Annotated in this window: 52 protein-coding genes (2 of these 52 only partly in view); 22 read left to right on the forward strand and 30 right to left on the reverse strand. The window is 61.8% G+C overall.

The genetic code is table 11. The features are described 5' to 3' along the window. The 3 genes from C8264_RS04525 to C8264_RS04535 all read right to left on the reverse strand — a co-directional run. Positions 1–448: the 5' end (the start) of a Rieske 2Fe-2S domain-containing protein gene (locus tag C8264_RS04525; protein ID WP_108459764.1), read on the reverse strand. 1,259 nt of this gene lie to the left of the window's left edge; the window shows 448 of its 1,707 coding nt (coding positions 1–448); its start codon is at positions 446–448; its stop codon lies beyond the left edge, outside the window. A 202-nt stretch (positions 449–650) separates the two neighbouring features. Next, entirely contained in the window at positions 651–1,544 is an 894-nt protein-coding gene (locus C8264_RS04530) for an aromatic ring-hydroxylating oxygenase subunit alpha (RefSeq protein WP_108459765.1), read from the reverse strand. A 127-nt stretch (positions 1,545–1,671) separates the two neighbouring features. After that, positions 1,672–2,445, reverse strand: coding sequence for an SDR family NAD(P)-dependent oxidoreductase (locus C8264_RS04535; RefSeq protein ID WP_108459766.1), 774 nt, complete (start codon positions 2,443–2,445; stop codon positions 1,672–1,674). Positions 2,446–2,799: 354 nt separating this feature from the next. On the opposite strand from C8264_RS04535, the gene C8264_RS04540 reads away from it, so the two are divergent. Both C8264_RS04540 and C8264_RS04545 read left to right on the forward strand, forming a co-directional pair. Then, the gene (locus tag C8264_RS04540; protein WP_245892932.1) at positions 2,800–4,677 is read left to right on the forward strand and encodes an autotransporter assembly complex protein TamA; all 1,878 of its coding nucleotides are present in this window, start codon (positions 2,800–2,802) and stop codon (positions 4,675–4,677) included. Continuing rightward, the gene (locus C8264_RS04545; protein ID WP_108459768.1) at positions 4,677–9,014 is read left to right on the forward strand and encodes a translocation/assembly module TamB domain-containing protein; all 4,338 of its coding nucleotides are present in this window, start codon (positions 4,677–4,679) and stop codon (positions 9,012–9,014) included. The genes C8264_RS04540 and C8264_RS04545 overlap by 1 nt, the downstream gene beginning before the upstream one ends. A 174-nt stretch (positions 9,015–9,188) precedes the next feature. Here C8264_RS04545 and C8264_RS04550 read toward each other — a convergent pair whose 3' ends face one another. The 4 genes from C8264_RS04550 to C8264_RS04565 all read right to left on the reverse strand — a co-directional run bounded on the left by C8264_RS04550 (position 9,189) and on the right by C8264_RS04565 (position 15,265). Then, on the reverse strand, positions 9,189–11,039 hold the full coding sequence (locus C8264_RS04550) for an extracellular solute-binding protein (RefSeq protein WP_245892933.1): 1,851 nt from the start codon (positions 11,037–11,039) through the stop codon (positions 9,189–9,191). Positions 11,040–11,086: 47 nt separating this feature from the next. Continuing rightward, complete coding sequence (locus C8264_RS04555) at positions 11,087–12,709, reverse strand: ABC transporter ATP-binding protein (RefSeq protein ID WP_108459769.1); 1,623 nt, start codon at positions 12,707–12,709, stop codon at positions 11,087–11,089. Positions 12,710–13,028: 319 nt separating this feature from the next. Continuing rightward, positions 13,029–14,162 (reverse strand): ABC transporter permease, encoded by a 1,134-nt coding sequence (locus C8264_RS04560; RefSeq protein ID WP_425430660.1) that lies wholly within the window; start codon positions 14,160–14,162, stop codon positions 13,029–13,031. Positions 14,163–14,167: 5 nt separating this feature from the next. Further along, positions 14,168–15,265 (reverse strand): microcin C ABC transporter permease YejB, encoded by a 1,098-nt coding sequence (locus C8264_RS04565; protein ID WP_108459771.1) that lies wholly within the window; start codon positions 15,263–15,265, stop codon positions 14,168–14,170. A 199-nt stretch (positions 15,266–15,464) separates the two neighbouring features. Here C8264_RS04565 and C8264_RS04570 point away from each other — a divergent pair, with 199 nt between their 5' ends. The 11 genes from C8264_RS04570 (at position 15,465) to lpdA (ending at position 28,640) form a co-directional block, all read left to right on the forward strand. Next, positions 15,465–15,692, forward strand: coding sequence for a hypothetical protein (locus C8264_RS04570; RefSeq protein ID WP_108459772.1), 228 nt, complete (start codon positions 15,465–15,467; stop codon positions 15,690–15,692). Positions 15,693–15,819: 127 nt separating this feature from the next. After that, a complete protein-coding gene (locus C8264_RS04575; RefSeq protein ID WP_108459773.1) occupies positions 15,820–16,464 on the forward strand; it encodes an AprI/Inh family metalloprotease inhibitor in 645 nt (214 codons plus the stop codon). A gap of 139 nt (positions 16,465–16,603) precedes the next feature. Then, positions 16,604–17,776, forward strand: coding sequence for a cell division protein ZapE (gene zapE, locus C8264_RS04580; RefSeq protein ID WP_245892934.1), 1,173 nt, complete (start codon positions 16,604–16,606; stop codon positions 17,774–17,776). 143 nt (positions 17,777–17,919) lie between these two features. After that, positions 17,920–18,882, forward strand: a complete 963-nt coding sequence (mdh, locus tag C8264_RS04585; protein ID WP_108459774.1) for a malate dehydrogenase — start codon at positions 17,920–17,922, stop codon at positions 18,880–18,882. Positions 18,883–19,044: 162 nt separating this feature from the next. Further along, the gene (gene sucC / locus C8264_RS04590) at positions 19,045–20,244 is read left to right on the forward strand and encodes an ADP-forming succinate--CoA ligase subunit beta (protein ID WP_108459775.1); all 1,200 of its coding nucleotides are present in this window, start codon (positions 19,045–19,047) and stop codon (positions 20,242–20,244) included. A 24-nt stretch (positions 20,245–20,268) separates the two neighbouring features. Further along, complete coding sequence (gene sucD, locus C8264_RS04595; protein ID WP_108459776.1) at positions 20,269–21,174, forward strand: succinate--CoA ligase subunit alpha; 906 nt, start codon at positions 20,269–20,271, stop codon at positions 21,172–21,174. A 294-nt stretch (positions 21,175–21,468) separates the two neighbouring features. Then, positions 21,469–24,471 (forward strand): 2-oxoglutarate dehydrogenase E1 component, encoded by a 3,003-nt coding sequence (locus C8264_RS04600; protein ID WP_108459777.1) that lies wholly within the window; start codon positions 21,469–21,471, stop codon positions 24,469–24,471. 13 nt (positions 24,472–24,484) lie between these two features. After that, the gene (gene odhB / locus C8264_RS04605) at positions 24,485–25,783 is read left to right on the forward strand and encodes a 2-oxoglutarate dehydrogenase complex dihydrolipoyllysine-residue succinyltransferase (RefSeq protein WP_108459778.1); all 1,299 of its coding nucleotides are present in this window, start codon (positions 24,485–24,487) and stop codon (positions 25,781–25,783) included. A 233-nt stretch (positions 25,784–26,016) separates the two neighbouring features. After that, the gene (locus C8264_RS04610; RefSeq protein ID WP_162783456.1) at positions 26,017–26,457 is read left to right on the forward strand and encodes a hypothetical protein; all 441 of its coding nucleotides are present in this window, start codon (positions 26,017–26,019) and stop codon (positions 26,455–26,457) included. Between the two features lie 116 nt (positions 26,458–26,573). Beyond that, on the forward strand, positions 26,574–27,206 hold the full coding sequence (locus tag C8264_RS04615; protein WP_108459780.1) for a LysE family transporter: 633 nt from the start codon (positions 26,574–26,576) through the stop codon (positions 27,204–27,206). A 24-nt stretch (positions 27,207–27,230) separates the two neighbouring features. Then, positions 27,231–28,640, forward strand: coding sequence for a dihydrolipoyl dehydrogenase (gene lpdA, locus C8264_RS04620; RefSeq protein ID WP_108459781.1), 1,410 nt, complete (start codon positions 27,231–27,233; stop codon positions 28,638–28,640). Positions 28,641–28,895: 255 nt separating this feature from the next. On the opposite strand, the gene C8264_RS04625 is transcribed toward lpdA, so the two are convergent. Beyond that, positions 28,896–29,516 (reverse strand): peptidase M15, encoded by a 621-nt coding sequence (locus C8264_RS04625; RefSeq protein WP_108459991.1) that lies wholly within the window; start codon positions 29,514–29,516, stop codon positions 28,896–28,898. A 73-nt stretch (positions 29,517–29,589) separates the two neighbouring features. On the opposite strand from C8264_RS04625, the gene C8264_RS04630 reads away from it, so the two are divergent. Further along, a complete protein-coding gene (locus C8264_RS04630) occupies positions 29,590–30,201 on the forward strand; it encodes a trimeric intracellular cation channel family protein (RefSeq protein WP_108459782.1) in 612 nt (203 codons plus the stop codon). 61 nt (positions 30,202–30,262) lie between these two features. Next, positions 30,263–31,474, forward strand: coding sequence for a mannonate dehydratase (uxuA, locus tag C8264_RS04635; RefSeq protein ID WP_108459783.1), 1,212 nt, complete (start codon positions 30,263–30,265; stop codon positions 31,472–31,474). Between the two features lie 600 nt (positions 31,475–32,074). Here uxuA and C8264_RS04640 read toward each other — a convergent pair. The 8 genes from C8264_RS04640 to C8264_RS04675 all read right to left on the reverse strand — a co-directional run bounded on the left by C8264_RS04640 (position 32,075) and on the right by C8264_RS04675 (position 38,782). Then, positions 32,075–33,214 (reverse strand): succinylglutamate desuccinylase/aspartoacylase family protein, encoded by a 1,140-nt coding sequence (locus C8264_RS04640; RefSeq protein ID WP_108459784.1) that lies wholly within the window; start codon positions 33,212–33,214, stop codon positions 32,075–32,077. A 9-nt stretch (positions 33,215–33,223) separates the two neighbouring features. Next, a complete protein-coding gene (locus tag C8264_RS04645) occupies positions 33,224–33,958 on the reverse strand; it encodes an ABC transporter permease (protein WP_108459785.1) in 735 nt (244 codons plus the stop codon). Further along, a complete protein-coding gene (locus C8264_RS04650) occupies positions 33,958–34,770 on the reverse strand; it encodes an ABC transporter permease subunit (protein WP_108459786.1) in 813 nt (270 codons plus the stop codon). The genes C8264_RS04645 and C8264_RS04650 overlap by 1 nt, the downstream gene beginning before the upstream one ends. Positions 34,771–34,884: 114 nt before the next feature. After that, on the reverse strand, positions 34,885–35,637 hold the full coding sequence (locus C8264_RS04655; RefSeq protein WP_108459787.1) for a transporter substrate-binding domain-containing protein: 753 nt from the start codon (positions 35,635–35,637) through the stop codon (positions 34,885–34,887). A 47-nt stretch (positions 35,638–35,684) separates the two neighbouring features. Next, positions 35,685–36,479: an ABC transporter ATP-binding protein gene (locus C8264_RS04660; protein ID WP_108459788.1), complete on the reverse strand. Its 795-nt coding sequence runs from the start codon at positions 36,477–36,479 to the stop codon at positions 35,685–35,687. Positions 36,480–36,653: 174 nt separating this feature from the next. Continuing rightward, complete coding sequence (locus C8264_RS04665) at positions 36,654–37,625, reverse strand: sensor histidine kinase (protein ID WP_162783457.1); 972 nt, start codon at positions 37,623–37,625, stop codon at positions 36,654–36,656. A gap of 85 nt (positions 37,626–37,710) precedes the next feature. Beyond that, the gene (locus C8264_RS04670) at positions 37,711–37,875 is read right to left on the reverse strand and encodes a DUF1328 domain-containing protein (protein WP_108459790.1); all 165 of its coding nucleotides are present in this window, start codon (positions 37,873–37,875) and stop codon (positions 37,711–37,713) included. A 112-nt stretch (positions 37,876–37,987) separates the two neighbouring features. Beyond that, entirely contained in the window at positions 37,988–38,782 is a 795-nt protein-coding gene (locus C8264_RS04675) for a response regulator (RefSeq protein WP_108459791.1), read from the reverse strand. A 155-nt stretch (positions 38,783–38,937) separates the two neighbouring features. Between C8264_RS04675 and C8264_RS04680 the strand changes: the two genes are divergently transcribed. Both C8264_RS04680 and C8264_RS04685 read left to right on the forward strand, forming a co-directional pair. Further along, complete coding sequence (locus C8264_RS04680; protein ID WP_425430661.1) at positions 38,938–39,159, forward strand: NepR family anti-sigma factor; 222 nt, start codon at positions 38,938–38,940, stop codon at positions 39,157–39,159. A 4-nt stretch (positions 39,160–39,163) separates the two neighbouring features. Next, positions 39,164–39,718 carry an RNA polymerase sigma factor gene (locus C8264_RS04685; protein WP_108459792.1) on the forward strand — a complete coding sequence of 185 codons (555 nt, stop codon included), beginning with the start codon at positions 39,164–39,166 and terminating at the stop codon, positions 39,716–39,718. Here the strand turns inward: C8264_RS04685 and C8264_RS04690 are convergent. Continuing rightward, positions 39,715–40,086, reverse strand: a complete 372-nt coding sequence (locus C8264_RS04690) for a response regulator (protein ID WP_108459793.1) — start codon at positions 40,084–40,086, stop codon at positions 39,715–39,717. The two genes, C8264_RS04685 and C8264_RS04690, sit on opposite strands and share 4 nt — an antisense overlap. A gap of 134 nt (positions 40,087–40,220) precedes the next feature. On the opposite strand from C8264_RS04690, the gene C8264_RS04695 reads away from it, so the two are divergent. The 4 genes from C8264_RS04695 (at position 40,221) to C8264_RS04710 (ending at position 45,019) form a co-directional block, all read left to right on the forward strand. Next, positions 40,221–40,976 carry a Crp/Fnr family transcriptional regulator gene (locus C8264_RS04695; protein WP_245892935.1) on the forward strand — a complete coding sequence of 252 codons (756 nt, stop codon included), beginning with the start codon at positions 40,221–40,223 and terminating at the stop codon, positions 40,974–40,976. A gap of 87 nt (positions 40,977–41,063) precedes the next feature. Beyond that, positions 41,064–42,464, forward strand: coding sequence for a sensor histidine kinase (locus C8264_RS04700; protein ID WP_162783458.1), 1,401 nt, complete (start codon positions 41,064–41,066; stop codon positions 42,462–42,464). A gap of 23 nt (positions 42,465–42,487) precedes the next feature. Beyond that, positions 42,488–43,396, forward strand: coding sequence for a diacylglycerol/lipid kinase family protein (locus tag C8264_RS04705; protein ID WP_162783459.1), 909 nt, complete (start codon positions 42,488–42,490; stop codon positions 43,394–43,396). A gap of 111 nt (positions 43,397–43,507) precedes the next feature. After that, positions 43,508–45,019 (forward strand): HWE histidine kinase domain-containing protein, encoded by a 1,512-nt coding sequence (locus tag C8264_RS04710; protein WP_162783460.1) that lies wholly within the window; start codon positions 43,508–43,510, stop codon positions 45,017–45,019. Positions 45,020–45,052: 33 nt separating this feature from the next. Here the strand turns inward: C8264_RS04710 and C8264_RS04715 are convergent, their stop codons facing one another. The 13 genes from C8264_RS04715 to C8264_RS04770 all read right to left on the reverse strand — a co-directional run bounded on the left by C8264_RS04715 (position 45,053) and on the right by C8264_RS04770 (position 57,063). Continuing rightward, the gene (locus C8264_RS04715; protein WP_108459798.1) at positions 45,053–45,481 is read right to left on the reverse strand and encodes a hypothetical protein; all 429 of its coding nucleotides are present in this window, start codon (positions 45,479–45,481) and stop codon (positions 45,053–45,055) included. Between the two features lie 5 nt (positions 45,482–45,486). Next, positions 45,487–45,849 (reverse strand): ElaB/YgaM/YqjD family protein, encoded by a 363-nt coding sequence (locus C8264_RS04720; protein WP_108459799.1) that lies wholly within the window; start codon positions 45,847–45,849, stop codon positions 45,487–45,489. 195 nt (positions 45,850–46,044) lie between these two features. Beyond that, positions 46,045–46,203: a DUF3309 family protein gene (locus tag C8264_RS04725; RefSeq protein ID WP_108459800.1), complete on the reverse strand. Its 159-nt coding sequence runs from the start codon at positions 46,201–46,203 to the stop codon at positions 46,045–46,047. 40 nt (positions 46,204–46,243) lie between these two features. After that, positions 46,244–46,402, reverse strand: a complete 159-nt coding sequence (locus C8264_RS22050; protein WP_162783461.1) for a hypothetical protein — start codon at positions 46,400–46,402, stop codon at positions 46,244–46,246. 126 nt (positions 46,403–46,528) lie between these two features. Then, positions 46,529–48,175: an FGGY-family carbohydrate kinase gene (locus C8264_RS04730; RefSeq protein ID WP_108459801.1), complete on the reverse strand. Its 1,647-nt coding sequence runs from the start codon at positions 48,173–48,175 to the stop codon at positions 46,529–46,531. Between the two features lie 2 nt (positions 48,176–48,177). After that, complete coding sequence (locus tag C8264_RS04735) at positions 48,178–48,861, reverse strand: HAD family hydrolase (protein WP_108459802.1); 684 nt, start codon at positions 48,859–48,861, stop codon at positions 48,178–48,180. Positions 48,862–48,973: 112 nt separating this feature from the next. Beyond that, a complete protein-coding gene (locus tag C8264_RS04740; RefSeq protein ID WP_108459803.1) occupies positions 48,974–50,449 on the reverse strand; it encodes a mannitol dehydrogenase family protein in 1,476 nt (491 codons plus the stop codon). 209 nt (positions 50,450–50,658) lie between these two features. Next, positions 50,659–51,663 (reverse strand): ABC transporter ATP-binding protein, encoded by a 1,005-nt coding sequence (locus C8264_RS04745; protein ID WP_108459804.1) that lies wholly within the window; start codon positions 51,661–51,663, stop codon positions 50,659–50,661. 87 nt (positions 51,664–51,750) lie between these two features. Then, positions 51,751–52,581: a carbohydrate ABC transporter permease gene (locus C8264_RS04750; protein ID WP_108459805.1), complete on the reverse strand. Its 831-nt coding sequence runs from the start codon at positions 52,579–52,581 to the stop codon at positions 51,751–51,753. 132 nt (positions 52,582–52,713) lie between these two features. Next, positions 52,714–53,586 carry a carbohydrate ABC transporter permease gene (locus C8264_RS04755; protein ID WP_108459806.1) on the reverse strand — a complete coding sequence of 291 codons (873 nt, stop codon included), beginning with the start codon at positions 53,584–53,586 and terminating at the stop codon, positions 52,714–52,716. Positions 53,587–53,798: 212 nt separating this feature from the next. After that, the gene (locus C8264_RS04760; protein WP_108459807.1) at positions 53,799–55,109 is read right to left on the reverse strand and encodes an ABC transporter substrate-binding protein; all 1,311 of its coding nucleotides are present in this window, start codon (positions 55,107–55,109) and stop codon (positions 53,799–53,801) included. Positions 55,110–55,265: 156 nt separating this feature from the next. Beyond that, positions 55,266–56,225: a sugar-binding transcriptional regulator gene (locus C8264_RS04765; RefSeq protein WP_108459808.1), complete on the reverse strand. Its 960-nt coding sequence runs from the start codon at positions 56,223–56,225 to the stop codon at positions 55,266–55,268. 70 nt (positions 56,226–56,295) lie between these two features. Further along, on the reverse strand, positions 56,296–57,063 hold the full coding sequence (locus C8264_RS04770; protein ID WP_108459809.1) for a FadR/GntR family transcriptional regulator: 768 nt from the start codon (positions 57,061–57,063) through the stop codon (positions 56,296–56,298). 394 nt (positions 57,064–57,457) lie between these two features. On the opposite strand from C8264_RS04770, the gene chvE reads away from it, so the two are divergent. Further along, on the forward strand, positions 57,458–57,671 hold the 5' portion of the coding sequence (gene chvE, locus C8264_RS04775) for a multiple monosaccharide ABC transporter substrate-binding protein (RefSeq protein ID WP_108459810.1). The gene runs 863 nt beyond the window's last position; 214 of the gene's 1,077 nt are visible here — the first part of the coding sequence; it begins with the start codon at positions 57,458–57,460; the stop codon falls past the right edge of the window.

Below are 57,671 nucleotides of genomic sequence, written 5' to 3' on the forward strand. Positions count from 1 at the left end.
GCACGTCTTCGGGCGCGGCATTGACTGGGATGGGACGGAGCGGGAACCAGTCGCCGGTTTCGGCGCCGGGAAAAGGCTGGAAGGCCTGATCGTCATTGGCGGCTGACCAGACGAGGCCAAAGGCTTCGCGGACCGGATAGGTGCGGTTCTGGATGCGGCGGGCGGGGGCGTCGGCGGGGTGGGCGGGGATATAGGTGCAGCCGGCAGAGCGGTTGGCGTAGCGCCAGCCATGGTATTGGCATTTGAGCTCGCCGCCCTCGTTGATGCCGATGGAAAGGCGCACGCCGCGATGGAGGCAGCGGTTTTCCCAGACATTGACGTTGCCGTCATCGGCGCGCCAGACGGCGAGTTCGCGGCCGAGGAGCTGGCCCTGGTAGACGTGGCGGAACGGCAGGTCGTCGGAGCTGGCGATGGGGTACCAGGTGGAATCGGAGAGGGAGAGGGTCATGGTGCGGTACTGGTCGGGATCGCGCCACGATCGTTCTGTAAGTTTGTCGCAGTCCTGGCGTACGGGACTCGATTTGGTTCCTTGCCGAAGTAAGGAAGGGTGGGGCGTGGTTTAAAGGCCCGCGATATCGTGGCTCTCCTACCCCCACCCTTGATCCCTCCCCGCAAGGGGGAGGGGGTCGACTGTGAAATCCTGGCCATCTCTAACCCGCGGCGGGGATGACCCCGTAGGTAACGCCCTTTTGCGACAGCCACCGGCGATAAGCAATGGCGGATTTGTCGGCGCGGATGGGGGTTTCCGAGCGAGGATCGAGGGGCAGTCGCTTGGGGTACTGGTTTTCGAGGATCGGCTTGTCCTGGCCGAAGATCGTCTGCTGGAAGCGGCGCAGCTCGGTAATGGTGGAGGTAGAGTCGATCATCGACTGCAGCAGGTGGGCGCGGCAGCGGTCCTCGGAAACCGGCTGCAGGAAAATGGCGATGACGTCGCGCCGCTCGGGAGCCTCGGGCGAGGATTTATAGAGCACCGAGCAATAGGGGTGCGGCACGCGATAGACGTATTCGACTTCCATGCCGTCGGTGGCCGACAGGGCCGCGCGGGGCTGGAAGAAGCGGCAGCGGGTGGCGAGGACCTCGTCGCGTTCCTCGGAAACTTCGACGTCGTATTCCTTGACCTCGGTGTGGGGTTCGGCGCCCAGGATATCGGTGTGGACGTAAGGGAAGTGGCCCATGTCGAGGAAGTTTTCGACGGCGCGGGGCGCCGAGACGTGAATGCCGATGGAGCCGCAACTCATGTTGACCCGGTCGGGTTCGGCGTATTCGGTAATGGAGAACAATTCCTTGGGCGGGGTGCCGAGGGACGTCCAGACGAAGCCGTAGCCGGTGGTGACGGGAAGGCGATCGAGGATGGTTTCGGGATCGATCTCGTCGCCGGGCTCTTCATCGGTGCAGCGCCAGACAACCGGCACGCCATCACGGTCGCGGGTGAGTGCGAGGGGCGTGTCGAGCAGGGTCGTGCGCGTGATGCTGCCGACCGGGATCTCGTCCGTTGCGGCGATCACCTGCCAGGAATTGAGCGTCAGGGTGTCTGGTGTGGTCATGGTGGTGAGATTACTGCGTGAGAGGCGGAAGGGAAATGGGGAAGTTGGGTGGCACATCCAACCATCTCAGGATGGATCCCGGCTCAAGGCCGGGATGACATTGTGGGTGGGATGAGACCGGGCCCTGCTAGCCGCGATAGATGTCGAAGGGGCCGAAGGCCTGGGTCGTGGCCATGACCTGGAGGCGGTTGACGTTGACGTGCTCGGGCAGGAGCGTCGACCACATTATGGTTTCGGCGATGTCTTCGGCGTTCATCGCCTTGGTGCCTTGATAGGGCTTGGCGGCTTTGGATTCGTCGCCCTTGAAGCGGACCAGGGAGAATTCGGTTTCGGTCAGGCCGGGCTCGATATTGGTGACGCGGATGTTCTTGCCTTGCACATCGGAGCGCAGGTTGAGAGCGAACTGTTTTACGAAGGCCTTGGTGGCGCCATAGACCGAGCCGCCGGGATAGGGGTAGTCGCCGGCGACGGAGCCCAGCGTTACCACATGGCCGCCACCGCGCGCGATCATGCCGGGGAGCAGGGCGCGGACGGTGTAGGCGAGACCCGTGATGTTGGTCGCGATCATGGTCTCCCAATCGGTGATGTCGGTTTCGGCGGCGGGCTGCAGGCCCAGGGCGAGGCCGGCATTGGCGAGAACGACGTTGATGCCGGCGAATGCTGGGGGCAGCGCTGCAATGGCAGCGTCGATGGCGGCGCGGTCGCGCACGTCGAGTTCGATGATGTGGCAGTTCTCGCGGCCCAATTCGTTCTGCAGTTCGACCAGCCGATCATGGCGGCGGCCGGTTGCGATCACCTTGCCGCCGGCCGCAACATAGCGGCGGGCAGCGGCGGCGCCGAAGCCCGAGGTGGCGCCGGTGATGAAGACGACGAAGCGGCTGGGATCGAGCAACTGGTACATGCGGACTTCCGTGAGGTGAGGCAAAGACGCGCCAGTTGAACCAGTGGTGCCGGTACGGTCAACAGCCGTTGCGCAACGGCCACGCTGGACCGATCAAATTTGATGCAAGCGGACAAATGGTTGTTTGTTGGCCGCAAGCAGCCCTAAACTCGCCATGAAATGACCTCCTGTTGGGCGAAAGCCCAGCGTTACAGGGGTATGCGGCAGGGATTTAACGGAATCTTGTTGTCCCGGAGGGAAATTGAGCTTCTGCCTTGGGGATCGGTGCTCTCGCAGCGGCCCCAGTCTGGTTTGAAGTACAAAGGCGGGGTTGGTCCACTGCAAGTCGCGCGGTTAGTAACGAGTATTGGCGCATTGTGTGTTGCGGCAGCGGGCCTGAGCCTTGCGGCTCCGGCCAGTGCATTTGAAATTTTCGGGCTCAAGCTGTTCGAGGACCAGAGCGAAGCGGATGCGGAAGCCGTTATCGCCGATCCGCAGCCTTACTCCGTTTCGGTCGTGGTCAATGCCGCGGGTGAGCTGGAAAATGTCGTGCGCAACGCATCCGCGCTGGTGGCCGACGAGGAGGAGCCTGCCTCCGGCGCGGCCGGGCTTCTGGCCAAGGCGCGTGGCGATTACCGGCGCATCGTGGCGGCACTTTATGACGAAGGCCATTATGGCGGGGTCGTCAGCATCCGGGTGGGCGCCAGCGAGGTCACGAGCCTGCCGCCGGACGTGGAACTGCCCGATCCGGTGCTGGTGACCATCGTGGTCGATCCCGGGCCGCTGTTCAATTTCAACCGCGTCGATATCGTCAATCAGGCGCCGGCGACCAGTGATGTGTTCGACCAGGTCGACCTGCCATCCAACAAGGGGTTTGGCGTGGGTGAAGTCGCCCGGTCCAGCGTGATCCTGCGCGCCGAGAACCTGGCGCTCGAGGCGTGGCGGCAGCAGGGTTATGCCAAGGCGGTGATCGCCAGCAGGGACGTGGTGGCCGACCATGCGAGCAACCTTGTCGATGTGACGATCACGGTCAATCCGGGGCAAAAGGCGGCCTTTGGCGAGGTGACGGTGAGCGGCACGGAGCGCATGGACCCCGCGTTCGTGCGGCGCCAGACGGGACTGACGCCCGGCGAAGAGTTCGACCCCGATGAGGTGGATCGGGCGCAGAAGCGGCTCGACCGGCTCGAAGTGTTTCGCGCGGCTCGGCTCGAAGCCGCTGAGTCCATCGGGCTCGATGGGCTGCTGCCCTATGATCTGATCGTGCAGGAACTGCCCGGAGCCCGCTTCGGCGTCGGCGCGACGTATTCGACAATCGATGGGTTGGGCGTCGAAGCGTTCCATCTGTGGCGGAACCTGTTCGGACAGGCGGAGCGCCTGCGGCTCGATGCGCGTATCGCCGGCATAGGCTTTCCGGTGGAAACCGAGGAATTCGACTATTTCTTTGGCGGTACCTTCACCAAGCCGGGCGTCTTTACGCCTGATACCGATCTGGTGGCCGCGATTTCGGCGGAACGCACGGTTTATCCTACCTATACGGAAACCTCAGCGCTGGGCCGGGTTGGCTTGACGCACATTTTTTCGGACCAGATTACCTTTGAAGGCGGCACACAATTCGAACGCAGTGAGTTCGAGGATGTGTTCGGCACGCGCGATTTTGCTGTGGCCAGTCTTTACGGTGCGGCGACGCTCGATTTCCGCAACGACAAGGTGGATGCCACCAGCGGCTGGTACATGCGGGCCGATATCGAGCCGTTCTATGAATTCAACTACGGCAATGCGGCGGGCCGCGTGACGGTGGAAGGCCGCACCTATTTCGGCTTTGGCGAGGACGATCCGTTCGTGCTGGCTGGCCGGATCAAGGCCGGTGCGGTGATTGGAGCGGACCTCAACGAAATCCCACCCGACCGGCTATTCTTTGCCGGCGGCGGCGGATCGGTGCGCGGGTACGGACACCGCTCGATCGGGGTGGATGACGGCTTCGGCAATATCATCGGCGGACGCTATCTGCTGGAAGGTTCGCTCGAGGCCAGGGCCAAGGTGACCGAGAGCATTGGCGTGGTTGGCTTTCTCGATGGCGGCTATGTTGCCGGCGATGAATTCCCGGGGATCGATGATTTGCGGCTCGGAGCGGGCGTGGGCCTGCGGTATTACACGGGGCTTGGGCCGTTGCGGGCTGACCTTGCCATCCCGCTCAACAAGCAGGACGGCGACCCCGACTATGCGCTGTATGTTGGCATAGGGCAGGCATTCTGATGGCGCGGTTGTTCAACATGCCAAAGCGGCTCGCCTTTTTGATTCTGATGTTGTGCGGGCTGGGCCTTGGCGTGCCTGCTGCCATCGTGGCGCAGGATGTGCTCACGATGGACAATGAAGAGCAGAAGGATTTCCTGACCAATTTCGTGCAGGACCGGCTCTCGACGCCCGAGCGGCAGATCCGGATTTCCAACATCGAGGGAATCCTGGGCTCTGATGTTTCGGTGCGCGAGATCACCATCTCGGACCAGGAAGGTGTGTGGCTGCGCATCAACAATGCCCGGCTGACCTGGAACCAGGGCGCGCTATTGTTTGGTCGGCTGGAAGTGAGCGCGCTTACCGCCGATTCCATCGACTATATTCGCAATGCCGTTCCGGCCGAAGGCGTGGACCTGCCGCCGGCTGAAGCCGGGACGTTGCAGATTCCCGATTTCCCGGTCGCGATCATCCTGCAGCAGCTGAGCGTGCCGAGCGTGACATTTGGGGAAAATGTCTTCGGCCTGGGTTCGCAGATTTCGCTGGCTGGCGGGTTTACGCTCGACAATGGCAACCTGACGACGAACCTTGACGTGGTGCGGCTCGACGGGCCGGGTGGTACGCTCGATCTCGATCTGGCTTATACCGGCGGTGACAATTCGATCGATCTGGGCCTGTCGCTGGTCGAGCCCGAAGATGGCGTGATCGCCAATTTGCTCAACATCGAAAACCGTCCAGCGGTGACGCTGACGCTCAATGGCACGGGGCCGGTGGCGGATCTGCGAACCGAACTGGTGTTGCAGGCCAATGGCCAGACTGCGCTTTCGGGCGTGGCCACCATCCAGCAGCAGGCCGCAGGCTTTGCTGTCGATGCAGATCTGCGCGGGCCGTTGTCGACGCTCGTGGCAGAGCCTTATCGCCCGTTCTTCGGGCCGGAGACGTCGCTAACGGCCAATGCACTGGTGCGTTCAGAGGGCGGGTTTTCCATCTCCGGGCTCCGGCTCAGTGGCGGCCAGCTTTCGCTCGAGGCGGCGGTGGAAACGACGCCGGATAATTTCCTGCGCACGCTGGCGCTCAACGCCGTCATTGCCGATCCGAGTGGCGGCCAGGTGACGCTGCCGGTGCCCGGCAGTGCGACGCGGGTTGATTCAGCCCAACTCGCGATAGCGTTCGGCGGCGAAGGCAGCGAGGACTGGAATTCCACGCTCAGCGTTGCTGGCTATGAAACGGACGGCTTTGCAGCCGAGACGGTTGCGCTGACGGTGGGTGGTGTTGCGACGAATTTGAGCGATCCGGCAACGCGCCGCGTGACGTTCAATGGCGATGGCAGCCTTTCGGGGATCACGGCTTCGGAGGAAGTCGAAGCAGCGCTGGGCGACGGGATCGGCATCGGTATCGCAGGGCTCTGGAACGCGGGCGAGCCGGTGGAACTGGCAGAATTCCGCGTGGTGGGGAACGCGTTGACAGCCATGCTGACGGGCCAGCTCGATGGCCTGGATTTCAGGGGCGACATCGGCCTCGAAACCGCCAGCATTGCGCCATTCTCGGGCCTGGCCGGGCGCGAGCTCAATGGCGCGCTGTCGCTGAACGCAAGCGGCTCGATCATGCCGGTGGTGGGCGGGTTCGATTTGACGCTCGATGGTACGGGCACCGATCTTGCCGTCGGCGACGAGGTTGCGGACCGGCTGCTGGCCGGAACCGTGTCCCTTGGCGGGCGGGTGGCGCGCAACACCAACGGGTTGATGGCTGAGAACTTCCGCATCGAGAACCCGCAAGTGCAGGTGCTGGCCGACGGTTCTTATTCGAGCGAGGTTGCGGATTTCACCTTCAACCTGGATCTGAGTGATCTGGCGCTGCTGTCCGGTCAGGCATCGGGTGCGCTCCAGGTGGTGGGAACGGCCAAGGGCGCCGAGAATATTATCGATCTCAACCTCGATGCGAGTGTGCCGACCGGCACTCTGGCCGATCGACAACTGCGCGAGGCCCGCGTTGGTTTTGCCGGGCAGTATAACGTCGACACCCTCACGGGAACTATCGATGGATCGGGCGCACTGGATGGTTTCCGTACCACGCTTGCAGCGGGGGTGAATGTCACTCCAGACCAGCAGGCGCTGCGCGATATTGCGTTCCAGGCCGCGGGGACGCGGATCACCGGTGAGTTGGTCCGTGTCGTAGAGACGGGCTTGATCGATGGCGGGCTGAACATGGTTTCGCCCGATGTGTCGGTGCCGGCGGCGCTGGCGCTGCTCGAGGCATCTGGCGCCGTGAACGCCGATGTGACGCTGCAGCCGGCCGATGGCAAGCAGGGCGCAGCGGTGCGCGGCGATGTGCGGGACCTTTCGGTCAATGCCATTCGCGTGGGCGCTGCGGATGTGTCGGCGACGATCGGCGATCTGTTCGGCGTGCCGATGATCGATGGCTCGCTCAATGGCCGCGATATCGCGGCGGCTGGCGTCGATGTCCGCACCTTGCGTGCAACCGCGACGCAGAGCGGCACCACAACCTCGTTCGATGGGCAGGCGTCGCTGGCAACGGGCACCGATGTGGATATTGCCGGCTCCCTGACCCCGGTGGAAGCGGGCTACAGGCTGGCACTCGACCGGGCGGAACTTGTGCAGGGGCAATTGTCGGCGCGGCTTGCTCGGCCGACCGTGTTGCAGGTGGCTGGCTCCAGCGTGTCGCTGGATGCGGTGCGGTTTGACGTGGGCTCCGGCTCGATCACCGCCACCGGTTCGGCGGGTGAGGCACTCGATATCGTGCTCGACATCAATGCCCTGCCGCTATCGATTGCCAACACCGTGTCGCCTGATCTGGGGCTTTCCGGAACGCTCAACGGGCGGGCTACCATCGGCGGCACAGGCACCGATCCGCGCGTGCAGTTTCAAGCGGAGGCCCAAGGGATCAATGCGGCGGCGATCGGCGAATTCGGCATCGCGCCGCTGAGTGTTTCGGCCAATGGCAGCTTCGCCGGCAACGTCGTGACGCTGGCGGCGCTGCGAGCGAACGGCTCGGGCGGCTTGACGCTGCAAGGTTCTGGCAGGGTGCCGCTGAGCGGAGGCGGGCTCAATGTGAGCGTCAATGGCTCGGCGCCACTGGCGCTGGGCAACAGGTTCGTCGCTGATCGCGGCGGGCAGTTGAGCGGGGTCGTGACGCTGGACGCCCGCGCAACCGGGAGCCTTGCCGCGCCGCAGTTCGGCGGACGCGTGGCGACGAGTGGCGCCGGTTACGTTGACCCGGAGTTGAACCTGCGGCTGCAGGGCATTGCCGGTTCGGCGAGCCTCAATGGCACCAATCTGACTATCGATGCGCTCTCGGCAAATCTTGCCACCGGTGGCTCGGTCTCCGCTTCCGGTTCGATCGGGTTGACCGGGGGCCTGCCGGCCAATGTGCGGCTGGCCCTCAATTCGGCGCGCTACGCCGATGGCCATTTGTTTGTCGCCACCGCATCAGGCAATCTGGCGCTGACGGGTAATTTGACGGGCTCGCCGCTGTTGAGCGGAGACGTGTTTGTCGAAGAGGCCAATATCACCGTGCCGCAGAGCTTTGGCGGCGGCACGGAGCTGATCGACGTCGAACATGTGCGCATTCCGCCGGCCGTCGAGCAAACTCTGGTGCGGGCCCGCATCGATGAATCCGGCGCCCCAGTGCCGCAGTCGCGGCCGGGCGGGGTGTTACTCGATATCAACGTCAATGCGCCCAATCAGATCTTCATCCGCGGCCGCGGACTGGACGCCGAGGTGGGCGGCACGGTCCGGATCACTGGGCCGATAGGGGATATCCAGCCGGTGGGCGCGTTTGAATTGACGCGGGGGCGGCTCGACATTCTCGGTGAGCGGGTGACCTTCGACAGCGGCACGGTGACGCTTGTGGGTGATCTCGACCCGCAGTTGAATCTGGTGGCCAGTGTCGAGGGCGACGATATCACGGTGTTCGTGACCGTGTCCGGGCGCGCTTCGGACATCGAAGTGAGCTTCTCTTCGGCCCCCATGCTGCCGCAGGATGAAGTGCTGAGCCGGCTGATCTTCGGCCGCTCGATGGGCGAACTGTCGCCGCTGCAATTGGCCAAGCTTGCCGCTGCGGCAGGGGAGCTGGTCGGCGGCGGTGGGGGCGGGCTGGTCGACAGCCTGCGCGGTGCGGCGGGGCTGGATGACCTCGATATCGTTACGGACGACCAAGGCAATGTCGCGGTGCAGGCGGGGACTTATATTCAGGACAACGTGTATCTGGGTGTGCAGGCCGGTGCCGGCGGGCAGAGCCGGGTGACCATCAATCTCGATGTGACGAAGGATCTGAAGGTGACGGGCGCGGCCGGGCAGAATGGGGATTCCAGCTTGGGCGTGTTTTATGAGCGGGACTATTGAGGGCTTGCCCAAAGTTCTCGTAATGAGCCTGTCGAACCATTGGAGATTGCCCGGGTGCAACCCGCGCTCAAGCGAGTGGAGGACGGCCAACGCCACGACCTCGTCCTTCGACAGGCTCAGGATGAGGTCTACTGAAGGGGCCCAGACATCCTGACTTTCGGTCTTGTACCGTGCCTACCGCGCCCCACCCGTCGCGGCCGCCTTGGCTTCGTCGTACCACCAGATGGTTGGGAAGCCGCTGGAGAATTCGGGGAGCGGGTCGGGATGGCTGAAGCGGTTCCAGCGGGCGATGCGGGATTGGCGCAGGGAATAGCTGGGGACCATGAAGTGATGGTGCAGCAGGGTGCGGTCCAGCGCCTTGGTGGCGGCCTCCTGGGTGGCGCGGTCGTCGGCTACGATCAGCTTGTCGATGAGCGCGTCGATGCCCGGATCGGCGATGCCGATATAGTTCTGCGAGCCTTCCTCATCGGCGCTGGAGGAGCCGAAGAAATAGCGCTGCTCATTGCCGGGCGAGAAGGACTGGCCCCAGCCGGAATAGATCATGTCGTAGTCGAAGCTGCGCAGGCGGTTGATGTATTGCGGGCTGTCGACGGAGCGTAGCGAGACGGCAATACCGATCTTGGCGAGATTGGTAACGAGGTTCTGCGCGACCGGCTCGATGGTTGGGCCGTTGAGCAGGATTTCGAAGGTGAAGGGTTTGCCGTTCGGGTCGAGCAGTTGGCTGCCCTGGAGGGTGTAGCCGGCTTCGGTCAATAGCTGGAGGGCGGTGCGCAGGTTTTCGCGCAGCTTCTGCGGATCGCCGCTGACGGGGTTGGTGTATTCTTCAGTGAAGACCGAGGGCGGGACGAGCTCCTTGACCGAGTTGAGGATTTCGAGCTCTTCGCCCTCCGGCAGGCCGCTGGAGCGGAAGGGGAGCCCAAAGAAATAGCTGTCGATGCGCTCGTACTGGCCGAAGAACAGCGTGCTGCTGAGCTGCTCGAAATCGAAGGCGTAGTTGAGCGCTTCGCGAACGCGTTGATCCTGGAATTTCTCGCGGCGTGTGTTGGGAATGAAACCCAACATCAGGCCTGAATTGGCGTAGTCCTGCGGGAAGAGCTCCTGGACGATGCGGCCTTCGTTTACGGCCGGGAAATCGTAGGCAGTGGCCCAGCGGCGGGCCTGGTTTTCCCACCACCAATCGAACTGGTCGCCCTTGAAGGCTTCGAATTGCACGGTGAGGTCGAGGAAATATTCGATGCGGTATTCGTCGAAATTGTTGGTGCCGATGTGGGTGGGGTGATCGGCGCCCCAGTAATCGGCTACGCGCTTGTAGGTGACCGTACTGCCCGCGTCGAGGCCGGCGAGTTCATAGGGTCCTGAGCCCATTGGGGCTTCCAGGGTGGAGTCACCGATATTGCGCTGCCTGCCCCTGGCGTCGCTGCCCTCCCACCAGTGCTGGGGCAATACCAGTAACTGGCCCAGGATCAGTGGCAGTTCGCGATTGCCGGTTTGGTCGAAGGTGAAGGTGACTTCGCCGGGCGCCGTGACTTCGGCGCTGACCACGTTCTTGTAGTATTGCGCCTGGTTGGGATTGAGTTCCTTGGCCTTGTTGAATGACCAGACGACGTCCTCGGCGGTGACGGGCTCGCCATCGTGCCATTTCGCGGCGGGGTTCATGCGGAAGGTCACGGCGCCGTAATCCGGGGCGATGCGCAGGCTTTCGGCCAGCAATCCGTAATAGGAGTTCACCTCGTCGAGCGATGGCGTGAGCAGCGTTTCGTAGACGAGGCCGATGCCACCCGCGACTTCGCCCTTGGGCAGGATGGGGTTGAAGGTGTCGAAGCCCCCCATTTGACCCAGGCGGACGACGCCGCCCTTGGGCGCATCGACGTTCACATAGTCGAAATGGGGGAAGCCTTCAGGGTATTTCGGGTCCTCGCTCATGTTGAAGGCGTGAACCCAGGTGTCGGTTGGCGTTTGAGCGCGGGCGGGGGTGCCAACGCCCAGCGCCATGAGGGCGGTCATGAGGAGAGGGGCGAACTTCATCAGACAGCTCCGGTTTTGCGGATGTTGGGTCAGACTAGGGGCAAAATTCATGGCGCGACAGGGGGATCCAACGATGTTGTGCCGATCTCTGCCACGTCGAAGGCCGCTGCCATCAGGGCCTTTGTGTAGTCCGATCGGGGCGCCAGGAAGATGTCATTGGCGGGGCCGTGTTCGACGATTTTGCCATTGCGCATGACGATCAACTGGTTGGCGAGCGCCCGAACCACCTTGAGGTCATGAGAGATGAACATGTAGGTCAGCCCATGGCTCTGCTGGATATCGCGTAGCAGATCGACGACCTGGGCCTGAATGGAGACATCCAGCGCCGATGTGGGTTCGTCCAGCACGACGAATTTGGGCTCCAGCACCAGGGCGCGGGCTATGGCAATGCGCTGGCGCTGGCCGCCGGAGAATTCATGCGGATAGCGGAAGCGCGCTTCGGGCGGCAGGCCCACTTCTCCGAGCGCCTTGACGACGCGTTCGTCGCGTTGGGCAGCGGTGAGCCGGGGCATGTGGACGGCAAGGCCCTCACCGATGATGCGGTCGACCGACAGGCGCGGGCTGAGCGAGCCGAAGGGGTCCTGAAAAACGATCTGCATATCGGCGCGCAAGGGGCGCATGGCTTTCCAGGAGCGGCCCTGAACCTCGTTGCCCAGGACGACGATGCGGCCATCGGAGGGGATGAGGCGGAGGAGGGCGTAGCCGAGCGTCGACTTGCCCGAGCCGCTTTCGCCGACGACGCCGAGCGTTTCGCCGCGGCGGATGGAGAGGTCGATGCCGTCGACGGCCTTGATGTGGCCCACCGTGCGGCGGAACAGGCCGCGCTTGATGGGGAACCATACCTTGAGGTCAGCGACGTCGACGATGGAGGGGGCCGATGGGTCGGAAGCCGGTGGCGTGCCGCGCGGCTCGGCGGCGAGGAGGTGGCGGGTATAGGCGTGTTGCGGATTGGCAAAGAGCGGTGCGACGGGGCCGGTTTCGACGATCTCCCCCTTGGTCATGACGCAGACCCGGTCGGCGATCTTTTGCACTATGCCCAGATCATGGGTGATGAAGAGCATGGCCATGCCCATGCTCTGCTGCAGGCTTTTGAGCAGGCTCAGGATTTGTGCCTGAACGGTGACGTCTAGGGCGGTGGTGGGCTCGTCGGCGATCAGCAGGTCCGGCTCGTTGGCGAGCGCCATGGCGATCATGACGCGCTGGCGCTGGCCGCCGGAAAGCTGGTGCGGGTAGGCGCCGAGGCGGCTGGCAGGATCGGGAATGCCGACTGCGTCGAGCAGTTCGATGGTGCGAGCGCGGGCGGCGGTGGTGCGCATGCCCCGGTGGATGGCCAGCACTTCGCCAATCTGGCGCTCGACCGTGTGGACCGGATTGAGCGAGCTCATCGGCTCCTGAAAGATCATCGAAATGTCGTTGCCGCGAACGGCACGTAGCTCTGCCGGCGAAGCGGTGATGAGGTCCTGGCCCTTGAACAGGATCTGGCCGGAGAACTGTGCAGAGGGCGGGAGCAGTTTGAGGACGGACAGGGCGGTGACGGATTTGCCGGAGCCGCTTTCGCCAACGAGCGCGACGGTTTCACCCGGGGCAACGTCGAAGGAGAGGTTTTTCGTCGCGTCGTTGGCGCCGAAGCGAATGGTGAGGTCGCGAATGGAGAGGAGGGGGGTGGTCATTTGCGTTCACCCGCGATTTTGTGCCCGCACCGATCTGGTCCCCCCAGAGGGAAGGTCCTTGTCAGCCACGTCGTCATTCCCGCGAAAGCGGGAATCCCACTTCCTTTCGGCACAAAAGTGAGATTCCCGCCTTCGCGGGAATGACGCGGTGGACTGGCATGACGACGTGGACGGGAATGACGCGGTGGAATTGAAAGGGACGGCAAAAGTCTGAGATCCGGGCCAGTCGGCCCCCACCCTTGATCCCTCCCCGCGAGGGGGAGGGTGTCGACTGCGAGCGTGGTGATAGCCCGATCTACATTTAGGGAAACGCTCCGGTTCATCCCATCGACTTTCTGGGGTCGAACGCATCGCGGACGGCTTCGCCGATGAAGACCAGGAGGGTCATCATGATGGCGATGGTGAAAAAACCGGTGAGGCCGAGCCAGGGCGCCTGCAGATCGTTTTTGCCTTGGGCGAGGAGTTCGCCGAGCGAGGGAGAGCCGGGCGGCAGGCCGAAGCCCAGGAGATCGAGCGAGGTGAGCGTCACCACCGAGCCCGACAGGATGAAGGGCATGAAGGTGAGGGTCGCGACCATCGCATTGGGCAAAAGGTGGCGAAACATGATGGTGAGATTGGAAACGCCGAGCGCGCGGGCGGCGGCGATGTATTCGAAATTGCGGCCGCGCAGGAATTCCGCGCGTACGATGCCCACCAGCGCAACCCAGGAGAAGAGCAGGAGGATGCCCAGGAGCACCCAGAAGCTCGGGGCGATCACCGAGGAGATGATCAGCAGCAGGTAGAGCGCCGGAATGGAGGTCCAGATTTCGATGAAGCGCTGAAACAGCAGATCCACCCAGCCGCCGAAATAGCCCTGCACGGCACCGGCGAAAACGCCGATGACGGATGAGAAAATGGTCAGTGTAAGGCCGAACAGGACGGAGATGCGGAATCCGTAGAGCAGGCGGGCTAGGACGTCGCGGCCGCGCTCGTCGGTGCCCAGCCAATGGTAATTGCCCCAATGGCAGTTTGGGTCCGCCGTCTGCTGGGGATAGCGGGCGCAGTTTTCTTCCCAGCTCATGAGCCAGCTCGGCGCAACCGATCCGGAATACGGCAGGTTGGTATCGACCGTCTGGTAGTTGAAGCGCACTGGCGGCCAAAGCGCCCAGCCATTGGCAGCGATATCGGAGGCGATGAAATCGTCCCGGTAGTTGGTGACGGCGAGAAAACCGCCGAATTTAGATTCGGGGTAGTCCACAAAGGCGGGGAACAACAGTTCGCCCTTGTAGGACACAAGAATTGGCCGGTCATTGGCGATGAACTCGGAGCCAAGCGTCGCCAGAAACAGCACAAGGAAAATCCAGAGCGACCACCAGCCGCGCCGGTTGGCCTTGAAATTGGCCCAACGGCGCTGATTAAGCGGGGAAAGGAAGCGGTTGCGCGGCGTTTCGACGACGGCCGCTTCTTGCGTCATCTCCGTCATACTTCGCGGCTTTCGAAATCAAGACGCGGATCGACCCACATATAGGCCAGGTCCGAGATCAGCGAAATGGCGAGGCCGAGCAGGCTGAAGATGTAGAGCGTGGCAAAGACCACCGGATAATCGCGGTTGGAAACCGATTCCAGACCCAGCAGGCCAAGGCCATCAAGCGAGAAGATGGTCTCGATGAGCAGGGAGCCCGAGAAGAACGCCGAGATGAAAGCGGCCGGGAAGCTGGCGATGATCAGCATCATGGCGTTGCGGAAGACGTGGCCATAGAGCACCTGGCGCTCGGTCAGGCCCTTGGCGCGTGCGGTGGTGACATATTGCTTGCCGATCTCGTCGATGAAGGAATTCTTGGTCAGCAGCGTCGTGGTGGCGAAGGCGCCCAGGCCCATGGCGATGATGGGCAGCGTCATATGCCAGAAATAGTCGAGGATCTGCCGCCACCAGGGGAAGCTGTCGAACCCGGGCGAGGTGAGCCCCCGCAGGGGAAAAATCGACCAGAAGCTGCCGCCGGCAAACAGCACGATCAGCATGATGCCGATGAGAAAGCCGGGAATGGCATAGCCGATGATGACGATGGTGGACGTCCATACATCGAAGCGGGAGCCATCGGTCACGGCCTTCTTGATGCCCAGGGGTATCGAGATGCCGTAGGCGATCAGCGTCATCCACAGCCCCAGAGAGATGGAGACCGGCATTTTCTCCTTGATGAGGTCGATAACGGAGATGTCGCGATAGTAGCTGTCGCCAAAGTCGAAGCGGACATAGTTCCACAGCATCAGCCCAAAGCGCTCCAGCGGGGGCTTGTCGAAGCCGAACTGCTTTTCGATGCGGGCGACGAGATCGGGAGAGAGGCCCTGGCTGCCGCGATAACTGCCGCCGGAGCCGCCTTGCGCCGGCTGGCCAGCGAAATCCCCCTCCGCGCTGCCGGTAATGCGCTCCGTGATGGACTGGTTTTGCCCGGAAAGATTGGCCAGCGCCTGCTCGACGGGCCCGCCCGGGGCAAACTGGGTGATCAGGAAGGAGATCGCCATGATGCCGAAGACGGTCGGGATCATCAGCAGCAGGCGGCGAAGAATATAGGCGCCCATTCAATCCCCAAGGCAGACACTTGTCCGATGCGAGCTAAGTCCGGCTCTCTTGTAGCGGCAAATCACCTTACAGTGAAACAGCTTACGCCGGATTGCAGCATTTTGCGGGTCAATTGGCAATGCGAAGAGGGCGGAAGCCGTTTTGTTCTTGCTCCAGTTTGAGCCAGGCTTCAGGATCACGCCGTGATCGGAGAACATGATGAGCTACCAGACCATCGTTCATGTGAAGGACCCCTCGGCCGCCCGTATATTGGTGGTTGCCCTGCGGGCGCACGGGTTTCACCCGCTCGAACAGGGCGAAGGCGGATTCCCGGGCGTGCCGAATCTCTTTGGGCAGGAGGGTGTGCCGGTGCAGGTTCCCGAAGACGAAGTGCGTGATGCAACCCTTCTGGCCGAAGATCTGTTGCGAGACATGGCGGCCTCATAATTCGTAATGCCGCCATATTACTGTGCCTTGGCTCAGATGCGGACCGGGCGGTTGTATGCAGTTGTGGGTTTAGCTATAAGGCGGCACAGCTGTTAACCTTTTTTAAGCCTTCGGGCAGGAGCGAACCATGAGGGTCTGGATGCGCGGAACGATGTCGGCTGCAGGAATTGGAGCGATGGCGCTGGTGCTGGCAGCGTGCCAGTCGACGGGGTCCAATACGGCCAATCTGAATACGATCGGCGCGCCGTCGCAAATTACGCCGGTGCAAAGCTCGACCGTGCAGCAGGGCACGCTACCCGCAATCGGCGCGACCGGTACTCCCGCTCCTGGCCTGGGTGGCCAGCCCGTCTTGGGCGGCGTTTCGACCACTCCGCAGATGGCCTCCGTCAGCCCCGGCATGACCGCGCCCGTCGCAACCACCACCACGCCTGGCACCCAGCCCGGCGGTTCGATGGTGTCGCTGGCCCCTCTTGCCCAGCCCAGCGCTGGCGGCATGAGCGCGGGCCCCGAAGGGGTGTGGAACGTGGTTGCGGGTTCGGACCAGTGCCGTCTCAATCTGCCCATGACTGCGAAGGCCGGCACCAGCTACTATCGCGCCTCGGCTCCGGGCTGCAGTGTGCCCGGCCTGGCGTCGGTCAGCGGCTGGCAGCAGGTGGGCAGCCAGTTGCAGCTTTATGATGACAACGGCAACATCGCGGCCTTCCTCGCACCAAGCGGCGGCCGTTACATAGGGACGATGGGTGGCGGCCAAGCCATCTCCATGGCCCGATAGCCGTCGGGTGATGCCGGTCTGCAAATTGTAGTCAGCTGCGCTTCCGGTGCTCACGTACTCAAGTACGCTGCGCTCCGGTTCTCGAAGACTACAATTTTCGACTCGGCCTGACCCGACTACCGAGAGTTCGGCGTCCTAGTTGTCCGTTAAGCCCACAAATTTATCAGCTACCGGCCCCGTCAGTGCTGCCTACGCAGAGCTGGCGGGCAAGGGGGTTTTGAGTGCCGATCCGGCGCAGGTGGATGCGGCGCGTTTGCTGGATGGGGTGTTGGTGGGGCTGGTGGCGGGCCGGCCCAAGGGGCTTTTTGCTAAGCTGTTCGACAAGCCGGAGCCGGTGCAGGGACTCTATCTTCATGGCGAGGTCGGGCGCGGCAAGACCATGCTGATGGATCTGTTCTATGCAGTTGTGCCCATCGCCGAAAAGCGGCGGGTGCATTTCCATGAGTTCATGGACGAAGTGCATGTTGGGATGGCGGCGTTTCGCAAGAGCGACAAGGGTCGCGATGCCGATCCGGTCGAGGCGGTGGTGCGGCCAATCGTCAAATCCGGGCTGCGGCTGCTGTGCCTCGATGAATTCCATGTGCACGACATTACCAATGCCATGCTGCTCTACCGGTTGTTCGAAAAGCTTTTCGCGCAGGGCGTGACGCTGGTCGCGACCTCCAATGTGGTGCCCGACGAGCTTTACAAGGATGGGCTCAACCGGCAGTTGTTCCTGCCTTTCATCGAGCTGTTGAAGCGGCACGTGACGGTCGCGTCGCTGCCGGCGGCGCAGGATTACCGGCGGCTCAAGTTCTCTGGACAGCAGGTCTATGCCTTTGGGAGCGGCCCCGAGGTGCGGGCGGCGATGGACCGGCTATGGCTTCGAATCACGGGTGGGGCCGCTGGCAAGCCGGACGTGGTGGAAAGCATCGGCCGGCAGATCGTGGTGCCGTTGGCGGCGATGGGCGCGGCGCGGTTCGGATTTTCAGACCTGTGCGAGAAGCCGCTTGGATCGCGCGATTTCGTGCGCATCGCCCATGCCTTCGATTCCATCGTCATCGACAACGTGCCGCAAATGGATCGAACCCGGTCCAACGCGGCGAAGCGCTTTATCCTGCTGATCGACAATCTTTATGACCGCGGCGTCAAGCTGGGCGCCAGCTTCGACGTTCCGCTCGAGCAATTGGGCAAGGACGACCGCACAGCGTTCGAGTTCCAGCGCACGGTGTCGCGACTGATCGAAATGCAGTCCGAGGATTACCTGGCCAAGGGTCTGCGCGACGCGGATGAAGGCGCGGGCTCCCCCGCCGAAGCACAAGAGCAAAACTGACGCGCGGCACCTTGCCTTTCCGGCACGACCCCTTCGCCCATCAGCAAGGCCCGATCGCTGCTTTAGACGAAGGGTTCACTTGCCCCTCCCGGCGCGGAGGGTTAAGAGGTGCGCCAATTCAACGCAGACTGGGATGAGGATTTATGGCGCGCAAGAAAATCGCTCTTATCGGCTCGGGTCAGATCGGTGGCACCCTGGCCCACCTGGCGGCCCTCAAGGACCTTGGCGACATCGTGCTGTTCGATATCGTCGATGGCGTGCCGCAGGGCAAGGCGCTCGATATTTCCCAGTCGGCGCCGGTCGAAGGCTATGACGCCAAGATCTCCGGCACTTCGAAATACGAAGACCTCAAGGACGCCGACGTGGTCATCGTCACGGCCGGCGTGCCGCGCAAGCCCGGCATGAGCCGCGACGACCTGCTGGAAATCAACCTCAAGGTGATGGAGCAAGTGGGGGCGGGCATTGCCAAGTACGCGCCCGACGCTTTCGTCATCTGCATCACCAACCCGCTCGACGCCATGGTGTGGGCACTGCAGAAGTTCTCGGGCCTGCCCGCCAACAAGGTCATCGGCATGGCCGGCGTGCTGGACTCCTCGCGGTTCGTGCACTTCATCGCTGACGAGCTCAATGTCTCGGTGGAAGACATCAACGCCTTCGTGCTGGGCGGCCACGGCGACACCATGGTGCCGCTGCCGCGCTATTCGACCGTTGCGGGCATTCCCCTGACCGACATCGTCAAGATGGGCTGGATGAGCAAGGAAAAGCTCGAAAGCATCATTCAGCGCACCCGCGATGGCGGCGCCGAGATCGTCGGCCTGCTCAAGACCGGCTCGGCCTTCTACGCACCAGCGACGTCTGCCATTGCGATGGCCGAAAGCTATCTCAAGGACAAGAAGCGCGTGTTGCCGGCTGCGGCTTACCTGGATGGCCAGTATGGCGTCAAAGGCACCTATGTCGGCGTGCCGGTGGTGATCGGTGCCGGTGGTGCGGAGAAGATCATCGAGATCGCGCTGAACTCGGCCGAGCAGAAGGCTTTCGACAAGTCCGTCGGCGCGGTGGAAGGTCTAATCGAGGCGTGCAAGAAGATCGCGCCAAAATTAGCTTAACAGTCACGGAGTCATTCCCGCGAAAGCGGGGACCTCCGTTTCTCTCTATGGCATGGCCAATAGAGGTTCCCGCTTTCGCGGGAATGACGCAGTGGACTGAAATAGTTGTGCGGTGCGTTGAGATTGATCCGGCGCCGTCCTGCCCACCCAAGGGGACTTTGAATGAACATCCATGAACACCAGGCCAAAGAGCTTTTGAAGTCCTACGGTGCGCCGGTTGCGGCGGGCGTGGCGATTTTTTCGGCTGACGAGGCCGAGGCCGCGGCGCGCCAGCTTCCTGGCCCGCTTTATGTGGTCAAGAGCCAGATCCATGCGGGTGGCCGCGGCAAGGGCAAGTTTAGGGAACTCGGCCCCGATGCCAAGGGCGGTGTGCGCCTGGCCAAGACGATCGATGAAGTCGTCGCCTTCTCCAAGGAGATGCTGGGCAACACGCTGGTTACCAAGCAGACTGGCGACGCCGGCAAGCAGGTCAACCGCCTCTATATCGAAGACGGTGCCGATATTGCCCGTGAGCTTTATTGCTCGCTGCTCGTCGATCGCAGCACCGGCCGCGTTTCCTTCGTGGTGTCCACCGAAGGCGGCATGGATATCGAAGCGGTGGCGCATGATACGCCCGAAAAGATCATCGCCGTCGATATCGACCCAACTACCGGCGTGACCGAGGCCAACGTTTCCGAGATCGTTACGGCGCTCAAGCTCGATGGCGATGCCAAGGCCGACGCGGCCAAGCTGTTCCCGATCCTCTACAAGGCCTTCACCGAAACCGACATGAGCCTGTTGGAAGTGAACCCGCTGATCGTGATGACCGACGGGCATTTGCGGGTCCTGGACGCCAAGGTGAGCTTCGACAACAATGCCGCGTTCCGCCACGAAGAGCTCAAGACGCTGCGTGATCTTTCCGAGGAAGACGCCAAGGAAATCGAGGCGTCCAAGTTCGACCTCGCCTATGTGGCGCTCGATGGCAATATCGGTTGCATGGTCAATGGCGCGGGTCTGGCCATGTCGACCATGGACATCATCAAGTTCTATGGCGCCGAGCCAGCCAACTTCCTCGACGTGGGTGGTGGCGCTTCCAAGGAGAAGGTGACGGCGGCGTTCAAGATCATCACGGCCGATCCGGCGGTGAAGGGCATTCTCGTCAACATCTTCGGCGGTATCATGCGCTGCGACGTCATCGCCGAAGGCGTGATCGCTGCAGTCAAGGAAGTCGGGTTGCAGGTGCCGCTGGTGGTTCGTCTCGAAGGCACCAACGTCAAGGAAGGCAAGGCTATCCTCGATCAGTCCGGCCTCAACGTCATTTCCGCCGATGACCTCGATGACGCGGCGCAGAAGATCGTCACTGCCGTCAAGTCCGCTGCCTAACGCCCTGCAAGAGAGACCAAACCAATGTCGATTCTCGTCAATAAAGACACCAAGGTTCTCGTTCAGGGCCTGACCGGCAAGACCGGAACGTTCCACACCGAACAGGCTCTGGCCTATTACGGCACCAAGATGGTCGGTGGCACCCATCCCAAGAAGGGTGGCGAATCCTGGTCGTCGGGTGTCGATGGAACCCAGTTGCCGATTTTCACCACCGTGGCCGAAGGCAAGGAGCGCACCGGCGCCAATGCCTCGGTAATCTATGTGCCGCCTCCGGGTGCCGCTGCTGCCATCGAGGAAGCCATCGACGCGGAAATCCCGCTGATCGTGTGCATCACCGAAGGCGTGCCGGTTCTCGACATGGTGCGGGTCAAGGCCAAGCTGGCAAAGAGCAAGTCGCGCCTGATCGGGCCGAACTGCCCCGGCGTGCTGACGCCGGAAGAATGCAAGATCGGCATCATGCCCGGCTCCATCTTCTCCAAGGGCTCGGTGGGCATTGTTTCCCGCTCGGGCACGCTTACGTATGAAGCAGTGTTCCAGACAACCAATGAAGGTCTTGGCCAGACCACTGCTGTCGGTATCGGCGGCGATCCGGTCAAGGGCACCGAATTCATCGATATGCTCGAAATGTTCCTCGCCGACGAAGCGACCAAGTCGATCATCATGATCGGCGAAATCGGTGGCTCGGCCGAGGAAGAGGCCGCGCAGTTCCTGATCGACGAAGCCAAGAAGGGCCGCAAGAAGCCAATGGCCGGTTTCATCGCTGGTTTGACGGCTCCTGCCGGTCGTACCATGGGCCATGCTGGCGCCGTAATTTCGGGCGGCAAGGGCGGCGCGGAAGACAAGATTGCGGCGATGGAGGCAGCGGGTATCCGCGTGTCGAAATCACCGGCGCGGATCGGCCGGACGCTGGCTGAAGTATTGAAGGGCTAGATTGTGCCAACGCCCTCGTGGTGAGGTGCGCTTCTTCAGCGCCTCGAACCAGGAGGGCGTGGAGCAAAGATGCGACCAATGTCGGTCGCGCTTCGGACACAGAACGGTGTTAGCCGTGGTGGTGCCCGAAGCGGTAAACGTGAATTGAGCCGTGGCCCTGCTCAGGGGTTGCTACACTTAACAGGATACTAAGGATAAGCGGTCAGTATCCGCACAAATCAGGGACCGCATGAAACCGGCCTCGGCCGGTTCGTTGAGAAGGATGGCGGGGCGTGGGCCTCGCGACAAAAAGCGATGACACGACAGGAAAAGAACGACACGTTCTTGCTGACTTCGTTCCTCTATGGTGGGAACGCCGACTACATCGAACAGCTTTATTCCCGCTACAAGACCGATCCATCCAGCGTCGACGACACCTGGAAAAGCTTTTTCGGCAAGCTGGATGACGCAGAAGGCGTCGCCCAGCAGAATGCCGAGGGCCCCAGCTGGAGCCGCAAGGACTGGCCGCAGAGCGCCACAAGCGAGCTGGTTAGTGCGCTGGACGGCAATTGGGGTGACATCGCGGTCAAGACCGAAAAGGCCGTCGCCAAGAAGGCCGAAGCCCTGGGTGTCGCCAAGGGCAGCGTTTCCGATGTGCTGCAGGCCACGCGTGACTCCATTCGCGCCATCATGATGATCCGTGCCTATCGCATGCGCGGACATCTGCATGCAGATCTCGATCCGCTCAAGATGAAGGCCGATGAGCCGGCGCCCGAACTCGACCCCAAGAGCTATGGGTTTACCGAGGCGGACTACAGCCGCAAGATCTTCATCGATAACTATCTCGGGCTGGAATACGCCACGATCCCGGAAATGCTGGCGATCCTGAGCCGTACCTATTGCGGCACGGTCGGCATCGAATTCATGCACATCTCCGATCCTGAAGCCAAGCAGTGGATCCAGGAGCGCATCGAAGGGCCGGACAAGGAAATCACCTTTACCGGTGAAGGCAAGAAGGCGATCCTGAACAAGCTGATCGAAGCCGAAGGCTTCGAAAAGTTCATCGATGTCAAATATACCGGCACCAAGCGCTTTGGTCTCGACGGCGCGGAATCGACCATTCCCGCGCTTGAGCAGATCATCAAGCGCGGCGGCGCGCTTGGCATCAAGGATATCGTGCTGGGCATGGCTCACCGCGGTCGCCTGAACGTTCTGACGCAGGTGATGGCCAAGCCGCACCGCGCGCTGTTCCACGAGTTCAAGGGCGGCGCCTTCTACCCCGACGATGTCGAAGGTTCAGGCGACGTGAAGTACCATCTGGGTGCTTCCTCGGACCGTGAGTTCGATGGCAACAAGGTCCACCTGTCGCTGACGGCCAACCCATCCCACCTCGAGATCGTCGATCCCGTCGTGCTGGGCAAGTCACGCGCCAAGCAGGACCAGCACATTGCCCCCGATGGCAAGCTGGTCAATATCGCAGTGGACGGCAAGCCCGATCGCTCCATGGTGCTGCCGCTGCTGATCCATGGTGATGCGGCGTTTGCCGGGCAAGGCGTGATCGCCGAGTGCCTGGGCCTATCGGGCCTCAAGGGACACCGCACGGGCGGCTCGATCCACTTCGTGATCAACAACCAGATCGGGTTCACCACGAGCCCGATGTATTCGCGCTCTTCGCCGTATCCGACCGACGTCGCCAAGATGATTGAGGCGCCGGTGCTGCACGTGAATGGCGACGATCCGGAAGCCGTGGTGTTCGCGGCCAAAGTCGCCGTCGAATATCGCCAGAAGTTCGGCAAACCTGTCGTCATCGACATGTTCTGCTATCGCCGGTTTGGGCACAACGAGGGCGATGAGCCAAGTTTTACCCAGCCGCTGATGTATTCCAAGATCCGCTCGCACAAGACGACGCTGGAGCTCTATTCGGACAAGCTCGTTGCCGAGGGCCTGTTGACGGCCGAGGAAATCGACAAGCTCAAGGCCGAATGGCGCGCCAAGCTGGAAAGTGAGTTCGAGGCTGGACAGGACTATCGCCCCAACAAGGCCGATTGGCTCGATGGCGCGTGGAAGGACTTCCGGCCGGCCGACCAGGACGGCCCGCGCCGTGGCCAGTCCGGTGTCGAGATGGACCGCCTGACCAATATTGGCACGGCGCTGACGCGCATTCCCGAAGGCTTCAACGTTCACAAGACGGTCAAGCGTTTCATGGACAATCGTCTTGCGACGATCCAGTCAGGCGAGGGGATCGACTGGTCGACCGCCGAAGCTTTGGCTTTCGGTACGCTGGTGACCGACGGTCATCCGGTGCGTCTTTCCGGCCAGGATGTCGAGCGTGGCACGTTCAGCCAGCGCCATTCGGTGCTGAACGACCAGAAGGTCGACAACAAGAGCTATACGCCGCTCAACAATCTCGACCCCGAGCAGAGCCGCTACGAGGTCATCAATTCGATGCTCTCGGAAGAAGCCGTGCTTGGTTTCGAGTATGGTTATTCGCTGGCCGAGCCCAAGGCGCTGACGATCTGGGAAGCCCAGTTTGGTGACTTCGTGAACGGCGCGCAGGTGGTGATCGACCAGTTCATCTCCTCGGGCGAGCGCAAGTGGTTCCGCATGTCGGGCCTCGTGATGCTGTTGCCGCATGGCTATGAAGGGCAGGGCCCGGAGCATTCCTCCGCGCGTCCCGAGCGCTTCCTGCAGCTTTGCGCAGAAGACAATATGCAGGTTGCCAATTGCACGACGCCGGCCAACTACTTCCACGCCCTGCGCCGGCAGGTAACCCGCGACTTCCGCAAGCCGCTGATCCTGATGACGCCCAAGTCGCTGCTGCGCCACAAGCGTGCGGTGTCGGGCCTGGTCGAGATGGGACCCGATTCCTGCTTCCATCGTCTGCTCTGGGACGATGCCGAAGCACCCGGCGTGCCCAAGACGAGCGTTAGGCTTGCAAGCGACGACCAGATTCGCCGCGTGGTGCTGTGCACCGGCAAGGTTTATTACGACCTTCTGGAAGAGCGCGAGAAGCGCGGGCTGAACGATGTGTACCTGCTGCGCATTGAACAACTCTATCCGTTTCCGGCCAAGGCGCTGCTGGACGAGCTTAACCGCTTCCGCAATGCCGAGATCATCTGGTGCCAGGAAGAGCCCAAGAACATGGGCGCCTGGGCGTTCATCCAGCCTTATGTGGAATGGGTGTTCGATCAGATGGGACGGAGTGGACAGCGCGTGCGCTATATTGGCCGGCCGGCTTCGGCCTCCACCGCCACGGGTCTGATGCGGACCCATCTTGCCCAATTGCAGGCCTTCCTCGACGAAGCCTTCGCTCAATAAAGGACAGCAAACAATGTCGACAGAAATCCGCGTTCCAACGCTGGGCGAGAGTGTTACCGAGGCCACTATCGGCCAGTGGTTCAAGAAGATCGGCGACACGGTGAATGCCGACGAGCCCATCGTCGAACTTGAAACCGACAAGGTGACCATCGAAGTGCCGGCGCCGGCCGCCGGTGTGCTCGAAGCCATTGCCGCCCAGCCGGGCGAAACAGTGGATGTGGGCGCGCTGCTTGGCGCCATCGGCGGGGCAGGGGCCGCGGTTGCTGCGCCCAAAGCCGAAGCAAAGGCCGAAGCACCCGCCAACAATGCCGCCGGTCCTGAAGAGATCAAGCCGGAGCCTGCTGCACAGCCGGTGACCGCGACCGATCGCGCTCCGGCGCCTTCAGCGCAGAAGCTGATCAACGAAAACGGTCTTTCGGCCGGCAATATTTCCGGCTCGGGCAAGCACGGCCAGGTGCTCAAGGAGGATGTGCTTTCAGCCATCAACAAGCCGGCCGCTGCCGCAGCGCCTGCAGTTGCCCAGGCCGCTCCGGCTGCAGCACCTGCCGCCAAGCCGGCCGAGGCGTCCAAGGCTCCGGCCGCACCGCGCGCTCCAGTCGCTGCCGATGATGCTTCACGCGAAGAGCGGGTCAGGATGACCCGCCTGCGCCAGACCATCGCGCGGCGCCTCAAGGATGCGCAGAACACGGCGGCCATGCTGACCACCTTCAACGAGGTGGACATGAAGCCGGTGATGGATTTGCGCGCCTCCTACAAGGAGCTGTTCGAGAAGAAGCATGGTGTCAAGCTGGGCTTCATGGGCTTTTTCACCAAGGCCGTGATCCACGCCCTCAAGGAAATCCCCTCGGTCAATGCCGAAATCGACGGCGATGACCTAGTCTACAAGAACTACGCGCACATTGGGGTGGCCGTGGGCACAGACAAGGGGCTCGTGGTCCCGGTAGTGCGCGATGCCGACCAGATGTCGATTGCCGAGATCGAGAAGTCGATCAACACGCTGGGCAAGAAGGCGCGCGACGGTCAGCTTTCGATGGCCGACATGCAGGGCGGCACCTTCACCATCTCCAATGGTGGTGTTTATGGTTCGCTGATGTCGACCCCGATCCTCAATGCGCCGCAGTCCGGCATTCTGGGCATGCACAAGATCCAGGAGCGGCCAGTGGTGGTCGGCGGGCAGATCGTGATCCGTCCAATGATGTACCTGGCGCTGAGCTATGATCACCGGATCGTGGACGGCAAGGAAGCCGTGACGTTCCTCGTGCGCGTCAAGGAAAGCCTCGAGGCACCCGAGCGGCTCGTGCTCGATCTCTAAAAAACGAAACCAGCTTGTGGAAGGGCCGGGGCGCTGCTCCGGCTTTTTTGTGTCTGGGGCAGCGGCAGAAAACCTGTCTCTGCTCGTCCCCTACATTCACCGCATTGCAGCGCGATAGAGAGTGGCGGAACTTCGCCTCGCTCACGATGCCGTGCGGCAGGTGCACTCTTAAGACATTGCTAGTTGTTTGGGCCTTTTAGAAGGGCCTCCGAAACTGTGCCGGAGTTGGATTGTTGAAACGTTTGTTGCCCCTCGTGCTTTGTCTCGCCGTGCCGCAGGTTCATGCGCAGGAGGTGGCAGACCCCGAACTGGTGGGTGAGTTGATGGCGTTTCATGGCTCCAAGACCATTGTCTCGGCGATGACCACTCACTGCTACGAGACCACCGGGCTCGATAGCGCCTACAAGACTGCTTATGACAACTGGCATTTGCGCAATGTGGGGTTCCTGGACTTGGCCAAGCGGGTTGCGGAGAAGCTGGGTGGTGGCTCGCCGGAGGCTGTGGCGGCGGCGGAAACCTATGGCGGCAGCCAGATCATGAGCGCCTATAACCAGGCGGAAAACAAAGAGATTTTCTGCCGCAGCTTCCTGGAGCAGGTAAACAGCGGCGCGCTGGACATCGACAAACAGCTGCCTGGTCCGCTGAGCAGGGCGCAGAATATCTCCGTGCAATAGGGGTGCATGCTTCGGTTTGTCTTCCGCTTTGATGCGTTTTTGCTTCCAGTTTTCGCACCAAGGCTTGCCAGCGCTGCTGGCTGGGCTAAACAGGGTGGCAAACCCTGGTGCGCCCGATGACATTTCCCTGGCTCGAATTCGCTGCCCTGATGCTGGCCTTCGGCATAAATGCCATTATTCCGGGCGCGGACTTCGCCATGGTGCTGCGGCAATCAATAGCGCATGGCCGGAGGGCAGCGCTGTTCACCTCCGCTGGCGTCGCGACATCCATTCTGGTCCATGGCAGCTATACGTTGCTGGGGATCGGGGTGCTCGTCGGGCAGTCGCTAATGCTGTTCAACATCATCAATTGGCTGGGCGCTGCTTATTTGGTGTGGCTGGCTATCTCCGCCTTGCGCAGCCCGCCGCCACAGCCGCCCGAAGAAGGGGAACTTGCCGGCGCCCGGCGCGGCGATTGGGCCGCGTTCGCGCTGGGGTTCCTCACCAATCTGCTTAATCCAAAGGCGGTGCTGTTCTTCCTGGCGCTGTTCACGACGCTGGTGTCAGCTCACACTGCGGGCGATGCCAAGGTCATCTATGTGGCGTGCATGAGTATCATGCTTTTTGCCTGGTTTGCACTGGTGTCGGTTTTCTTTACGACCCCTGCTGTGCGGCAGGGCTTTTTCCGGTTCGGCCGGTGGTTTAATCGGGTCACCGGCATTACATTCATTGTGCTCGCCATTCGAGTGGCGCTGGCGCAGCAGCACTAAAACACGGTTCAGGGCTAGGTAATCATGGCAGACGCGTTCGATCTCATCATCATCGGCTCGGGTCCAGGGGGCTATGTCGCGGCGATCCGCGCAGCGCAACTGGGGATGAAAGTCGGGGTGGTGGAGAAGTGGCCAACGCTGGGCGGCACATGCCTGAACATCGGCTGCATCCCCTCCAAGGCGCTGCTGCATGCGTCCGAACTGTTCGAAGAGGCGACGCACGGCTTCAAGGCACTGGGTATCGATATTCCCAGCCCCGTGCTCAACCTGCCCCAGATGATGAACCACAAGACCCAGACGGTGGCGGGCAATGTGGGCGGGGTGGATTACCTGTTCAAGAAGAACAAGATTACCGTGCTGCGCGGCATCGGCACCATTGCCGGCCCCGGCAAGGTGCGCGTGACGCCGCAGAACGGCGCCAGTACGGAATACGACACCAAGAATATCGTGATCGCCACGGGTTCGGTTTCGGCCAGCCTGCCGGGCATCGAGATCGACGAGAAGACGATCGTTACATCCACCGGCGCGCTGACGCTGGAGAGCGTGCCGCGCCAGCTGGTGGTGATCGGCGCGGGCGTGATCGGGCTTGAGCTTGGTTCGGTCTGGGCGCGGCTGGGCAGCCAGGTGACGGTGGTAGAATATTTCGACCGCATCCTGCCGGGCATGGACAGCGAAGTGGCGCGCCAGTTTCAGCGCATGCTGCAAAAGCAGGGCATGGAGTTCAAGCTTTCCAGCAAGGTTGCGGGGATCGACAAGCAGGAGAACGGTTCGCTCAAGGTTCGGGTCGAGCCGGCCAAGGGCGGCGAAGCCGAAGTGCTGGATGCTGATGTCGCGCTGGTCTCCATCGGCCGCAAGCCGTACACGGAAGGGCTGGGCCTCGAGATCGTTGGCGTGGCGCTGGACGAGCGTGGCCGGGTGCGGGTCGATGGCCAGTACAAGAGCTCGGTCGACGGAATCTATGCCATTGGCGACGTGATTGCCGGGCCGATGCTGGCGCACAAGGCCGAGGATGAAGGCATTGCCGTCGCCGAGATCCTGAGCGGGCAGGCGGGCCATGTGAACTATGCGGCCATTCCGGCGGTGGTCTACACCAATCCAGAAGTGGCTTCGGTGGGCAAGACCGAGGACGAACTCAAGGCCGAGGGCATCGAGTACAAGATCGGCAAGTTCCCGTTCACAGCCAATGGTCGCGCTAAGGCGATGCTGGCGACGCAGGGGTTCGTCAAGATCCTGAGCGACGTCAACACCGACCGGGTGCTGGGCGCGCATATCGTGGGCAAGAATGCCGGCGAGATGATCCACGAGCTGGTGGTGCTGATGGAATTCTCGGGTTCGTCCGAGGACCTGGCACGCTCGACCCATGCGCATCCGACGCTGTCGGAGGCCATTCGCGAGGCGGCGCTGTCGCTGGGCGATGGCGCGATCCATATCTGATTGGATTGGGCGGGCGCCGCGTTTGATGGACATCAGGTGAATGGTCCTGAGAGCTCATGGCGATCCTTCGACAAGCTCAGGATGTCGAACCATGGGGGCGAGTGAGTGGAGGTTTTGTGCCACGACCTCGTCCTTCGACAGGCTCAGGATGAGGTCTACTGCAGGCCCAGGATGAGGTCTGCTGCAGGCTCAGGATGAGGTCTGCTGCGTGAATTCCATTCTATGCGATGACATCGGGTTTGTTGGGGGCTCGGGTTATTCGAGTTCCGCCAGCAAGGCCGCGTAGGATTGTTTGTGTCTTCCGGCCCAATTGTCTTGTCCCGGCGCGGTCAGCAGGCCCATGCGGGGTGGGATGTAGCTGCGGATGCGGCGGACGGGTTGTTCGCGCCATTGCAGATTGAAGGCGGCGTAGCGGGGAAAGAACTCCATCTCGGAATAGGGAAGGTTGTCGTGGACCCACCAGGCAATCGCCTCCCAATCGCCGGTCCGTTCGAAATAAGGAATGACGCTGTTGACCACGATGCAGGCGGTGGCGCCCATGCGTCCCTCGGCATCGCGGCGGTCCCAGATATGGCTGGCGTAGTTCGTTTCGTTGCGGCCACAATTGAGCTTGTGCAGATTGCCGAACGCGTTGACCTGGCTTGATCGATAGGCCGAACGGATCGAGAGCCTGCCGAAGCGCGCCTGAAGCGGTTCGAGCAGGCTTTCGCAGAGGCGCTTGCCGGCGGCGATGGTCAGATCGGGATCGTCGGGAATATTGGCGAACCCGTTGATAACAGCGATTTCGGAATAGAGGAAATCGCGCAGGAAGAAGTTGTCGCTCAGGCGCACACGGCCGAGTTCTTCAAGGGCTTTGACGGATTTGGGCTGTCGCATGATGGCTCCGGCTGGACGCAGCACTCTCTTGCGATAGGTTGAGGCCGACAACCCGGTTCTGACAGGATGCACAATGCTGCAAATGTTATTTTACGTCGCTATCGCTGTGGAGGCGATGACGGCTGCATTGGCCGCCGGCCGGCGCAAGATGGACTGGTTCGGCGTGTGCCTGCTTGCCTGCGTGACGGCGCTGGGTGGGGGCACGATGCGGGACACTTTCCTGGGACATTATCCGCTCTATTGGGTGGGGAACCCCTACATCCTGCTGCTGGTATGCGGGGCCGCGCTCTTTACCATTGCCATTGCGCGGGTTGTCGACAAGCTCAGATGGACCTTTCTGGTGCTGGACGCCCTGGGGCTGGTTGTCCTCACAATCGTTGGGTGCAACGTGGCGATGGAAGTTGACGCCCATCCGCTGATCGTCATCGTTTCGGGCATGGTAACAGGCATTGTCGGCGGCATATTGCGAGATGTGCTGTGCAATGACGTGCCGCTGGTGTTCCGCAGCGAGCTTTATGCCACGGTTTCGATCGTTACCGCAGCGGTCTACTATTTTGGCGTTGCGGCTGATCTCAATCGGGACATCGTCATCATCGTTGCCATTGCGGTTGGCTTCCCCCTGCGCATCCTTGCTCTGGTCAAGAAATGGGAAATGCCGAAATTCGTCTATGACAAGGACCTCTAGGGCCTTCCCGTACGCGTCTTGTTGTGGCAAGCACTGCCATACAAGATGAAGGAGCGACGACATGCGGCAGACCTGGCGGTGGTTTGGACCCAAGGATTTGTGCAGCATCGATGACATCACGCAGGTGGGGGCCGAAGGCGTGGTGAGCGCACTGCACCATGTGCCCAATGGTGTGGTGTGGACGCCCGAGGAAATTTCCAGGCGCAAACAAGAGATTGCGACGCGCAAGGACGGTTCGCCCTCAGGGCTGACCTGGGACGTGGTGGAAAGCCTGCCGGTCAGCGAAGACATCAAGAAGCAGAAGAACGACTGGCGCGAGCATGTCGCCAATTACAAGGTATCGCTGCGCCATCTGGCGGACGCGGGAATCGAAGTCATCTGCTACAATTTCATGCCGGTGCTGGATTGGACCCGGACGGATCTGCGCTACACGGTTGCCAATGGCGCCTCGTGCATGCGGTTCGACATCAACGACTTTGCGGCGTTCGATATTCATGTGCTGGATCGGCCGGGTGCAGGGGCAGACTATACCAACGCCATTGCCGATGAGGCCGGGCGGCGTTTTGCTGACCTGGATGACGCCGGGCGCAAGCAGTTGGCGCGCAATGTGACGATGGGCCTGCCGGGTTCCACCGAGTCGATGACGCTGGACGATGTGCGCGAGCACCTGGCGGAATATGGCAATATCAGCCGCGATCTATTGCGGCAGCATTTCGTGGATTTCCTGTCCGAGGTCGTGCCGGTAGCGGAAGATCTGGGACTGCGGCTCTGCTGCCATCCCGATGATCCGCCGTTCTCGCTGCTTGGGCTGCCGCGCGTGATGTCCACCGAAGCGGACTACACATATATGCTCGATGCCGTCAGCAGCCCCGCCAATGGCATGACGCTGTGTTCCGGATCACTGGGCGCGCGGCCCGACAATGACCTGCCGGGCATGATGGAGCGGCTGGGCGACAAGGTGCACTTCCTGCACCTGCGCAACGTCAAGCGCGACAATGACGACATCATGGGCTCGTTCTTTGAAGCCGAGCACCTGGATGGGGATACCGACATGGTGGCACTGATCGCGGCTATCGTGCGGGAAGAGAAGCGCCGCCGTGCCGCGGGGCGTGCCGACCACAGCATTCCGATGCGGCCCGACCATGGGCAGGACATCCTGGACGATCTGGGGCGGCGCTCACAGCCGGGCTATCCGACGATCGGGCGGATGAAGGGGCTGGCGGAACTGCGTGGGGTTTTCCGCACGTTCGAGCATGCGGGGTTGGGATTGTAGGCGCTGACCGGCGGCGGGCATTTTCTCGCTGTGGGGGAGTGGCTGGGACTCTGAGTTCAGGGTCCAGCCACATCGTCATTCCCGCGAAAGCGGGAATCCCACTCCCTTCGGCACAAAAGTGAGGTTCCCGCTTTCGCGGGAATGACGCGGTGGACAGTTTATGTTTGTGGGACATGACCGTCGGGTCGGGCCCGAGGGCAGCACGGTGGGCGGAGGCTTTAGGCGCTGGGAGCGTGCGTTTTCTCGCTGTGGGGTGTGTTCGCATGGGTGCATGACCGGTGGTGGAGGTGCGATGCTTCCTACTCACCGGGCGGCACCTCCCCCTCGACGGGGGAGGCTGGGAGGGGGTGGCGGTTGGCCCCAAATATCGGGGCTAAACATTCCCCACCCTTGATCCCTCCCCGCAAGAGGGAGGGTGTCGACTGAAACAGAGGCGTAAAGCGCCGAATGCGAATACTCCCCCTGAGCTGGGTTCGGACTCTACATGCGGACAGTTTGTGTCTGTGGCGCGATCTCAGGATGGATCCCGGCTCAAGGCCGGGATGACACCGCGTGGGTGGAGAGATTGTGGGTTGCCAATAGTGAAAAGGCCTTCGGCCCTTAGTCCTCGAGCAGATAGCCGCCGGTGCGGGAGGGGAGGGGCTTGGTGCCGACGATCTTGGCGATGCCGGTGCCGCGTTTGACGAATTTGGCGGTGACGCGGGAGAGCACGAAGCCGTCGGTGCCGGCGAGGACTGGCGTCCGGGCGAGGAAGGCCTGGGGGCCGTCCATGGCGATGAGGTCGGCGACGGGCTGGCCCTTGGTGACGTGCTCGCCAAGCTGCACCCGATAGGCGAGGAGGCCAGGGGCGGCGACGCGCAGCACTTCGGTGGCTTCGAAAGGTACCGGAGCGGGAGAGGGCGTTGGCGTTGGCGTGTCGGCAGCGATCAGGCCACGGCCAGCGAAGAAGTTGAAAAGGCCGCCGGCGTCGAGCTCGCCCAGATTATCGAAGCTGTCGGCACGGCCGCGATATTCGAGCGTTGCGGCTTCGGCGCCGTTGGGCACGGGGTAGCCGGGATTGGCCAGGCGGGCCTTGCGGTAGAATGAGGGCAGGACCTCGTCGAACGAGCCGCCGCCGCTGTCTTCTGCGGTGAGGGTGGCGGCAACGCCCATCCAATCGGCCAGGTCCTGCAGGCCCGGCATCAGCTCGGGCGAGGTGAAGATGTGCATCAGGCTTTCGTCGTCGCAGTGCAGATCGAGGATGATATCTGCAGTCGCGGCAGAGCGCAGCACGAGGAGGCGCAATTGCTGGATGGCGGTGGCGCCTTGCTGCTCATCGATCCAGTCGAGTACGGCCTGGCGCAGGAGGGCGATATTGGCCGCCGGGTCCTGCCCGAGCTTGCCGGCGAGGCGGTCGGCGACGAGGGGGTAGAGATCGGGCCAGCGGCGGTTGTAATTGATGCCCGTCTCGACGTCGTAGCGGCCGATGTGGTGGCGCAGCGAGCGGTTGGCGAGCCCCAGCGGATTGACCGAGGGGAAGATGGTGAAATGGGCGTTGAGCTGGCCGGCGGCGTCGGCATCGCGCAGGCGGGGCAGCAGGTGGTGCAGCGCCATGGTGCCCGGCTGCTCGTCGGCATGGAGAGCGGCCTGGAGATGGACGCGGGTGGGGGCGTCAGCGGGGCCGGCCGTGTACCAGTAAAGCTCGGTGGTGTGTCCGGGTGTGTCGCCACGGAGTGCGGTGTGGTGCAGTTCGAAGGGCATGAGGGGCTTTCAGCGAATCCACTTGGGGACGTAGCGCATGCGCGGCGCGGATGGCATGTGGCGCATCAGGCGCTGGTAGACCAGGCCAAAGACGAAGAACACCACCAGCGACACAGCAAGGAAATAGAGCGCAGCAACGGAGAAATGCAGGAATGCGTTGTAGTCGCGCTCGAACAGTTCCTTGGCGGTGATCATCAGATCCTTCTGCTGGCCGATCACCGGCAGCGCGAAATAAACGATGGCCGTGGCGTGGAACAGGAACACGACCTCGTTGGTGTAGGCGGGCCAGGCCAGGCGAATGAGATTGGGCCAGATGACGCGGCGGAATTGCTGGATTGGGGACATGCCGTAGGCACGGGCCGCCTCGACTTCGCCACGCGGCACGGCGCGCAGGGCGCCATAGAAGATTTCGGCGGTGTAGGCGGCGGTGTTGAGCGTTAGCACCAGCGGGCCGATGAAGAGGGGGTGCAGGACGAAGCCCGATATGCCTAGCGGTTTCCAGAGCGAGACGTTGAACGACAGGCCCAGCGAATAGACCATGAAGAACTGGATAAAGAGCGGGGAGCCGCGGAAGGCGTAGATAAAGCCTCGGCTCAGGCGGGACGCGATCGGGTTTTTCGAGGCTTTACCGAGGGCGAGGAAGACCGCGAAGACGAAGCCGAGCGGGATCGAAGCCACGGCGAAATAGATGTTGAACAACGCGGCGGGTGCGAAGATGCCGAGATCGATGAGGAAGCGGTCCATCAGGTGCGCGCCTCGCTGAGGATGCCGCGGCCCATGCGGGCCATCAGGGCGCCGAAGACCTTTTCGGAGAGCAGCGTCACGAGGATATAGAAAAGGAACAACACCAGGTAGTAGCGCCAGCGCCAGTCATCGTGGACCAGGCCTACAGTGGGCAGGAAATTGGGTGCGCCGAGGCGATCGGCCCACAGCACGATGTCGGCGATCTGCAGCAGCGAGAGCAGCGAGGTCGCCTTGACGATCAGCATCCAGACGTTGGAGAGGCCGGGCAGGGCATAGACCCACATCTGGCGGATCTGGATGCGCCAGAGCACCTGGCTGGCGCTCATGCCGTAGGCGCGGGCGGCTTCGATCTGGCCGCGGGGGACGGAGCGCATGGCGCCGTGAATGACGTTGGTGGCGAAGGCGCCGTAGACGAGGCCCAGGGATACCGAGGCGAGGACAAGGTATTCGGGCGTGCCGAGGAACCAGTTGGCCTCGCGGCAGGGCGGCCAGGCGGCACTCTGGGCGGCGATGGCTTCGGGGGTGCAGATCTGGGTGGCCATGAACCATTCGACCGCCTGCTCGAAGGCAAGCGGGAAGAACAGGAAAAACAGCACGTCCGGCACGCCGCGGACGATCGAGGAATAGAAGCTGCCGACGAGGCGCAGGGGGAGGAAGCGCGAGTTCTTGAGCGCGGCGCCGAGCAGGCCGAAGATGACGGCCAGCGTGCCGCCAGCGATTGCTGCGAAGATCGTGAACTGGAAGCTGGCGTACCAGGTGAGGTGCTTGCCATTGGTCAGATAGCTCAGCCAGAAGGCGAGATCTTCGCTCATGAACTGGTCCGGGCTGGCAAGGTCATCTTGGTAATCCGTGTAGCACCTCCGGATGTAGGGAGGCGGGAATTTCCTCCCCTGTGAAGGGGAGGAAACGCAAGTGCGAAGGGTCTGTTATTCGCCGTAGAAGGGGCCGCGGCCTTCGAAGTACTGCGCGATGAGCTTGTCGACGGTGCCATCGGCCTTGAGGGCGGTCAGCGCGTCATCGATCTTGGTCTTGAGCTCGGTCTCGTCCTTGCGGATGCCCGCGCCGACGCCGTTGCCTATCATGATGTCTTCGCCAACGAACTCGATAGCGCCGCCGGATGCAGCGACCACGGGCTCAAGATAGGCGCCATCGGCGATGATGGTGTCGAGGTTGCCACCGGCAAGGTCAGCCATGGCCTGGTCAGCCGTGGTGAAGGATACGATGGTGTTGTTGCTGGCGAGGTTTTCTTCGGCATAGGCAGCCTGGATGGTGCCGCCCTGAACGCCGACGCGCTTGCCTTCGAGGTTTTCCGGATCCATGCCCGTGCCAGCCATGGCCACGAACTTGGATGGATCGGGCGGGAAGTAGTTCTGGGTGAAATCGATCGTTTCCATGCGCTCGTCGGTGATCGACATGCCGGCCATGATCAGGTCGTAGTTGCCCGCCAGAAGATTGGGAATGATGGAATCCCAGTCATTGCTGACGAATTCGCAGGTGAGGCCTGCCGTTTCGCAGATGGCATTGCCCAGGTCGATCTCGTAGCCGGCAAGCTCACCGGCTTCGTTGACGTAGTTCCAGGGGGCGTAGGCACCTTCGGTTGCGATGCGAATGGTTTCCTGCGCCTGGGCGGCAGTGCCGAGGGCAAGGACGGCGGCGGCCGCCAAGATCAGCTTCTTCATGTATTGCTCCATATTATTCTGGTTGTGACGCCTGTTCCGCCGCTGCCTTATTCATGACTGGCAGCGTTGAGGAATTGCTTGAGACGAGCCGATTTGGTGGCGGTAAACACCTCTTCGGGCGTTCCCTCTTCTTCGATCTTGCCGTGGTGCAGGAAGATCACCCTGTCGCTTACCGAACGCGCGAACTCCATGTCATGGGTGACCAGGATCATGGTTCGTCCTTCATCGGCCAGGATCTTGATGACGCGCAGCACTTCCACCTCAAGCTCGGGATCGAGCGCGGAGGTGGGTTCATCGAACAGCATGACGCGGGGATTGATGCAAAGGGCGCGCGCAATAGCGGCGCGCTGCTGCTGACCGCCTGAGAGCTGGTTGGGGTAGGCGTCGGCCTTCTCCCTGATGCCGACTTTGGCGAGCATCTCCAGGGCTTCCTGCTCGACTTCGGCGCGGTCGCGCTTCTGTACGATCAGGGGCACTTCCATGACGTTTTGTAGGATCGTTAGATGAGCCCACAGATTGAAGCTCTGGAAGACCATGCCCAATTCGGAGCGAATGCGGCGAATCTGTTCTTCGTCGGCGATATGGCGTTGTTGACCTGAGCCGCGCAGCTTGATCGTCTCGTTGTCGATCTTGACGGTGCCGCTATCGGGCACTTCGAGCATGTTGATGCAGCGCAGCAGAGTCGATTTGCCCGAGCCGGACGAGCCGATCAGGGACACGACTTCACCTTCGCACGCGGTGAAGGAAATGCCCTTGAGCACCTCGATCGTGCCGAAAGATTTGTGCAGATCGTGGATCTCGACGACCGGTAATGGATCTGCTGATGGTGCCGCTTGCGCCATTCCTTTTAAGCCTGAAGAACAGGCGCCTTCCTGACTGGCGATTGCCTTATTATCAGGCTGGCAACCTTAACCGCCTGCTAGAAAAGCAAAAACGAACCAGATAGCAAGCACTAATGCAGCGGGCTGCCAAACTGTCCAGTGTTGAAGCGCGATCCGGGGCCGAATAGATCGCGATCAGGGTTGGAATTGCTCTGCAGGCACGGTCAGCCGGTACGTTACATTGTCGTCGTCAATGGAGAACGCCGCGTTGCCTTCGACGGAAAGTGGCACGATGCGTTCAAGGACCAAGGTGCCAAAGCGCGGCTGGCCAAGCGGCTGCGCATCACCGCCCCCAGTCTCGAGCCATTCGATCACGAGATTCCTTACCGGACCCTCGTCCTCGAAATGCGCGTTGACGCGTACGTCGCCGCTCCGGCCTTCTGCCAAGCCGCCGTGATACACGGCGTTGCTGGCGAGTTCGTGGATGGCCAGACCCAGATGCAGGGAGGCGTTCGGGCCCAATAGAGGGTTTTCGCCAGCCACGACGACGTTCTTTGACGCTACCTGCCCGACGCGGGCCAATTGCGAAATGATCAGGGAATGCAGATGCGTTCCGCGCCAGTCGCTTTCCGTCACCAGATCCTGCGTGCTGGAGAGGGCATGCAGGCGGCCTCGAAATTTCCTCAGGAAATCCTCGATATCGCCGGTGTGGTGAGCGGTTTGCATCGCCACGGACTGCACGATCGCCAGCAGGTTCTTGGAGCGGTGGCTGACTTCGCGCAGAAGCGAGGCAAGTGCCGCTTCACGGCTGCGCTCCTCGGTGATGTCCTGCAGGATTGTCAGCGCGCCGTCTTCGTCAGGGGTGATCCGGGCGCTATAGGTGCTCGTGCCGGTGGTTGCAGGGAGTTCGAATTCGATCGACTGCGGCTGCTGAAGTTCGATGCATCTGGCAACGGCAGCGCTGAACTGGGATGCAAGCGGCTCCGGCATGAAATCGGCCTCCCGCATCGTCAGGATTTGAGCGGGCCATTCCCTGGGGAGATGTTCCGCAACGTCGATACGATGATCCTTGTCCTGATGAAGTACACCGATGCCGCGGCCATCGAGCGCAGCCGTCAGCGCCCTTAGCCTCAACTGCGTTTGCTGTGGTGGGGCGGCAGAGGGCATGGACATACTCAAGACTGGCGATCAGGAACAAAAAGGCCCCGCCCAAGGCGAGGCCATATGGGATCAAGCATCGATACGATTGCGGTCACACCCGGCGGATAAGTCCGACGACAAGAGAGATGACCAGAAAAGCAAGAAACAGATAGAATAATATCTGCGCTATACCTGCGGAGGCGCCGGCGATGCCGCCAAAGCCAAGTACCCCGGCAATGAGCGCAATAACCAGAAAGACCAGAGCGTAATACAGCATGGCAAGACTCCGCTTCAGCTTCGTGCCGGTAAACGGCTGAGGTTGACAGGCAGTTCCAGCGGGCAACAAAAAAGGCCGGGAAAACCCGGCCTTTAGAGAGCTTCAACAAAGGTCAGGCCGCTGCGCGCGAGCCTTCGTCGAAGAACAGCGCTTGGCTGATCAGCGCCTTCACCATGTCGGGATTGAATGGCTTGGTGACGAGGAAGGTCGGCTCAGGACGCTCACCGGTGAGCAAGCGTTCCGGGAAAGCCGTGATGAAGATGACCGGGACGGAGTGTGTATTGAGAATGTCGTTGACCGCATCGATACCCGAGCTGCCGTCGGCAAGCTGGATGTCTGCCAGGATCATGCGCGGCTGGGTCTGGTTGAAGAGGCTGACCGCCTCCTTGTGGGTGCGGGCGACGCTGACCACCTTGTGGCCGAGGCTCTCGACCAGCTGCTCGATGTCCATCGCGATCAGCGGCTCATCCTCGATGATCATGATCTCCGTCGCGACCTGGCGCGAAATCTCGACAGTGGCTTCGTCCAGGAGGGACGCAAATTCTGCATCGCTTACCTGCAGGATCTCAGCGGCCTGAGCATGGGTAAAACCCTCTACGGCAACCAGCAGGAATGCCTGGCGCGGGCGTGCCGACAGATTGGCAAGGTTGGTTGCAGCGCGCTGCTCCCATGCGAATGTCGATGTGGGCTGCGGGATGGTTACCGCGGAAGTGGAGAACAAGGCCGAGAAGAGCTTGTAAAGTGCGATACGATCGTTGGATGCCTCGGGGAACAGCGAGATATCGGCGATGAGGGCTTCCAGTGTTGCCGCGACATAGGCGTCGCCGGATGTCTGCGATCCCGTGACCGCGCGCGAAAACCGCCGCAGATACGGCAAGTGCGGAGCAATCCGCGTGGACAAAGTCATGTAGTAACTCCCAGTGACGCTTAGGCTCGTGATTTACACGAAATTGCAAAACGAAGCGCATCATTTAAAGTTCCGCATCTTTGGAACTTTTTTGGAGCTGGGGCTTTGTGGTGTCGAATGTGGGCAAACAATCTCTTGGGCGGTCTATACACGGCATGATGAAGGACAAACTGGTGACCCAGCAACGTACTCGTACGCAGGCGGGGCGCGCTGACGACGGCTTGGGTCCGAATACGGACATCGGCAATCGCTTGCGTGCGCTATACGGAGCAGTGCAGGAAGAAGGCGTTCCAGCTCAACTGCTCGATCTTTTGGAGAAGTTGGACAGCGCGGAGCAGGCGCAAAAAAGCAAGGTTGTTTCGAGAGACGGAGAATAGCGGCATGAGCGCTGAACCGACCTCGTTCAAACGAGAGATGCTTGCCACCCTGCCCAGCCTACGTGCTTTTGCGGTCTCCTTGACCGGCAAGCACGACAAGGCAGACGATTTGGTGCAGGACACCGTGATGAAAGCGTGGGCGAAACAGACCAGCTTCGAAATGGGCACTAATATCAAGGCCTGGCTTTTCACCATCCTGCGCAATGAATTCTACAGCCAGATGCGCAAGCGCGGCCGTGAAGTGCAGGATAGCGATGGCGCCTTCACCGAGCGCCTGTCCGTGCATCCGTCCCAATACGGATCCATGGACATGCAGGATTTCAAGAAGGCTTTGAGCCAGCTTCCGGATGACCAGCGCGAAGCCGTCATCCTGATTGGTGCTTCGGGGTTTTCCTACGAAGAGGCCGCCGATATCTGCGATTGCGCCGTCGGCACCATGAAGAGCCGTGTGAGCCGGGCCCGCACCCGGCTACAGGATCTGCTCAAGATCAGCGGCGAGGCCGACTATGGTCCGGATGCCGTTTCTGCGCAGGTCACTACGACCAATCACTCGTTCTAGACGGGCGAGCTGAATACCTTGCCGATGGCATGGACCAGATCGGTCTCCGCCATCGGTTTGGTGACGACCGGAAGATTGGGGAATTGCGGCACGCGGGCGTGCTTGAGCGCAGCGTCGGCCGAGCAGAGCACGACGGCGACGCCATCGCCAAGCAGTTGCGGGATGAGGTCAAGCGCGGCTGTCCGCTGCAAAGCCATGTCGATGATTGCGAGGCCCGCTCCCGCCCAAAGCTCTTGCTGGCGGCTGGCTTCGGCAGCGCTGCGGGCAAAGAAAATCTCGCCTGCACCCAAGGCCTCAAGCATGCGCTGGATATCCAGCGCGATCAGGAATTCTTCCTCAATAACGAGGACAGTGGTGCCATGGAGCATGCATAGGGGTCCGTTCGCTGGGACCCCTGATGGCGATACAATATTGTTTTGTCATTTAAGTTTGACATGTGCCCATTTTCTCACTCGTTCTGTTAGCGTCCTAATTCTGCATTTCTCCAGCCTTGCGGTGTCGTTTGAGTATCGTTCTTCCCAGTTCCGGGCGGCATGTTCCGTGCCAACAGTGCCCATTGCGCGCCATGCCCGGGTTCCGCGAGTTCAGTCCGGCCGAACTGCCTTTTGTCGCCTCGTTCAAGACGGGTGAACTGCTCGCCGACACCGGCGCTACCGTGCTGGCAGAGGGAGTGAACAGCGCTCATCTGTATACGCTGCTGTCTGGCTGGGCCTTCCGTTACAAGACCTTGCCGGATGGCCGGCGGCAGATCCTCAATTATCTGCTGCCCGGGGATTTGCTGGGCTTGCAGGGCTCGGTCATCGGAGAGATGGAGCACTCCGTGGAGGCTTTGTCGCCCCTGGTGTTATGCGTGTTTCAGCGAAACCGCATGGATGAGCTGTTCAGCAACCATCCGGGGCTCGGGTTCGATCTTACCTGGCTTGCCGCAAGCGAGGAGCGCATGCTGGACGAGCATCTGCTCAGCCTTGGCCGGCGTACCGCCATGGAACGGGCGGCGTATCTGATTGCGTTCCTGCACCAGCGGGCTGTTTCGGTAGGGCTGTCACCGACCAAGCAGTTGTTTATTCCGATCACCCAGCAGCATGTTGCGGACACGCTGGGTCTTTCCATCGTGCATACCAACAAGACGCTGCGCAAACTGGCTGATCGGCAACTCATCCGCTGGCTCGATCGCTCATGCGAGGTGCTGGACGTGGAAGGCCTGATGGCGCTGGCAGATTGGGACGGTCTGCGGGAGAACAGGCGGCCCTTCATATGACCGGGGTAAATGCCAGGTGCCGGTGGACAGCGTGAACCCGCGATTGCATTGGCCGCCCCATGCTGAAAAGCTGTGGCGGCGGCCGTCATGAGCATCGCGCATGGCACGAACGCAAGAGGGGATGCGATCGGGGTGAATAGGGCGCTTACCTTGCGCACCGGGGTGATGGTTTCGCTGACGCTGGTTATTCTGGCGGCAATCGCTTCTCTGGTGCTGGTACAAGGTATCGAACGGCAGAATGCCGATGTGGAGCACAGCTACGAGGTGCGCAGCCAGGCGCGAGAGCTGACGGTTGCTCTCGGCGAAGCGCAGAGCAGCCAGCGCGGCTATGTACTGACCGGCGACCAGAGTTATTTCGAGCCTTATCGCCGCGCTACGGCAGCCGTCCAGACGCGGTTGGCGACGTTGGCCGCGCTGACCAGTGACAATGAGGCGCAAGCGGCCAAGATTGCAGGCATCGCTGCTGGCATCGGTACGGCTACTGCGGCGTTGCAGCGGACCATGGACCTTGCAGCAGAGCGGCCGGAGGAAGCCCGGAAACTGGTGCAGTCGGGTGGGGAAGTGCAATTGGTCGGGGAACTGCGCCGTTCGCTGGAACAGTTCACTGCCGAGGAAAGCAAGGTTCTGCATGATCGAACCCGGGCGGTGAGCCAGTGGGGACGCTGGCTCGTCAGCGCGATCGTGGCATCGCTGGCGGGGGCGGCGGTGCTCGCCTATGTGCTTTTCGCGCGTACGCAGCAACAGGTCGGTGCCCTGTCCAAGACCCAGTCATTGTTGCTCGGTGAAAACGAGATCCTTGATGCCCGCGTACGGGAGCGAACGCAGGACCTGGAGGAAGCGCGTCAACACGCCGAACACGAGCGGCAGCGGGTGGAGGCGTTGCTGCAGGACGCGAGCCACAGGATCGGCAATTCCCTGGCAACGGTGTCATCGCTGCTTGGGCTGCAATTGTTGCGGAGCAATTCGAGCGAGGTACGCGCCGCGCTTGAATCGGCGCGGTCGCGTGTTCATGCCATTGCCGCCGCGCACCGCCGGCTTCGCCTGGGTGAAGATCTGGAGACCGCCAGCGCCGAGGACTTCCTTGGCGCCGTGCTGGAGGATCTGGCGACCACAATCCCGAGTGCGGACCGGATCAATCTTACCGGGCATTTCGATCCCATCGTCATCAGGGCACGTGATGCGACGACGCTTGGGATTCTGTTGAGCGAACTGGTGACCAACGCCATAAAGCACGCCTTTCCTGGCGGGAGCGGCGGAGCCATTGAGGTGCAACTTACGCGCGTCGATGGTGTTCCTACCTTGCTGGTGCGCGACAATGGCGCAGGATTGCCGACAGGCGCCGCACAGGCGGATGATGGTTTGGGTGCAGTCATCGTCAGGCAATTGGCCAACCAGTTTGATGGGGTGCCTCGATATGAAAATCCCGAAACCGGGGGACTGCTGGTCAGCGTTCCTCTGCCCGGGCTGGATGGCAAGAAGCCGTCCTGAACAGTTCTGAAGCGGAGCCTGGGGTGCATTTCATTGCAGTCATCAACCGTAGTGGTGGGACGCTTCGAACTATGGATCTCGATGCCTTCTGCGACATGGCGAAATCAGTGTTCGAACGGCACGGTCACACGCTGGATTGCGCAATTGTGTCCGGCAAACAGGTGGAAGCCCGCCTGCGGCAAGCCGCTGCTACCGAGGGAGTGGACGCCGTGATTGCAGCCGGGGGGGACGGCACGATTTCAACGGCGGCAGGTGTCGCCTTTGAAACCGGCATGCCGCTCGGAGTGCTGCCTGCGGGAACCATGAATTTGTTTGCACGAGCGCTTAGGATACCGCTCGCGCTGCCAGAAGCGTTCGAGGCGATAGCGGGCGGGCAGATCGGAGCGATCGACATTGCTACGGCCAATGGGAGGCCCTTCGTGCACCATTTCGGGGTGGGCATCCACGCTCGGCTGGTTCGTATCCGCGACAGCATGGCCTACAAGAGCCGGCTGGGGAAAATGCTGGCGGGGATGCGTTCGATTGCGCTTGCGGCAGCAAATCCGCCCAATTTTGAAGCCGAACTGCAGATGCGCGGCCGAGTGGAGCGCCAGCGCGTATCGGGCATCGCCGTTTCGAATAATCTTCTCGGGGAGGGGCATATTCCACATGCCGACCGATTGGACGCGGGGCTGCTCGGCATCTATACGGCGGCGCCGGTTTCCACCTCCGCTCTCCTGCGGCTCTGGATGGATATATTGCTGGGGCGCTGGCGAGGCAGCGATGCCGTTACGGAAAAGAAGGTGACCGAAGTCACTCTGCACTTTCCCAAACACAAGCATGGCTTGCGTGCGGTGCTGGATGGAGAACTCATCAGACTCGACCGTAAGGTGACACTAAAGGTCCATCCCGGTGCGCTCAAAGTGGTGCTGCCCAAGCTCGCAGATGGATAATAGATCGTCCGAAGATTTTCCTGGAACCGAAATCTTAGATTCGCCGTTTAGGCTGATTGTGTTTAGGCACTATCGATATTGGGCGTTGCCGAGTTTGCGTCAGGACTACAAGTGAAAGAATTGGTGCCCCCGCTGCCAGACGGGGTTTGGGAAGCCGTGAGCGATCCGGCGCGATTGAAGGCGCTTGGGGCGCTCAATCTGGTTTCCTCGGATGCGGACAGAGACTTCGAGCGATTGAGCCGAGTTGCTGGCCAGATATTCAAGACCGAGTATGGATTGGTGACGCTGGTCGGCGAGGACCGGCAGTGGTTCCGAGGGTGTTTCGGACCTATCGACTTCAATAGCACCGAAACCCGCATCTCATTTTGCGCCCATACTATTGCTCTTCCGGGCGAGGAGCCGTTGGTCGTTCTCGACACTCACAAGGATGACCGATTCAAGGACAATCCGCTGGTGACGGACTGGCCCTTTGTCCGTTTCTACGCCGGTGCGCCAATCGTGCTGAACGGGCAGAAGATCGGCTCGCTCTGCGTGCTGAGTGCCAAGCCGCGGGATGCCGTTGATCCCGAACTGCTGTCGCAATTGGCCGATCTTGCCAGCGTAGCTTCGGCATTGCTGGCGCTCAAGGACGAGGCTCTTGTGCGGGCACGAACGGCTGCCGCGCTACAGCGCGAGGAGTGGCGGCATGCGCTGACCCTGGAAGCCGGCAAGGTCGGCAGCTGGGTCTGGGATATACGGAGCGGAGAGGTTGCCTGCAACGACATGTTCCGGCGCATGTACGGCTTGCCGGAAACCGGTACTATTCATGCCGAACAGATCCTCCAATCCGTTCACCAGGCTGACCGGGCAAAAGTCGATAATGGTCTTCTTGCCAGCCTGACGGACGGCGTGGATTACAGCGCTGAGGCACGCGTCGGCACCTCCAACCGCTGGTTGAGCATGCGCGGCCGCGTGTATCAGCGGGATGCCGAGGGGAAGGCGCTTATCATGATGGGCGCCAGCATCGATGTAAGTGAGAGCAAGCAGACGGCCGAGCATACGCGGTTGCTGTTGCGCGAGCTCAATCACCGGGTGAAGAATACCCTGGCGATGATCCAGTCGGTGGCACGCCAAACGGTGCGGCAGAATCCCGACCCGAAGGCGTTCATCGACGCGTTCTCGGGCCGGCTCCGTACCATCTCCGATGCCCATGTGCTGCTGGCCGATCGGGATTGGTCAGGGGTGCACCTCTATGAAGTACTGGCTTCGCAGCTGGGTCCCAATTTTATGATCAAGCCTGACCGGGCCGAAGTAAGGGGGGACGACATTGCGCTGCCGCCCGACCATGCGCTTGGTCTTGGGCTGATCCTGCACGAACTTACCACCAATGCACACCGCTACGGCGCCTGGTCCACGCAGCACGGAATTGTGCGGATAGAGTGGGACGTCAGGAACAAGCCTGAACGTGGTCTGGCGCTGCGCTGGCAGGAAGTTGGCGGACCCATGGTCAAGGCACCAGGCGAGTATGGGCTGGGTGCCAAGCTGATCGAGCGAAGCCTCGCCAAGGTGCTGGACAGCGAAGTGAAGCTGAATTTTGATCCGGCAGGGGTCGTTACGGATGTGTGGATGCCGCTGCCGGCCTAAGGGCGAGAGGCGACCTTAATAGGCCGCCTCCGGCTAGTCGTCCTTGCCGCTGCGGATCAGAAACAAGGCCGCAATCGCGGCTGCGGGCAGTCCCAAGGTTCTCACAATTGGTGAACGCAGCAGCACCGGCAATGCAGTCAGAGCCGCCGTGGTCACGAAGGCCCCGGTTTCGCTGGACCGGCGCTTTGCTACGGCAGCCCTGCTCTCCCGTGCTGCGCTGGCGCGCAGACTTAGGTGCACCGCGAGGGCGCATAGGAGGAAAACGGCAGAAAAGATCAGCGCAGAGTAGATTGGCCCAACAATATCGGCCAGTGCGAAGAAGCCTGCGGCGAGCAGGAAGGCTACTCCGACAACCGCCAGAGCAAGCATGACGGCATTGCCGACGAGCGTGCGCCTGATACGCTCCTTCAGGCTCTCGGCTTCAAACCCCAGCAAGGCGGCAAGCGGCACCAGAAAATTCATGGCGCCTAGTGCCGGGAGAGGAGGGCCAGAACGTAGCCGATGCCGATTGCGCTGGCCACGGCGGTGAGTGGTCGTTCTCTGATCTTGTCCTTGAGTTGCTGCTCGTACTCCCCCGCCTGGTCCTGCACGTCCTCCAGAACGTTTTGTCCCTGGCGCTGGAGATGCCGCGCTTCGCTCTTGGCGGCGTCCTTCACCTCATTGACCTTGTCGTTGCTGAGCTTGGCAAGCGTGGCAGCGATGCCTTTGAGATCGGCCTGAAGCTGGGCAATCTGGATCTCGAGCTGCTCCTCGCGCATCTCGGCTGAAGCTTCGCTTGCAGCAGAAGCCGCCTTGCGACGAGTGGGGGCAAGATCGGGGGTGTTAGCCATATGACGCTCCTTTAGCTAAGTACAATGAACGCGCGGAAACTAGCGAAGTTCCGGTTTGGGTCAGAAAGAACACCCCGCACGCGGGGCGTGGCGGGGTGCATAGGTGCGAACGCAGATGGGGCGATCTGCTGTTCGCTGGCGCAGACGATTGATCCTTGGTGGATGGCTGCGCGTGCTTTTGGTTTTCGAACAGGACTAAATCCGGCCCATGAGCACCAGGATCAGGATCACCACCAGGATGACACCCAGGATGCCCGAAGGCGCGTAGCCAAACCCGCGCGAGTAGCCCCAATTGGGCAGAGCGCCGATCAGCAGCAGAATCAGGATGATGATGAGGATTGTACCGAGACCCATGATGATCTCCTTTTTGTTATTGTGACGCTTTTTGTAATGCCTAGATAATGGCTACCATCAGCGCAGCTGCTACAGCCAAGATGAAAAGCGCTGGCGCCAAGGCCTTCAACACCTCGGTGTAGTGGCTTTCGCCATCATAACCTTCGGTCCACACCGTTGCAGTGCGATGTTCAAGCGCCTTGATTTCCATATGGGTCATAACAGCCTCCACCTCGTCGCAGCAGACCGGAACAGCAAGCTGCTGACGGCTGATTTTGTAAGCGCCTTGCAGCGCTCTGCAGAGAAACGGCGGTTGTGATCTTTGGTTCCGTAGCGGCGAATCAGGTCATCCGACTGGAAACGGCATGGGAACCGTAGGTGGGGCAGACAGGGTGTGAGGTCTGGGTCCGGTGATGGCGTCGATAGCTTGGCGCTGGCGCTGCATTTCGAGGAAGATGCGGTAGTCTTTGTCGAACTGGAGCCGAGCAGCGGGATTGGGAGAGCGATTGGCGCCGGGTTGCTGCATGGCCGAGCAGGCACTGTCCAGACTGGGGTAGAGGCCGGCGGCGGTGGCGGCGACCATGGCCATGCCGAGCAGGGTGGCGTCGGGGGCAGAGGATTGGACGACCGTGCAGCCGGTGGCATCGGCGTAGAGATCCATCAGAACGGGGTTCTTGGTGTGGCCGCCGGTGATGTGGAGCGTGTCGATGGCGTAGCCGCGAGTGTTGAGGGTTTCAAGGATATGGCGGACGCCCAGGGCAATGCCGACGCAACTGCGCCAGTAAAGGCGGCAGAGGGAATCGAAATCGCTATCGAGGGTCAGACCCGAGATGACACCCAGGGCGAAGGGGTCGGCCATGGGGGAGCGGTTGCCGTGGAAATCGGGCAGGACATGAAGGCGATGGGCGAGGGCCAGGCCTTCCTGTTGCAAGAGCGTCGAGATGCGGTTGGCAATCGACTGGTGCATCTGGGGCGTAGGTTCGCCGCCGGCGCCGTGCCAGCGGATGATGTGGTCGAGCAGGGCGCCGGTGGCGGATTGGCCGCCTTCGTTGAGCCAGATGCCCGGCAGGACGGCGCCGCAATAAGGGCCCCAGACGCCTGCGGTAGGACGCGCTTCGGCTGACAAGGCCATAACGCAGCTTGAGGTGCCGGCGATAAGGGCGAGGTGCCTATCAATGGTGGATGCGTCGGGGGTGAAGGCGCCCAGCACGCCCAGCGCACCGGCATGGGCATCGATCAAGCCGGCGCCGACGTGGCATGCCGTGGTCAGGCCCAGATCGGCGGCCGCGGCTGGAGTAAGGGCGCCCAAGTCAGTGCCGACGGGGGTGGCGCGCTCGGGAAGCTGGGCTTTGACGATGAGATCCTGGAGGCCGACGCGCTCCAGGAAATCCTGCTGCCAGCCAGGACTTGCATGGGCCAGATAGGTCCATTTGCAGGTGAGCGTGGATTGGGAGCGCCCCAGCGATCCGGTGGATTTCCAGGAGAGGAAATCGGCCAGGTCGAACATCATGCCGGCGCGGGCCCAGCTTTGCGTCATATGGCGCTTGAGCCACATAAGCTTGGGCACTTCCATTTCGGGCGACATGACGCCGCCGGCAAAATCGAGCACCATGTGGCCAGTGCGGGTGCATTCATCGGCTTCGGCAAGGGCGCGGTGATCGAGCCAGACAATTGTGTCCCAACGATCCCTGCCATTGGTGGAGACGGTGACCGGCGCGCCGGACAGGTCGCGGACCACGAGGGAACAGGTCGCGTCGAACCCCAGGCCAACCACCTGGTGGGGACTGGCGCCGGCCCGCGCCTTGGCATCGCGGACGGCGCCGCAGACGGCTTGCCAGATCTGCTCGCTATCGTGCTCGGCGTGGTTGGCATCGGTGCGGTTCATGGCGATGGGACGCTCGGCGCGGCCCAAAAGGATGCCCTGCGGCGTCAGCACACCGGCCCGCGCACTCCCAGTCCCCACGTCCACTGCCACCAGCAGGCTTTGCTGCAACGCTAGAGCGCCTTCTTCTCGGTCCCAAGCGAGCGTACAAGATCGGGCAGCTTGTGCATATCGTCGAATATCAAGTGAGGGCAGGCAGCGGCGATGGCTGCCTGGAGGTTGCCGGGCGCGATGTGACTGCCGCCGGTATAGCCGAAAACCTGCATGCCGGCGCGTCGAGCCGCGGTGATGCCGGCGGGGCTATCTTCGATGACGAGGCACCGGTCGGGATCGGCCGACATGGCGGCGGCGGCATGCAGGAACAGATCGGGCGCTGGCTTGCCGTTTTTCACCATGGTGGCTGAAAAGATGTGGTCGCTGAACCAGGGCAGGAGGCCGGTGACGTCGAGGCTGAGGCGGATGCGCTCGGGCGTGGAGGAGGAGGCGACGCAGAAGGGAGGTGTGAGTTGGCCCAGGATTTGGGGCAGGCCGGGGCTGGGGCGCAGTTCCTGGCGGTAAAGGGCGTAGAGTTCGTGGCGCATGGCGCGGTGTGCCGCTTCACCCAGGGGCGTGCCATGGGATTTGTCGAGATCGGCAGAGATGGAGGTCATCGAGCGGCCCAGGAAATCGCGGTAGGCGGCTTCGGCCGTGATGGTGATGCCCTGGTCGGCGAGCGCCGCGATCAGCACGCGCATGGCAAGGGGCTCGCTGTCGACGAGGACGCCGTCGCAGTCGAAGATGATGAGGTCGGGAATCATGAGCGTGCCGTGGCCACGACAAGGAGCGAAGGTAAGCTAGCGGTTGGCCCCCCCACCCCGGCCCTTCCCTCAAGGGGGAGGAGGTGGATCGGGGTTGTGGAGGGTGAAGCGGTCACAACTGGTTGGCCAGGTAGCGTTCCAGGGTGACCTTGGTGCCATCGCTCCAGAGGGCTTGGAGGGCGTGGGCGAAGGTGTCGATGAATGGCTGGCTGGTGGCCAGTTCGCCGTAGATGTCGGTCATGGCGAGCCAGGTTTTTGGATCATCCTTGGCGCGTTTTGCTTGTGCGGTGAGGCGATCCCAGCTGGGGTCGTTGGGCTCGATGACAGCGCCACTGTCGGTTTCGCCGTAGCAGTAGCGACACCAAAGGGCCGAAACGAGTGACAATCCGCTAACAGACTGTCCACGTTGAACGCGATCAAGTGCGGATGGAATGATGAACTTGGGCTGGCGGTTGGAGCCGTCGAGGGCGAGGCGCCTTATGGTGTCGCCGATCTTGGGGTTGCTGAAGCGGCGCTCGCAGAGAGCGAAGTAATCATCGAGATTGGTGTCCGGGACCGGGGGAACGACGGGGATGATCTCGTCGCGTTCGACCTTGGCGAGGAACGCGCCGACGAGGGGGTGTTCCATGGCTTCGTGGACGAAGTGGATGTCGAGCAGGCCGGCGGGATAGGCGATGGTGGCGTGGCCGCCGTTGAGGATGCGGATCTTCATGTGCTCGTAAGGGGCGACGTCGTCCACGAATTGCACGCCGACTTTTTCGAGCGCGGGGCGGCCGGCAGGGAAATTGTCTTCCAGCACCCATTGGCGGAAGCTTTCGCAGAAGACGGGCCAATTGTCCTCAATGCCGAAGTTTTCCTTGAGGAGGGCAATTTCACGGTCGGAGGTGGCGGGGGTGATGCGGTCGACCATGCCGTTGGGGAAAGCGACATTGGCGCTCACCCACTGGGCGAGGGCGGGATCGATGAGTTGGGCAAGGCCGACTACCGCGTTTTGGGTGACGTGGCCGTTGCCGGGGATGTTGTCGCAGCTCATGACGGTGAAGGGTTGAACGCCCGCCTGGCGGCGGCGTTCGAGGCCGGCGAGGATCAGGCCGAACGCGGTTTTGGGCGCGTCGCGGTGGGTGGCGTCATAGGCGATTTCGGGGTGGGTGGGGTCGAACTTCTGGGAGGCGGGGTCGATGAAGTAGCCGCCTTCGGTGATGGTCAGGGAGACGATGCGGATGGCGGGGTCTGACAGCTTTGCGATGATGGCTTCGCTGTCGCCGGGCTGGAGGTAATCGATCATGGCGCCGGTGACGCGGGCCGAGGAAGCGTTGGCTTCCTGCTCGACCACGGTGGTCAGCCAATCCTGCGCTTGGAGCTTTTGCCGCATGGCTTCGTCGGCGGGGCGAACGCCGGCGCCGATGAGGGCCCAGTCGTGATCGGTGCCGGTGGCGAAGAGGTCGTCGAGGTAGACCGCTTGGTGGGCGCGGTGGAAATTGCCGACGCCGATATGGACAATGCCGGGGGTGAGCGTGGCGCGGTCGTAGGCGGGCACAGAAGCGGTGGTGAGGGAGGCGAGGGTGGTGGCGGAGAGTTTGGTGGTCATGGGCTTAGTCCTTCACTCGCCCACATGAGACCTCATGGTGAGCTTGTCGAACCGGAGGTCGGGTTCGCAGATATTTGTGCCACGACCTCGCCCTTCGACAGGCTCAGGGTGAGGTCTACTTTTTACTTGCGCCTCCCAAGGGGGATCCCCGCTTTCGCGGGAATGACGCGGTGGGTGGGGAGAGCGTATGAGCCATCTCCCATGCTTGCTCAGATAGCCTTGCCGTCGGCGTCGAAGCGGTAGATGCGGGTGGGGTCGGGCGTCAGGTAGACGTTGTCGCCGTGGCTGAAGGTTTGTTCGCCATCGGTGCGGATGGTCATGAGGCCCAGGCCTTCGACGTGGACGTGGAGGAAGGTGTCGGAGCCGAGCTGTTCGGCGACGCCGACCTTGCCTTTCCAGGTGCCGGGCGTGGGTTCGCGGCTGAGCTTGAAGTGCTCGGGGCGCACGCCGATGGAATGGGCGTTGTGTTTTGCGGCTTCGGGACCGTCGACGAAGTTCATCTTGGGTGAACCGATGAAGCCGGCGACGAAGCGGTTGGCGGGCTTTTTGTAGAGGTCCAGCGGGGAGCCGAACTGTTCGACATTGCCGGCATTGAGCACCACGATGCGGTCGGCCATGGTCATGGCTTCGACCTGGTCATGGGTTACGTAGATCATGGTGGTTTTAAGCTGCTGGTGCAGCTCGGTGATTTCGAGGCGCATGTTGACGCGGAGAGCCGCGTCGAGATTGGACAGCGGTTCGTCGAACAGGAACGCCTTGGGTTCGCGCACGATGGCGCGGCCAATAGCGACACGCTGGCGCTGGCCGCCGGAAAGGGCGCGGGGGCGGCGGTCGAGATAGCTCGTGAGGTTGAGCGTGCGCGCGGCGTATTCGACCTTCTTGTCGATCTCTTCCTTGCTGGCCTTGGCCATCTTGAGGGGGAAGGCGATGTTGTCGCGCACTGTCATGTGCGGGTAGAGCGCATAGGACTGGAACACCATGGCGAGGCCGCGGCGCGCAGGTGGCGCCTTGGTCATGTCCTGGCCATCAAGCAGGATGGTGCCGCTGGTGGTATCTTCGAGCCCCGCGATCAGGCGGAGCAGGGTGGACTTGCCGCAGCCGGAGGGGCCGACAAAGACCACGAACTCGCCTTCCTTGATGTCGAGCGAGATGTTGGGAATGATCTCGACTTCGCCGAAGGACTTCTTGACGTTTTGCAGGGAGATGGAGCCCATTTCAGTGATCCTTAGCATTGGGGGCCGCGACCTCGTGGTTCGACAGGTTCACCATGAGGTCCAGGAGGGTGCAGTGTTCGCTCAAGATCATTTCACCGCTCCGAAGGTCAGGCCGCGGACGAGTTGTTTCTGGCTGAACCAGCCCATGAGCAGAATGGGCGCGATGGCCAGGAGCGAGGCGGCGGAGAGTTTGGCGAGGAAGAGACCTTGCGGGGATGAGAAGGATGAAATGAAGGCGGTCAGCGTGCCGGCGCGGCCGGAGGTCAGGGTGATCGTCCAGAAGGCTTCGTTCCAGGCCAGGATCACGTTGAGCAGCAGCGTCGAGGCAATGCCGGGGACCGCCATGGGGACGAGGACGTGGACGATCTCGTTCCAGAGCTCGGCGCCATCCATGCGGGAGGCTTCCAGGATATCGACCGGGATTTCCTTGAAGTAGGTGTAGAGCATCCAGATGATGATCGGCAGGTTGATCAGCGTCATGATGATGGTGAGACCATGCACCGTGTCGAGCAGGCGCAGGTCGCGGAAGATCAGGTAGATCGGGATCAGCACGCCGACGGCCGGCATCATCTTGGTGGACAGCATCCACATCAAGACGTCCTTGGTGCGCTTGGTGGGCGCAAAGGCCATGGCCCAGGCGGCGGGAATGCCGATGACGAGACCGATCAGGGTGGAGCCAACCGAGACGATGATCGAATTTGTGGCGTGCTTGATGTAGTCGGACCGGGCCTGCACGGCGCCGAAGTTTTCCAGCGTGAAGTTCTGCGGGAAGAAGGTCGGCGTATTGGCGATGGCCTCGGCTTCGGTTTTGAAGGCTGTGAGGAGCACCCAGAGGATGGGCGAGAACAGTATCAGTGCGATGATCCAGGCGAGGGCGGTGAAGCCGATGCGGGTGGACGCGGGGACGTTGCGGGCCATCAGGGTTTCTCCGCCGATCTTGTTGAGACCTCATGGTGAGCTTGTCGAACCACGAGGTCGTACTCACCGACCGTGCCACGACCTCGCCCTTCGACAAGCTCAGGATGAGGTCTACTGGATGATTTTAGGGCACTACGCATCGAGGTTCTTTCCTACGGCGCGCATCAGGAAGATGGCGACGATGTTGGCGATGATGACGGCGACGACCCCGCCGGCGGAACCGGCACCGATGTCGTTGGAGAGGATGCCGGTGCGGAAGACCAGGAAGGTGATGTTGGTGGAAGCGTAGCCGGGGCCGCCGCCGGTGGTGACGCGGATTTCAGCGAAGATGCCGAGCAGGAATATGGTCTGGATCAGGATCACGATGGTGATCGCGCGGGCCATGTGCGGCAGGATGATGTAGCGGAACCGGTTGAGCGCGTTGGCGCCATCCATTTCGGCGGCCTCGCGCTGTTCTTCGGAGAGCGACTGGATGGCGGTAAGCAGGATCAGCGTGGCGAATGGCAGCCACTGCCAGGCGACGATGACGATGACCGAGAACAGCGGATACTGGTTGAACCAGTCCACCGGCTGCAGTCCAAAGAACTTCCATAAATGCCCCAGCATGCCGTAGCCGGGGTGCATGAAGCCGTTTTTCCAGATCAGGGCGGCAACGGGCGGCATGACGAAGAAGGGCGAGATGACGATGATGCGCAGCAGGCCCTGACCCCAGATGGGCTGGTCCAGCAGCATTGCGAGGAGCACGCCGCCGACCACCGTGATGGCCAGCACGCCCCCGACCAGAATCAAGGTGTTGACCAGGGCTTGGGTGAAGCTGGGATCGCCAATGACGTAGACATAGTTGGCCCAGCCGGCAAAGCCGGTCATCATCGGGTTGATGAGGCTGTAGTTCTGGAACGAGAACCAAAGGGTCATGACCAGCGGCACGATCATCCAAATCAGCAGGACGATAACGGCTGGTGCCATCATGACGCGAGAGAGGGTGCGGGTTTGTGCGGTGGCCATTGGTAACCCCGGTGAGATGTGGGCCACGATGAATCACTATCCATCGGGCTGTCCTCGGACTTGATCCGAGGACCACTCGCAACATCCACCGGGCTGATGGTGGCCCTCGGATCAAGTCCGAGGGCAGCGCCGGAGGGGGTTGTCAGAGTGGGGAGATGCCGCCCGGTCTCCAGAGGGACCTTTGACCGTGCGGGGTGTCTTCGGGAGGAAGACTATTTGATGTAGCCGGCGCGGGTCATGTCGCGGGTGGCGGCGTCCTGGGCCTGGGCCAGGGCGTCGTCGGCGGAGATTTGACCGGCGAGGGCGGCGGAGAAGAGTTGGCCGACATTGGTAGCAATGCCCGCAAACTCTGGGATCGCCACGAATTGCACGCCGGTATAGGGCACTGGCTGAACGGTCGGTTCGGCCGGATTGGCGGCGTTGATGGAGTCCAGCGTCATCTTGGCGAAGGGTGCGGCCGCCTGGTAGTCCGGATTTTCATAGAGCGAAGTGCGGGTGCCGGGAGGAACGTTGGCCCAGCCTTCCTGCTCAGCGACGAGTGCCAGATAGTCCTTGTTGGTTGCCCAGTTGATGAACTGCTCGGCAGCTTCCTTGTTCTGGGAAGAATTAGGGATGGCCAATGACCATGCCCAGAGCCAGTTGCCGCGCTTGCCAAGCCCGTTGTCGGGCGCCAGAGCGAAGCCGACCTGATCGGCGACCGTGGAATCATCCGGGTTGGTGACAAATGAGGCGGCGACCGTGGCGTCGATCCACATGCCGCACTTGCCCTGCTGGAACAGGGTCAGGTTTTCGTTGAAACCGTTGGACGATGCACCGGATGGACCGGCATCGGCCATCAGCGACAGATAGGTGTCCAGGGTGCTCTTCCACTCTGGCGTGTTGAACTGGGGGGCCCAATTTTCATCGAACCAGCGCGCGCCGAAGGAATTGGACATGGCCGTCAGGAAGGCCATGTTCTCGCCCCAGCCGGCCTTGCCGCGGAGGCAGATTCCGTTGATGTCGGCAGAACGATCGGTCATGGCGCGGGCGGCCTCGCCGATGAACTCCCAGGTGGGGGCTTCAGGCATTTCAAGGCCGGCTTTTTCCATCAGGTCCTTGCGGTACATGATGAAGGAGCTCTCGCCATAGAAGGGAGCCGCGTAGAGCTTGCCCTCGAAGGAAAGGCCCTCGCGGATCGGGGGCAGGATATCGTCGACGTCGTATTCGGCGTCTGCGCTGAGTGCGTCCAGCGGCGTAAGCCAGCCCTGCTTGGCCCAGATCGGGGCTTCATAGGTGCCGATGGTCATCACGTCATACTGGCCGCCATTGGTGGCGATGTCGGTGGTGACGTTCTGGCGAAGGGTGTTTTCCTCGAGCACGACCCAGTTGAGTTCGATGCCGGTTTCTTCGGTGAAGGCGGGGGACAGGGCCTGCATGCGGACCATGTCGCCATTGTTGACGGTGGCAATGGTGAGCGTCTGCGCCGAGGCGGAAGTTGCCAGCGCAAGGGTGAACGCGCCCACGAGAATGGGTGTCAGTTTCATGTATTCCTCCCGATAACCACGACGGGCAATTGTCGCGGCGATGGGCAAATACTCACATAGTATGCGGCAGAGTCAATAGTGCCATGCGTCTGACGCGCGAAGTGCATGCGGCAGAAAACGTTTTCGAAATGTCAATGTTGCTGCAAGTTCAAATAGTTAGGATAGGCCTAACAAACCTTCTGCGGTCTTCTCGTCGGTGATGAGTCCGTTGACGAGCCTGCGATTGAGGGTGGCGCGAATGCCGGGCAATTTTTTCTGCCCCATGGCGATTGCCACGACCAGTGAGCGTTCGCGAGAGGGAATGGGCGCGGAGGCTACGCGGTCATTGATCTGGTTTTCCAGCAGTTTGCCGTCGGAATCAAAGCTCCAGCCGCAAATTTCGCCAACAGCCCCAGCCTTTTGCAGGCCTTTGAGCTCGGACTCGGTGATGAAGCCGTCAAGATACAAAGGCGCTTCCGGCCCTATGTCGCCGAGACCGACAAAGGTCACGTTGGCCTGGGCGGCCAGCGCCAGGGTTTCGCGAATCATGGGCTGGGCATGGAGCAATTCGCGCTCCCGGGCGGAAGAGGCGATGACGGGCAAGGGCATGGGGAAACTGCGGGCCTTGACCGTATCAGCGATGTTGAAGATCACGTTGTAATAGGCCGCCGATCCGTCGGGCGAGATATTGCCGGTGAGGGAAACGACCTTGTGGTGTGAGGCGTCCATCGGCGTCAGCTGTTCCACGGCAGCCTTCAGGGTCCGGCCGGTACCAACGGCCATGACAATAGGGTCCGACCGTTTGAGCCAGCGTTCGATTTCGGTGGCAGTTGCTTCGGCGACGCCGATGGTGGTGGACTGGCTGGATGGATCGGAGGGAACCACTTCGGCCAGATCGAGCGCGAATTTGCTTTTTAGCCGGCTGGCGAGATCCATGCAGCGGCCGATAGGGTGATCGAGCCTGACCTTGATAAGGCCCTCACTGACCGAAAGGGACACCAGCCGCTGAGCGGACTGGCGGGAAATGCCAAGTTTGGCGGCGATTTCCTCCTGCGTATTCCCCGCTACATAGTAGAGCCAGCCGGCGCGTGCGGCATCGTCCAGGCGGTTGCCGGAAGTGTCTAGTCGTGGCGCCATATTGGGGTCCTACACAGTCAGACGCGAATTATTCAGCAATGCAACCGGGCGCTGCAAGCGGTTTGTCACGCTATTTGCGCGAAGTAGGACGCAGGGCAAGTTGGCTGAGGGCGGTGCGAATATCACGCTCGGTGTCCTTGAGGTGCAGCCGCATGGCCTCACCGGCGGCGCGGCCATTGCCCTGGCTGATGGCATCGAGGATGCGTTGATGGGCATCGACCGTGTCGCCGAGCGTGTGCCCGCGCTTGTCGTGGCCGCGGCGGCTGATGAAGAAAGCTTCGCCCAGGGGCTGGCTCATGGCTTCGAAGAGATAGCCCAGCACCCGATTGCCGCTGGCCAAGGCGATGGCGGCATGGAAGCCGACATCATGACGGTGGAAGGTGGCTTCGTGTTCGGGCAACAGCGCGCCATCTCCCTGCGCGAGCGCGTCTCGCATGCCCTGCAGTTCGCTTTCGATGGCGGCAACGGAAGCGCGGGTGGCATGCTTGGCGGCAAGGCTTGCCGACTGCACCTCAAGCGACAGCCGCACTTCGACGAGATCGAACAATCCTTTCGGATCATAGCGGATGACCGAAGTGAGAAAATCGGCAAAGGCGGCGCCATCGGGCTCGCGCACCACGGCCTTGCGGCCTCGCGCAATCGCAAGCAGGCCGCGGCCCTCCAGGCGCTTGACCGCCTCGCGGATGGTCAGCCGGCTGACATCATAGCGCGTGGCCAGTTCGGCCTCGCTGGGCAGCATGGAGCCGGGCGCCAGTTCGCCCAGAATCATCTGCGCCAGATGCTCGGCGACAATGCTGGCAGCCGTCTGCTGGCCAGCGGCGGCGACACCCTCGGGCATGATGTTCTCCTCAAAAGGTATCAGATACCTTGGCGCCAGCTGGTTTGTTTTTCGTTCTTTTCACGCGGCGCAGCGGCACCATAGCCAGCACCGCAAGGGTCTGCAATCGGCAGCGATCGTTAATCCTGTGCGCAAGAACATCCGGTGCGTACGGCACAATGCGGCTTTACAGAGATATCTGATTATCCTAGCTTCCGCCGCGTGGGCTTGGGAGGGCCCTGATGGCACGTGCCGTTGGTTCATGAGGACTTCTCGCCAGATCAGTTGACAGCGCGCCCCAAGGTGTTCGCTCGGCTTATTTTGGTGGCAGTCCGAAAGCCAGCCGCGCCGCAGTCTCTCCCCTGTTTGACCATCAAGGCTTTATGACCTCGAAATATATATAGGGAGTCGAGACGTGAAGATTATCAAGACGCTTGCCACCGTGCTGGCTGTCGGCGCCATGGCGCTGACCGCCTCCACCGCAACTTTTGCCCAGGACAAGGGCGCGATCGGCATTGCGATGCCGACTCAGTCCTCGTTGCGCTGGATCTCGGACGGCAACGAACTCAAGACCGCGCTCGAAGGCATGGGCTACACCGTCGACCTGCAGTACGCAGAAGACGATATCC

The sequence above is a fragment of the Devosia naphthalenivorans genome, from assembly GCF_003056355.1.
GTDB lineage: Bacteria > Pseudomonadota > Alphaproteobacteria > Rhizobiales > Devosiaceae > Devosia > Devosia naphthalenivorans.

Coding starts and splice junctions, on each gene's coding strand:
- C8264_RS04660 (WP_108459788.1), bottom strand. CDS start 36,479: ATGGCGCAAGCGGCACCATCAGCAGATCCATTACCGGTCGTCGAGATC.
- C8264_RS04530 (WP_108459765.1), bottom strand. CDS start 1,544: ATGACCACACCAGACACCCTGACGCTCAATTCCTGGCAGGTGATCGCC.
- C8264_RS04745 (WP_108459804.1), bottom strand. CDS start 51,663: ATGGGCTCCATCTCCCTGCAAAACGTCAAGAAGTCCTTCGGCGAAGTC.
- C8264_RS04570 (WP_108459772.1), top strand. CDS start 15,465: ATGAGCTACCAGACCATCGTTCATGTGAAGGACCCCTCGGCCGCCCGT.
- C8264_RS04715 (WP_108459798.1), bottom strand. CDS start 45,481: ATGAATTTTCTGGTGCCGCTTGCCGCCTTGCTGGGGTTTGAAGCCGAG.
- C8264_RS04650 (WP_108459786.1), bottom strand. CDS start 34,770: ATGAGCGAAGATCTCGCCTTCTGGCTGAGCTATCTGACCAATGGCAAG.
- uxuA (WP_108459783.1), top strand. CDS start 30,263: ATGCGGCAGACCTGGCGGTGGTTTGGACCCAAGGATTTGTGCAGCATC.
- C8264_RS04765 (WP_108459808.1), bottom strand. CDS start 56,225: ATGGCGCCACGACTAGACACTTCCGGCAACCGCCTGGACGATGCCGCA.
- C8264_RS04685 (WP_108459792.1), top strand. CDS start 39,164: ATGAGCGCTGAACCGACCTCGTTCAAACGAGAGATGCTTGCCACCCTG.
- C8264_RS04630 (WP_108459782.1), top strand. CDS start 29,590: ATGCTGCAAATGTTATTTTACGTCGCTATCGCTGTGGAGGCGATGACG.
- C8264_RS04735 (WP_108459802.1), bottom strand. CDS start 48,861: ATGATTCCCGACCTCATCATCTTCGACTGCGACGGCGTCCTCGTCGAC.
- C8264_RS04675 (WP_108459791.1), bottom strand. CDS start 38,782: ATGACTTTGTCCACGCGGATTGCTCCGCACTTGCCGTATCTGCGGCGG.
- C8264_RS04655 (WP_108459787.1), bottom strand. CDS start 35,637: ATGAAGAAGCTGATCTTGGCGGCCGCCGCCGTCCTTGCCCTCGGCACT.
- C8264_RS04600 (WP_108459777.1), top strand. CDS start 21,469: ATGACACGACAGGAAAAGAACGACACGTTCTTGCTGACTTCGTTCCTC.
- C8264_RS04670 (WP_108459790.1), bottom strand. CDS start 37,875: ATGCTGTATTACGCTCTGGTCTTTCTGGTTATTGCGCTCATTGCCGGG.
- C8264_RS04565 (WP_108459771.1), bottom strand. CDS start 15,265: ATGGGCGCCTATATTCTTCGCCGCCTGCTGCTGATGATCCCGACCGTC.
- C8264_RS04545 (WP_108459768.1), top strand. CDS start 4,677: ATGGCGCGGTTGTTCAACATGCCAAAGCGGCTCGCCTTTTTGATTCTG.
- C8264_RS04680 (WP_425430661.1), top strand. CDS start 38,938: ATGATGAAGGACAAACTGGTGACCCAGCAACGTACTCGTACGCAGGCG.
- C8264_RS04665 (WP_162783457.1), bottom strand. CDS start 37,625: ATGCCCTCTGCCGCCCCACCACAGCAAACGCAGTTGAGGCTAAGGGCG.
- C8264_RS04690 (WP_108459793.1), bottom strand. CDS start 40,086: ATGCTCCATGGCACCACTGTCCTCGTTATTGAGGAAGAATTCCTGATC.
- C8264_RS04640 (WP_108459784.1), bottom strand. CDS start 33,214: ATGCCCTTCGAACTGCACCACACCGCACTCCGTGGCGACACACCCGGA.
- C8264_RS04760 (WP_108459807.1), bottom strand. CDS start 55,109: ATGAAACTGACACCCATTCTCGTGGGCGCGTTCACCCTTGCGCTGGCA.
- C8264_RS04555 (WP_108459769.1), bottom strand. CDS start 12,709: ATGACCACCCCCCTCCTCTCCATTCGCGACCTCACCATTCGCTTCGGC.
- C8264_RS04740 (WP_108459803.1), bottom strand. CDS start 50,449: ATGACCACCAAACTCTCCGCCACCACCCTCGCCTCCCTCACCACCGCT.
- C8264_RS04720 (WP_108459799.1), bottom strand. CDS start 45,849: ATGGCTAACACCCCCGATCTTGCCCCCACTCGTCGCAAGGCGGCTTCT.
- C8264_RS04625 (WP_108459991.1), bottom strand. CDS start 29,516: ATGCGACAGCCCAAATCCGTCAAAGCCCTTGAAGAACTCGGCCGTGTG.
- C8264_RS04615 (WP_108459780.1), top strand. CDS start 26,574: ATGACATTTCCCTGGCTCGAATTCGCTGCCCTGATGCTGGCCTTCGGC.
- C8264_RS04560 (WP_425430660.1), bottom strand. CDS start 14,162: ATGACGCAAGAAGCGGCCGTCGTCGAAACGCCGCGCAACCGCTTCCTT.
- C8264_RS22050 (WP_162783461.1), bottom strand. CDS start 46,402: ATGACCCATATGGAAATCAAGGCGCTTGAACATCGCACTGCAACGGTG.
- C8264_RS04750 (WP_108459805.1), bottom strand. CDS start 52,581: ATGGCCCGCAACGTCCCCGCGTCCACCCGCATCGGCTTCACCGCCCTC.
- lpdA (WP_108459781.1), top strand. CDS start 27,231: ATGGCAGACGCGTTCGATCTCATCATCATCGGCTCGGGTCCAGGGGGC.
- mdh (WP_108459774.1), top strand. CDS start 17,920: ATGGCGCGCAAGAAAATCGCTCTTATCGGCTCGGGTCAGATCGGTGGC.
- C8264_RS04725 (WP_108459800.1), bottom strand. CDS start 46,203: ATGGGTCTCGGTACAATCCTCATCATCATCCTGATTCTGCTGCTGATC.
- C8264_RS04645 (WP_108459785.1), bottom strand. CDS start 33,958: ATGGACCGCTTCCTCATCGATCTCGGCATCTTCGCACCCGCCGCGTTG.
- sucD (WP_108459776.1), top strand. CDS start 20,269: ATGTCGATTCTCGTCAATAAAGACACCAAGGTTCTCGTTCAGGGCCTG.
- C8264_RS04575 (WP_108459773.1), top strand. CDS start 15,820: ATGAGGGTCTGGATGCGCGGAACGATGTCGGCTGCAGGAATTGGAGCG.
- C8264_RS04755 (WP_108459806.1), bottom strand. CDS start 53,586: ATGGCCACCGCACAAACCCGCACCCTCTCTCGCGTCATGATGGCACCA.
- C8264_RS04770 (WP_108459809.1), bottom strand. CDS start 57,063: ATGCCCGAGGGTGTCGCCGCCGCTGGCCAGCAGACGGCTGCCAGCATT.
- C8264_RS04535 (WP_108459766.1), bottom strand. CDS start 2,445: ATGTACCAGTTGCTCGATCCCAGCCGCTTCGTCGTCTTCATCACCGGC.
- C8264_RS04550 (WP_245892933.1), bottom strand. CDS start 11,039: ATGAAGTTCGCCCCTCTCCTCATGACCGCCCTCATGGCGCTGGGCGTT.
- sucC (WP_108459775.1), top strand. CDS start 19,045: ATGAACATCCATGAACACCAGGCCAAAGAGCTTTTGAAGTCCTACGGT.
- C8264_RS04700 (WP_162783458.1), top strand. CDS start 41,064: ATGAGCATCGCGCATGGCACGAACGCAAGAGGGGATGCGATCGGGGTG.
- odhB (WP_108459778.1), top strand. CDS start 24,485: ATGTCGACAGAAATCCGCGTTCCAACGCTGGGCGAGAGTGTTACCGAG.